Origin of the sequence: Collinsella sp. AF16-8 (genome assembly GCF_003462695.1) — a bacterium.
GTDB lineage: Bacteria > Actinomycetota > Coriobacteriia > Coriobacteriales > Coriobacteriaceae > Collinsella.
Window position 1 is genome coordinate 1 of record NZ_QRXX01000007.1, and the last position, 57,671, is coordinate 57,671.

The following is a 57,671-nucleotide window of genomic DNA, read 5'->3' on the forward strand; positions in this document are numbered from 1 at the left end:
GGGCCGTGTTCCGCTATGCGGTTGTCAATTTGCGAAAGAAATTATGCGTCACCTGTTGGTCAAGCAAAATCTTTTGTTAATTTCGAACAGGTATTCGATGTGGATGACTTTGTACCGGGCGAAAGCGATTGAGTCTAATTATGTTTTCATGCAGGTCAAGGGCGCTGTCTACAAGGGGATGAGCTGACTCGTAATTTCGCGTGAATAAGTTCCGCATTATTTTAGCTGCGTTTACCTGTTAAAACACAACATCTTGTGCTCATCATCAAAAAAGAAAACAGGATATGGAACTGGCGAAGGGCTACAATTGAAACAACGAGAAGCGTCGTTTCCCCATTACAACCTAATTGTTCGGAAGGAGTCGGATGGAATAGTTGTCAAAATCGAGGCCATATTGATGGTCCATTAAATTTCTTTAGGGGCGTGTGCGCTTATTGGTCAACAGCAGTATGCGCCCCCGTTTGTTCAAATCATTTCCAAATAGCTCTTCTTCAAGAACCTGACACTTGCGTGGCGGGGTTGGTTAGTTTGTAAAAAATGCGAAGGATGGCTTTTGGATTCTTGGAGGTGCGTAATTATTGGCCAATAACTATCTAGATGATTTGCTTGGAAAAATCTCTGCTTACGATCTGTTCAATGTGCTCTTACCGGGTGCACTCGTAACATATTCCGTCAGTCAGATGCCGTTGGGCAGTTGTATCGACTGCTCTAACTGGCTGGCACTATTTGTGATGAGTTATGTTCTCGGTCTTATTGCGTCGCGGATTGGCTCTCTTTGCATTGAACCTTTGGTCCGCAAACTACAACCGACCGGAAAGCGGGACTATTCTGCCTTTGCATATGCTCAGAAACGCGATCCAAAGGTCGAGCAGCTCTTAATGATTTCAAATATGTATCGCAGCCTGGCGGGGGCCGGTGTCCTGCTCGTAATTATTCTGCTTGCATCATTGTTGCCGGAATCTCATCGGCTTCCAGCGGCGCTGTGCTCTTTTATCGCCTTATTTGTTGCCTCCTGGATCAAGCAGGAACGGTATGTAGAAAAACGAATCAACTTCAATCTTGAGGAGTGTGATAACCATGAGCGAGATTAAGTCTCTATCCGTTGATAACGGCGACATGTTTTATATCAATCACAATACTGATAACTTCAGCATGATTGACTGTAATATTACCGATGAGCGTAAGTCGGAAATCCTTGATGAGGTCAAAAACCTTGCAGGGAAAAAGGGCGTCGTTCGTTTTATCAGTACGCATCCGGACCAAGATCATATTCAGGGTATTGAGTATCTTGATGAGCTCGGGCTTATTAAGAATTTCTATTACGTTGACAATAATGTCTCCAAGTCCACGGAGACTGAGAGTTTCAAAAAGTATAAAGATCTGAAGGAGTCGTCGTGCGCTTACAAAATATACAAGGGGTGTAAGCGCAAATGGATGAACGTTTCTGATGGTGAGCGCGGTTCTGCTGGGATTAGCGTCCTCTGGCCCGATGTGAATAATGAGACCTTTCGGGATGCTTTGCGGGATGCCGAAAGCTCTGATAAACCCAATAATATTAGTCCTGCGATTGTCTACTCTCTTGATGAAGGGGTCCGTGCGCTTTGGCTTGGTGACATGGAGAATGACTACATGGAGGCGATCGAAGATGACATTGCGCTTTCGCCTGTGGACATTCTTTTTGCGCCGCATCATGGACGGAAGTCCGGTCGCGTCCCTAAGACATGGCTGGATAAGTTGGAGCCTCGGTTGATTGTTGTAGGAGAAGCCCCGTCAGACGAGCTTGATTATTACTCGAATTGCAACACTTTGACACAGAACAGCGCTGGCGATATTTTATTCTGTTGCGAGACCGGTAAGACTCATGTCTATGTTGGAGCTCCTTCTTATAGCGTCAATTTCTTGGGTGAAGACCCTAATGCTCCGCGAGTGAAGGGTGCGCTGCATTATTTGGGCTCTTTTGATTGCGGTGACCGTTAGTCCTGCTGTCGTCTCGTTCATTCGTGGCCTGCCCACGCTTTTACCCGACAGGCCTAGATGTGTCCTTTCATCTCATTGAGATGGTGTAGGATATTGTCCTGTGATACAAAAGCTCTACGGGAGCTTTAAGGGTGACGCTTTCGACAAGAGAGTGTTGCCCTTTTTTCATGAGTGTAATGATGTGTATTTAGGCGTTTTGTTAATAGGGTTACGCGGGATGCCCTGGAATGCCTCGGCGGTTGAGCTTAGATTTGAGGCACCGTAAAAGACGTTACCGTGCGGGGAATGTTATGTGCTGTCAACGATGTCGCTCTCTCGCACCGTGAACATGCGGAAAACGGCAAGAGCCAGCTGGCGTAGATACCCGTCCCGTACGCTAAAGACGCTTCCAATGAATCACCCTGCTCGCCGGGTAGATCATGGTAGTAGCTGGCTGCGTTTATATAGAGGCGTTCGTCCGTCAGCTTACCAATGTACGCCTCTTTGGGTGCGAACTTCAGTGTCCCAAAGCTCTTTCGCCTGGGTGTGCGGGGCGACCAGAAAGCCAGGTGGGTCAACGGTCCTGCTGTGTGCGCTTCGTTTTTTGTCCGCGCCAGTGCTTACACTTTTGAAAAAACGGCACGAGGGCTTCTGTCACATATCTCATGCTGTAGACACATCGGCAAGTTCAGAGTTGAAGGCGAGGTGATTATGAAAGGTAGAAATCAGCACATTACGAAGCGTTCGGATGGCAATTGGCAGGTTAAGGGCGAAGGGGCATGTCGCGCTTCTTTCGTTACGACAACGCAGAGCGAGGCAATAAAGCTCGGTCGACGCATCTGCTCCAATCAAGAGTCGGAGTTGATCATCCATCGTCGTGACGGCAGAATCCGCGCAAGGGATTCCCATGGCCACGACCCCTTCCCACCGAGGGGATAAGGGGTCGGCTCCATGCCGACAACGGCCCGTTATATCGCGTCCGTTGTCGCTAAATGACTTCTTCATTGTGGCGAAATACGAGCTTGGGGCTATTTTACCTGAATTGGTTGTTTGGTCTCTTCAAAGGGTTGATTTGGGGGATTCGTGGTATTGGATTGACGGACCCCGAGTTCTCCCTTAAAGTAATCGTTGTGATGAGGCCTTGCGACGGTACGTCCGGCTTGGTCCGTGGGAACCGCCGAAAGGCGGTTTTCGCGTTTAAGGGGTCCTAATGGATAAACCATTTAAATCTATTGATGAGCAGATTGCTATTCTTGAAAGCCGTGGACTCGAATGCGATAACAATACTCGTTTAGTTTTGGAGCGCGAGGGATACTATCCGGTTATTAACGGTTACAAGGATTTATTTCTCGACCAGCGCGGAGATTCTTGCCACGAGCTATTCGTAAAAGGTACGAAGTTTTCTGATATATATCGTTTATTCGAATTTGACCGTTCATTGCGTCTGCTCATGTTTGAGTACTTTAACAAGGCGGAAGCGATTCTTAAAACTGTCTGTTCTTATCGTTTCGCAATGGCCCATAAAGATAGCCCGGAAGCATACCTGGATAGAAGATCTTACCGTGCTGATGCTGGTTATCGAAAAAAGATCGACACGCTCATTTGTGATTTCGAGAAGGTGCTATGTAGGTCTCAAAAATGGAAAAGCGATTATAAAAGGGACTATATTCGGCATTATGAGAATAATCACGATAATACGCCGGTATGGATTCTTATGAATTATTTGATGCTTGGTCAGGCATTCAAGTTCTACGAGTTTCAGCCAGAAAGCATGAGAAATTCCATTGCCAAGTCGTTTTCCGATCTCTATTCTGAGACCCATGAAGTCGATAAGCGCATCAGCCCACGTAGGCTAAGACTTGCATATGATCACATTAAAGATTTTCGAAATATCTGTGCGCATGACGAGCGTCTATTCTGCGCCAGGGTATCTCCGTCTCACGATGTCAATCTAGTAGGGGTTTTAAGCGATCTTGAGCTAGTGCTGACTGAGGATGACTATAAGATTTTACGCCGAAATATACTGCTTGATGCACTTAAGTTGAGCGACGAGCTCAGCAACGATGCCAGCGCAAAAGTGCTTTTCGCTATGGGCGTTAACGATTTGCCGAGCGTGTTTCCTAAGGAAATATTGGGGTCGTAATCGACGCGAGCGATGAATTTACCCTACAAGTTGGATGCGCATGAGATCGCGCAGAGCAGGTAGTAAAGGGGTCGTTTCATAGCGGAGCCTCTCGGTGAGCAGCCAATAGGGTCCGAAGGCAGCTCCAGGCCAGCACTCCGCACATATTTTGTTGAGGTTTATTTTACGGGAACACCAGTCAACATCAGCGAGCTTTCTGGGGAATGTTGGGGAGGGGACGGATGGTGGGCCCGCTTTGGTCCCCGGCGGCGCTCTGACCCGTGCTGGGTTGACTATACGCGATGCGGCAGCTTCAACATGAGGCCGTCTTGCGCCTCTTCGAGACTTGTTACCGAGACCTTCCAGGAAAAGCCAGTGAGGCTGCTGCTCAGGTCAAGCTCTGCATGGGCGTATTCTTCGATTTTGTAGTCTTGGTTTTTCGCCGGGTTTCTTAATTGAAGGCATTTGATCCGGGGAGCGTAAAACAACAGTTTCAAATATTGTCGCTTCCTGTTCAATTTTGTCTATCTACAATTAATCGCAAGCGTATGACTTGAGGAGATTGTTTACAGGTGGAATCGGTCACTATTCTTTGGATTGTCTTTTATGTCTTTACCGGTTTGGTGAGCGTTCAGCTTGTCCGCTTTGCTGGGCCCTTGGCGATTGGAGGGCAATACACCGTCGAAGAACTGTACCCCTCCGATGAGTCGGGCAGGTTGAACGTTGCCTACCGAATTCTCGCTCCAACAATTTGTTGCCAGCTCCCCGTGTTTATTGTGGCTGCGATTTGCGATGCGTTTTCAGTTCCAGGTCCTTCGCTGCGATACATGCCCACCCTTTTCTATTGGTTGTTTCTTGGGGTAATCAAGCATGCAAGGGGTAAATTGCGGTACCGGACCCTTCCTTTCTCATTCGAGGCGTTCATGTCTCTTTTGCTGTCCGTCGCATTCGATCACTTTGTTATCGATGGCTATCTCGGAGGACAGGGGCTAGATGTGCTTGATACTTCGAGTATTGCCTTTGAGTTTGAGCTGGCATTATTTGGTGTTGTGACCTTTTGGATTTCCACCTTTTTTAAGCGTTATCAAATTAAGCGTAGCCGTGTGCGCTCATATGTCATTCCGTCATATGTTGTTCCGTCGTACTCCGTATTTAATTACTCTTCAATTGATACGGGCGAAGCCAGGCTATTCGCATACGAGCGTGAATATGGTGATCTTTTACCTCAGCGTTTTTCGAATGATCTCCTGTTGAGAAGTGTTTTCTTCGCAATTATGGCTATAGAGGATGGGAATCGTCCTGAGTTCATCCGAACGATCGAGCGTATGGCCGCTCATTTCCATTTGGCAAATACTACGGGGATAATGCAGCAGAAGAGCGAGACTCCTCTGTCTGATAGGGATAGCGTTAAACTCGCAATTCCCTATATTGAGAGCATGTGGGACCAGTTCCTTGTTGAATTCGGTCGTTCTGCTGAGGGATCCGGGGGAGACGGTCTGCGAATTTTCATGGGCTATTACACCTACGACTACTTGATGTTGTCGCGGACTATCCGCAATCACTTTGCGCCATTTTATGGGGACTATTGTGGAACGAGATTACTTAATGCTAATCACGTATTTTGCGATGTTCTGGAATTTGAGGAAAGGCAACGTTACGGATTGCTTCCAAAGACGGTTTCTGCGACTGGATCGATATGCGCCACTGAGCTTGGATGGCTTTCTGGAGAGTACTGTTATTGGTCCGATTACAATACGGTTGAATCCTGCCTGAATGAAAATGATGCCAATGGCGTTAAGCTGGTCAGCAAAAATGACGTGAATAAAACTCAGATAACCGAGATGACCTCAAGGCTTAAGGAGCAAGGTGTTTCCGTTCTTGAGGTCAAGTATGTGGCCGGCGCTTCGGCGACCATCGTGTGCATCGGCGATTCGTCTAAGATTCCGAGTACTGCCGGTAGTGACTGGATGTTTGTTGGCTAGTTGAATCATCTTTGCCTTTCACAAGCATAGGTTAACGACTAGAATACACTTAATTGCGGTGGAAGCCTTCGGGCGACACCTGAAGAGGGTTGATGCGTCGGCCCTCTTTTTTATTTAGATGTAAGATTCGGCTTGGCAAAACAAGGATCCCATTTGGGGAAAAGCAAATATCCGGCGGTTTTATGCTTCGGGACGCGCGGTTTAAGCGTGTTTTTCGGAAGTGCGAGGAAAAACCGAAAACCGCCGAGCACACCCCGATTTTTGGCAACAAAACCGCAGGTCGCGGATGCCCAAAACAGGGGTCTGGTCGACAGGTCTCGGTTTTTCACCGCACTTCCGGAATCATCCGCCGGAAGTATGCGGTAAATTTCGGAACCCTCGGGTACGCTGTCCTTTTTATGAAAAGAAACCGCAGGTAGAAGCGATGTCGCTATACGGTATGGTCGGCATGTCTAGAATTTGCCGCATACTTCCGAATTGGTCGCTCATTTAGCACTCTTGATGTCCCCACATCCTCTAAAAAAGTTCTTAAAACAGCCTTAAAGGCGTTCCAACTCGCGTTGACAGCGTAAAATACGCATGTTTGACTATGACAGAAGTGGATTTTAGGGGAGGAGTACGCCATGGAGGTGCTGGTTGTTGGCAACACCGCATATGTTGACGATGACTTTTGCGCCAAGGCATTCCCTGGGGACCACGTTAAGGTTGTAGCCGCGCAGGAAGCGCGCCGCGATGAGTCGTCGCCCCATGCCTCGTGGAAAGAGCTGCTCCAGCACTTGGAGCAGGCCTACGAGTTCGACCGCGTGGTCTACCTGTCTAATTACCTAACCCCGCATACCGATACCGTGGGCGATATCGAGCTGCTGCGCTCGGTCTTTCGTACGTGCGCGGGTCGCCGGATCCAGCTGTTGTATATAGCAGGTCCCGCGGGTGCCGAGGGTGCCGCCGATGCCGCGGGGCGAACGGGCAAGGGCATTATCGCGCACGCAGCCAACGACCTGTGCCGCTACTACGCTGCTCGCGAGGGCGTTCAGACTAAGATCCTGCGCGTGCCGTTCCTGTATACCGCGTCTGCCGCGCTGGAAGACCCGTTTTTGGTGCCGCTGTTCGACGCGTGCTCAACCGGATCGGCCGCTCTGCAGGGCGCGCAGGATGCGGCGTTTCCCCTGCTGTGTGCCGAGGAGCTTTCGGTGCTGGTACGCCGTATCTTCGACAGCTGGAATGGTAACTTTGAGACGCTCGACGTAGTCGATACCTTCCATCACACGGTGGGTGAGGTGGGCGAGGCCCTTCAGGCACTGTTCCCAGGACTCTCAGTTGCCTATGGCGATTCTGCCGGCTACGCCCTGCCTGCCAGCGACGTCGCTCGCGTGTGCTATGGCTGGTTTCAGCGCTACGACTTGCTACGCGACCTCTCGACCATTCAGGCTCGCTGGGATGCTGGTCGTGCAAAGAAGGTCAACCCCTTGCGCGCGGCCATCGACCGCATTCAAATGCGCACGCTGCCTGTCAAATGCCTGGAGACGGCAGTCGCCTGGGTGCTCTTTGAAGTGCTGGAGCGCTTGTTCTCTCAATCGACCCAGCTCAACGTGCTCGATTATCGCCTGCTCTACGTGGTGCTCATCGGCACGCTGTATGGCTTGGACTTTGGCCTGGTTGCGGCGCTGCTGGCGTCGGTGGGTTTGGCCGCGAGTTACTTTACTCTGTACGGCTATACCTTCCAGGGCCTGTTCTACGAGCCGTCCAACTGGCTGCCGTTTATTGCGTACTTTGTTGTGGGTGCCGTGTGCGGCTATGTGCAGCTGCGCAATAGCGAAGCCATTAGGGCGGAGCGCGATCAAAACGAGCTCGCGCGCAACCGCAATACGTTCCTTACGCAGCTCTACCACGACGCGATCGAGGACAAGCGCGCGTACAGGCGCCAGATCGTGGGTCGCCACGACAGCTTTGGCAAGATCTTTGCCGTGACGCAGGAGCTTGACGTGCTCAACCCACGCGACATCTATCGCAAGTGCTGCGAGCTTCTGGGCGAGATCCTCGAGAACGATTCGGTGGCGATCTACCATGTTTCGGGCGGGGCATTTGCACGCCTGGTGGCAGCAAGTCCCGCGATTGCGGAAGATGCTGCACGCTCGCTCACGCTTGAGCAGCTTGCACCTCTTTTGGGCGACGGGGGTCGTTCGAATCTGTGGGTGAACCGCGAGCTGACGCCGGGGCTTCCCATGTTTGGATACACGATCGAGCGCGACGGGGCACCCGCCGTGTTGATTTTTGTGCGTCGTGCGGCCGAAAACCAAATGACGCTCTATTACCAAAACCTGTTCCGCATCTTGTGCGGCTTGGTCGAAAGCGCGCTGGGGCGCGCCTTTGACTATGAGGCGGTGGCGCAGGATAAGCGCTGCGTTGACGGCACTTGCGTGCTCAAGCAGGCGGCCTTTGGCCAAGAGCTCGCGGCGGAGCAGGCGTTGGCAGATAGCAAGATGGGGAGCTTTTTGCTCCTGCGCGTGGTGCCGGGCATGGAGCCTGTCGGCGAGCTGGTGGGCGCGATTGGTTCGGCTATCCGCGAGAACGATGCGGCGGGCTTGGTCGACGGCGACGTGCTCTACCTGCTTATGCGTCAGGCAAAGGCGTGCGATCTGCCCATTATCCGCGAGCGCCTCAGCACAAAGCAGATTGCGGTGGAGCCCGTCGACGGCGAGGACATCGTGGCGCTGTTGCAGCACATCTCTTACACCGGTGACGGTGAGGGGGGTGCCGCTTGATCTCGCTTGTCGTTGCTGCCGTCTTGCTGCTGATTCATGCGCTGGTTTGCCTGGTGCTGTGGACGCTCATGAAGCTGGGCCTGCTGCCGGTGCGCGGGCACATGTTGCCTGTGATAGTGCTGGTGCCGCTGTGGGGCCCATTGCTGGTGGCTCTGCTATCGGTCCGCAGCGCGGTGTTTGGCGAGGGACTGAAAGAGTCTGCGCTGGAGTCGCTGCGCTTCAACGACGACCTGCATCGCAGTATGCCGGTACCGAGTGGTGAGGATGATGCAGGCGTAGTGCCGCTCGAGGAGGCGCTCATCGTCAACGACCCGGCATACCGGCGCCGCCTCATGCTCTCCATGCTCACCGAGGAGCCCGACGCGTACCTGGCGCAGCTGCAGGCGGCTAAGCTTAACGACGACGTTGAGGTGGCGCACTATGCCGCGACGGCGGTGGCGCAGATCTCCAAGGAGTCCGACCTTAAACTGCAGCAGCTGGAGCGTGCCTTTAAGACAGACCCGAGCGCGCAAAACCTCAACGAATATTGCGATTTTCTTGGTGAATACTTGAACTCGGGCTTGGCCGAGGGACGCGTGGCTCAGATTCAGCGTCAGCAGTATGCTCGCTTGCTTGCGCGCCGCCGCGAGCGCGAGGACACCCTTGAGCTGCGCATTCGATACGCGACGGCGCTGGCCGATGTCGGACAGATCGACGAGGCGCAGGCCGTGACCGACCAGCTGGTGCTCGACGTGCCCGAGGAGCAGGAGGTTTGGATGCTTTGCTTGCGCCTGGCCGTGATGCGCCGCGACGGTGACGAGGTCCACCGTGTGATCGATGCGATCGACAAACAGCATGTGTACTTGAGCGCCGCCAACCGCGAAAAGCTGGCGTTTTGGCGCGATGGAGAGGAGGCCCGATGAGCGTTGTGCTGCGCATCCGCGACCGTGCGGGCCATTTTCGCTGGATGGGCCTGCTTGTGGTGTGGGCGGTCTTTATTGCCATGGCGGCCGTGCTGCTGGTGGAGCGCGCCGGCGTACAGTACAGTGCGGGCCAGCATAAGCTGGGGATGCTTGCCGCCAACGATGCGGCGCCGGCTTCCTCGGCAATATTTGGCCAAAAGCCCACGTGCTTGGTTATTACCGACTCGGACCAAGATGGCGTCGAGGACGTCAAAGAGCAGTTCGACCAGATCTTGCTTGACATGAAGATCGCGCACCGCGACGTGGACCTTGCCGTGGATGGCGCAGATGCCATTCCCTCGCTGACCTCCTACGATCGCGTGATTTTGCTCATGCCGTCGCTCGATGGGCTCGGTACGCACCTGAGCGACATTATGAGTTGGGTGAGTGCCGGCGGTTCGCTTATGCTGGGCATGACGCCAGATAACTCGAACTACCTGCAGACTATTGCTTCCAAGCTTGGTATCGAATCGGCCGGATATGACTATGCGACAGCCGAAAGTATCGTTCCGAGCGAGGACTTTATGTTGGGCGGGGGAGATCGCTACGAGCTCTCGGACCCCTTTGATTCGTCGCTTTCGGTTTCGCTGCGCGAGACGGCTCGTGTGTGGGCTAAGACCGGCGATGCGGGCGCCCCACTCATTTGGTCGAATGACTGCGGTAGCGGTCGCACCGTGGTGTGCAATATCGGCATCTACGACAAGGTCATGCGTGGGTTCTATGCTTCGGCCATAAGCTTGCTGGGCGATGCCACGTCCTATCCGGTCATCAACAGCGCCGTCTTCTATCTGGACGACTTTCCCAGCCCCGTGCCCTCGGGCGACGGCACCTACATCAAGCGTGACTACGGCCTTTCCATTTCGGATTTTTACACCAAGGTCTGGTGGCCCGATCTGCAAAAGCTCGCGCAAAAATACGGCATTCGCTATACCGGCGTGATGATCGAAAACTACGAGGATGCGGTCAACCAGACCGAGCCCGCGCGCCAGGCCGATACCACGCAGTTCCGCTACTTTGGCGGCATGCTGCTGCAGATGGGCGGAGAGCTGGGCTTTCACGGCTACAACCATCAGCCTCTGGCGCTCTGGGATACCGATTACGGCACGCTGTATGACTACAAGACCTGGAAGAACAAGGAAACGCTCGTCGCATCGCTCAACGAGCTTATCGCCTTCCAAGATGAGGTGTTGCCCAACGCGCACGGCTCGGTTTACGTGCCGCCGTCAAATATCCTTTCGGCCCGCGCGCGCAAGCTTATCGGCACCGACGTTCCGCGCATTAAGACCATCGCCAGCACGTATTTTGAGGACGGTACCGACCTGCCGTACGTGCAGGAGTTTGGCGTGGCGAGCGATGGCATTGTGGAGCAGCCGCGCATTGTTTCGGGCGGCATGGTCGACGATTCCTATATGCGCTTGGCTGCCGTGTCCGAGCTAAACATGCACTATGTGAGCACGCATTTTATGCACCCGGACGACCTGCTCGATCCCGATCGCGGCGCCAAGGAGGGCTGGGAGGTCTACAAGGGCGGCCTGACCGACTACCTGGACTGGCTTAGCAAGTCTGCGCCCGACCTGCGGCGTCAGACCGGTTCGGAATGCTCGGGCGCCATCCAGCGCTTTTCGTCCGTGACGGTGAGTGTGGATACCAGTGCGGATGCCTGGACGCTCAGCCTGGGCAATTTCCACGACGAGGCGTGGCTCATGTTCCGCGCCAACAACGGCGAGCCGGGTGCAGTCACGGGTGGCGAGATTACGCATCTGACGGGCGATCTGTACCTGGTTAAAGCCACGGACAAGACGGTGACCATTGCACGCAAGGAGGGTGGCGACAGATGAGAATCTGCTTGGTACTCGAGGGTTGCTACCCCTATGTGCACGGCGGCGTATCTACCTGGATGCATGGCTATATCCAGGCCATGCCCGAGCACGAGTTTGTGCTGTGGGTGATCGGCGCGCATGCTGCCGACCGCGGCAAGTTTGTCTACGAGCTGCCCGGCAACGTGGTCGAGGTGCGCGAGGTGTTCCTGGACGATGCCCTGAGGCTTTCGGGCGAGCAACATGAAGCGAGTTTTAACGACCGTGAGCGCGAGGCGTTACGCCGTCTGGTGTCGCTCTCCAATCCGGACTGGGACGTGTTATTCGATATCTTCCACCGCCGTCGCGTGCATCCGCTCTCGTTTTTGCAGAGCCGCACGTTTATGGATATCTTTCGCGACGTGTGCCTGGCCGAGTACCCATACACGCCCTTTGCCGATGCATTCCATACCATGCGCTCCATGCTACTGCCCGTGCTCTACCTGCTGGGCAGCGAGGTGCCGGTGGCCGATGTGTACCACGCCATCTCAACCGGCTATGGCGGCCTGCTCGCCTGCCTGGGCTCAAGCGTTCACCATGCGCCGGTGCTGCTCACCGAGCACGGCATCTATACCCGCGAACGCGAGGAAGAGATCATTCGCGCCGACTGGGTGGTGCCGTCGTTTAAGGACCGCTGGATCCGCTTTTTCTACCTGCTTTCGGAGGAGATCTACCGTCGCGCCTTTCGCGTGACGAGCCTGTTTCACAACGCCCGCAAGACGCAGATCGATATGGGCTGTGATGCGGACAAATGCCTGGTCATCCCCAACGGCATCCAGTTCGACCGCTTTAAGGAAATTCCCTTAAAGACCGATGACGGCTGGGTGGACATTGGCGCGGTGGTGCGCCTGGCGCCCATCAAGGACGTCAAGACCATGATCTATGCCTTCTTTGAGCTGCACGAGCGCCTGCCCCGCGTGCGCCTGCACATCATGGGTGGCGTGGATGACGAGGAGTACGGCGCCGAGTGTCACGCGCTGGTCGATACCCTGGGCGTGCGCGACTTGATCTTTACCGGCCGCGTCAACGTGGTTGAGTACATGGAAAAGCTCGACTTTGCCATTTTGACGAGCATCTCCGAGGGCCAGCCGCTCAGCGTGCTGGAGTCGCTTGCAGCGCGCCGTCCCTGCGTGACGACCGAGGTGGGCTGCTGCCGCGAGCTGCTCGAAGGCGCCCCGGGCGACGACTTTGGCGTGGCGGGTTTTGTGACGCCGCCCATGTATCGCAAGGGCTTGGCCGATGCCATGGAGCGCATGTGCACAAGCCGCGCCCGCCGCATTGAGATGGGGGAGCGCGGCCAGTGTCGCGTCGCCACGTACTTTTTGCACGAGCAGATGCTCGCCAACTATCGCGCGCTGTACGACGAGACGGCGCAAGCGTTTGACCTGCCCAGAGAGGGGGAGTAGCCGGTGGCCGGAATCGGTTTTGAGCTCAAGCGCCTGTTTAGGCGCAAGGGTCTGTTTGCCACGATGCGCGCCTATGGCTACGCTGGCATTGTGTGCACGGGCCCCATGCTGCTGGGCGTGCTGCTCCAGGTGGGTATCTTGGTGCTGTGCGGTCTGTGGGGCGTGGGGCGCGCCAACCAGGATCTGCTGGTGTGCATGGTGACCTATACACTGCTGGCCTCGCTTACGCTCACAAGCTTTTTCTCCATGCCGGTCACGCGCTTTTTGGCCGACATGCTCTTTGCCGAGCGCGAGGATGAGATCCTGCCTTCGTTTTGGGGATCTAATGCCATCATGCTCGTTGCGGGCACGGTGCTCTACGGCGTCTTTTTGCTGTTCTCGGGGGCCACGCTGCTGCAGGGGCTGCTGTGCCTGTGGCTCTTCAACATCATGATCGTCAACTGGAACGGCATGAGCTATCTCACGGCCATCAAAGATTATCGTGGCATTCTGTGCAGCTTTGCGGCCGCCATTGGCGTGGCGTGCCTGTGCGCCCTGGCAGCGCTGACGTTGGGACTGCCGCCGGTCGAGGGCCTGTTGGCGTCAATCGCCCTAGGCTACGGCGTCATGCTTGCCTGGGATGTGGTACTGCTGTACCGGTATTTTCCACAGAGTGATCGGAGTCCCTGGCGTTTTTTGCGCTGGCTCGACCAATTTATGCCGCTTGCGCTTACGGGGCTGTTTACCAACTTGGGGCTTTTCGTACACCTGGTTATTATCTGGGCGGGCCCTATTGGCGTGCAGATCAAAGGCCTGTTTTACGGGGCTCCTTACCATGACGTTCCGGCACTCATTGCGTTTTTGACCACACTCGTCACGACCGTCAACTTTGTGGTGTCGGTCGAGGTCAATTTCTATCCGCGCTACCGTGACTACTACAGCCTGTTCAACGACGGCGGCGTGGTGGGCGATATTGTGGTGGCCGAGGAGGAGATGCTCTCCACGCTCAACAGCGAACTGCGCTTTTGCGCGCTCAAGCAGCTGTTTGTGACCGCGGCGGTCATCTCGCTCGAGACTACAGTGCTCTCGGCCCTGCCGCTGGGCTTTAACAATCTTATGCACGGGTATTTTCGCACGTTATGCGTAGGCTACGGCCTGTATGCCGTGGGCAACACGATCCTGCTTATCTTGCTGTACTTTACCGACTACAAGGGAGCCGTTCTGGCCTCGGGCCTGTTTGCCGGTGTGGCAGGGCTGGCGACCGCCGTGTTGTTGCTTTTGCCGCAGCAGTTTTACGGCTTTGGCTTTTTGTTGGGTGCGGTGGTGTTTTTTATCGTGGCGCTGCTGCGGCTCGATACCTATACCGCCAACTTACCGTATCGTATCCTGAGCCAGCAGCCCATTGTGGCGACCGACAAAACGGGTCGTTTTACACAGCTGGGCCGCTTGCTCGACCGTGCCGAGCAGCGCTATGAGGAGTGCCGCTGCAAGGGCGTGCCGCACGGCGCGTTTCAGCGCGCAGTAGTTCGCGTGTACCGTAACCATTGGGGAGGTTCTGATGACCGATAAGATGATGTCTCGCCGTCGCCTGTTTGAAGCGGCTGCCGGTGCTTTGCTGCTTTCGGGCTGCTCATCTCAGGACGAATCCTCGACAAATAAGGTAAAAAAGCAGGACAAGATTAAAAAGGCCGAGTCCTCGGACGGTACCAAGCACCTACGCGATAAAGACGAGCTGTACGAGGTCTACGACGACTCGGACATTGTGACCATGTACCTGACGGTCTCTCGCGGCAACAGCTCCGAGAACACGGACCATAGCTGGACCGAGATCAACACGTACTCGGTGTATGACTATGCCGACATGGGCGTGACGCGCTATCAGGTTATGGGCCTGCTGCAGGCGGGCGACGAAGATGGCCCGGTGGCCGGCGAGGTTGGCTATGGCGAGGAAGCGCCCAATGCCACCGTGCAGGTGCGCGGCCAGACATCGAGCTCCTACACGCAAAAGAATTACAAGGTGGAGCTCAAAAAAGGCAAGGGCACCTGGCGCCAACAGCGCGCGATTGCGCTCAACAAGCACATGGGCGAGGGTATGCGTTTTCGTAACAAGATGGCCTACGACCTTATCCGCGGGATTCCCCAGATGATGGGCCTGCGCACTCAGTTTGTGCATCTGTGGGTGTGCGACCAGACCGAAAAGTCCAACGATACCTTTGAGGACTACGGCCTGTATACGCAGGTGGAGCAGCTCAACAAGACGGCGCTTAAGGCACATGGCCTGGATAAGAGCGGGCACCTGTACAAGGTGAACAGCTTTGATTTCCATCGCTACGAGGACACCATTAAACTTGCCGACGATCCCGACTACAACCAGGCAAACTTCGAGGGCATGCTCGAGATTAAGGGCGATTCGGACCACACCAAGCTCATCGAGATGCTCGATGCGCTCAACGACGAATCGCAAAAGATCGATAACGTGCTCGACACCTACTTTGATACCGAGAATCTGGTCTATTGGCTGGCGTTTCAGATCCTGACGGGCAACTGCGATACTCAGAACCGTAACTGTTATCTGTACAGCCCGCTCAACTCAAATACCTGGTACTTTTTAGATTGGGATAACGACGGCATGCTGCGTAAGCTGGAGCTTTCTCTTGCCGGGTTCTCGGACTATGCGAGCTGGGAGCGCGGCGTAAGCAACTACTGGGGCAACGTGCTATTCAATCGTGCGCTGCGCAGCAAATCGTTCCGCAGTGAGCTCGACCGCGCCGTAAAGGACCTGCGCTCGTATATGACCGAGGCGCGCCTGGCCAAGATGATTAGACATTATCGCGAGGTTACCGAATCGTTGGTCTTTGCTTCGCCCGATATCGACAATCTGCCTGTCACCAAGGACCAATACGAGCAAATCGCCGCGGCGATTCCCTCCGAGATCGAGGAGAACTACAAGAGCTTTCGCGAGAGCTATAAAAAGCCCATGCCGTTCTACATTGGCGTGCCGCAGATCGATAACGGTAAGCTGCGCATTAACTGGGATGCGTCCTACGATTTTAAGGCGCGCGACATTCGCTATACCGTGGAGCTGGCGCGTGACTATGCCATCAAGGACGTGTTTTTTAAGGCCGAGGACGTGCTGCTGCCTGAGGTGACCTGCGATGCGCCCGATACCGGCCAGTATTTTGTGCGCGTGCGTGCCACCAACTCAGACGGCTATACGCAAGATGCGTTTGACTACTATGTGACCGACGACGGCAAACACTACGGCATGAAGTGTTTTTACGTGCAGGACGGTGGTAAGGTCGTGGAGGACACGTATGAGGAGGGCTAGCGCGCTGCTTGAGCGCCTTACGGCTCCGCCTGTGCGTGCCACGCAGGAGCGTTACCGCCACGAGCTCAAATATCTCATTAACGAGGGCGAGCACGCTGCGCTTGCCTGCCGCATGGCGCCGGTTTTTAAACTGGACAAGTATGCGCGGGCGGGTGTTTACACCATTCGCAGCCTGTACTTTGACGACTACTGCAACTCGGCCTACGAGGAAAAAGACGCCGGTATTCTTATGCGAAAAAAATATCGCGTGCGCATCTATAACGGCGGCGACAAGGTGATTAAGCTCGAGCGCAAAAAGAAGTACGGCAGCTGGATCTACAAGGAGGACGCGCCACTCACGCGTGGCGAGTTTGAGCAGATTCTGGCCGGCGACTACGACTTTTTGCTGAGGAGCCCTTATCCGCTCTGTCGCGAGTTCTACATCGAGTGCATCTGCAACATGATGCGCCCGCGGACCATCGTGGACTACGAGCGTGAGCCGTGGGTGATGGACGAGGGCACCGTGCGCATTACCTTTGATAGCAACGTGCGTGCGGCGGTGGGAAGCTTTGACATCTTTGACGCGACGTTGCCCGCGTTGCCCGTGCTGGAGCCCGGCAAGCTGGTGATGGAGGTCAAGTTTACCGAGTTTTGCCCACAGCTGGTGCGCGATATGGTGCCGCCAGGTGCGGCCGAACTCACGGCGGTCTCTAAGTACTGCCTGTGTTATGACAAGACCGCCTACCTGCGCGGTTTTAACTACTGGGAATCGGATTTTGGGAACCGAGGGGATATTTAGACCATGAGCACCAGGGACTTTTTTAAGAACTCCGTCTTGGAGGCGTTTGGCCAGGTCGACCCTGCCAAGATCGGCCTTTCGCTGCTTGTGGCGCTCGCCATGGGCATCCTGATCTATTACGTGTACAAGCGCTTTTTTACCGGCGTGGTCTATTCGCGCAGTTTTGCTGTAACGCTCGTGGGCATGTGCGTGCTCACCTGCATGGTCACGCTCGCGATCTCGACGAATGTGGTCATCTCGCTCGGTATGGTCGGTGCTCTGTCTATCGTCCGCTACCGTACGGCGGTCAAGGACCCGCTCGACCTGCTGTATCTGTTTTGGGCCATTACCACGGGCATTACGGCGGGCGCCGGCATGTATGCGCTCGTAGGACTCACGGCAGTGGTGATCGTGGTGATGATCGCTGGCTTTGCGAGCCACCAGGACAAGGCGCGCGTGTACATGATGGTCATCCACTACACGGGGCAGACCACCGGCGATGATATCGTTCGCGCGTTTGGACGCACCAAGTTCACCGTCAAATCCAAGACGATGCGCGGTGACAAGGTCGAGATGGCCGTCGAGGTCTTCTCGGACGGTGTGGACATGCCCTACGCCGACGCCATCCGCGCGCTCGATGGCGTTGAGGACCTGACGCTCATCCAGTACAACGGCGAATATCACGGCTAGTTTGGTTCAGTTTTATTTAAGGGGCGGTGTCGCTTGGACGTGCAGCAGCTTGAAGAGACCTGGGCCGTAAGGGCCGGCGCACGTGAAACGTGTCTTGTTGCGGCCTCGCATGTGCCGGCGGCGCTGTCGATGCTGGGGATTGTGCAGCCCGGCGATCGCTTGGTGGCCTTTGCGGACGACTTTGCCGATGCGTTTGCGCGCGGCTTTGATGCCTGCGACGTTGTGCTCGTGGGGGAGCCGTCGGTTGCGGCGTTTGCTGTTGCATCCGAGGGCTTTGATGTTTCGTTTGAGGTCGAGGGGCCTCACCTGTGGTGGTTCGTCAACTCTATTGGCGGGTTTGGTCTGCGTGTGCCCGACCTTCGCGCTCTGGGCCGCGCGGCTCGTGAGTCGCATGCGTTGCTCGTGGTTGATAACACTGTGTCGGGCGTCTTTGGGTGCAACCCGTTGCGTCTGGGCGCCGTGCTTTCGCTCGAGGCGCTCGACCGCGTGTGTGCCGGCGTTGCGCCGCGCAAGCTCGTCGCCGCTTCGGTGGCGCGCTCGCAGCTTAAGCGCCATCGCGTGGATGCCGCTGCAGAGTGCGCGCACGCGTTGTTTGCGGGCTGCGGTGCGCCCGCGCTTGACCTGTCTGCCGAGGAGACCGACGTGCTAGAACGCGGGCTGGACTCGCTCGATACCCGCATGCAGGCGCACTTCGATCGCGCCCGTGCTCTGGCCGAGTATCTGGCTGCTAACGAGATGGTGTGTAACGTTCGCTATCCTGGGCTGGGTTCGCATCCCGATCATGCGGTTGCAACGGGAATCCTCGAGCACGGCTTTGGCCCGGCAGTTGAGTTTGACCTTATCGTGCGAAGTGCGGGTGAGCTGTTCGACACATTGCCGGGGGAGTTCCGCACGTCGCCCGCCGGCGGCGCAACGACACGCCTTTCGGCCCCACGCGGCAAGCAGGGGGGAACCATCCGCCTCTTCGCCGGCACCGACGACCCCCTAACCGTAGCCGCCGCCCTAGACAACGCCCTCCGCAAATTAGCTACTCTTTGATGCTGGCGATGAGGTTGTTTGCTTTGGTGGCGATGACGTTGTTGATGTCGGTCTGCAGCTCCTCGTAGACCGCTATGGCTCGCTCGCCGGCGGGGGTGAGCGTGGATCCGCGGGCGCCGTCGCGCTCGATGAGCTTGCAGCCCAGCTGGCCTTCGGCCTCGTTCACAATGCGCCAGGCCTTGGAATACGCCATACCCATGCTCTTGGCGGCACGGTTGAGCGAGTGCTCGCGGGCAATACCCTGCAGCAGCAAGACGCAGCCGTGGCCGAACACGCCCGGCAGATCCTTGTCGCACGCTTGAATGACCAACTTTGCCGTTGTCTTGTACTCCATGTGCTCCACGTCTCCCCGCTAAAGTGTTTGCTGGGCAAACGCAAAGCCTGCGTCAAACCCTCGTGTGCTCTTCTTAAATCATGCATTGTAGCAGTCAAAGTGCGTTAAGATACTTCCCCAGTATTGGGCGCCCAAGGTTGGGCTGGGTCCTACGAGGCCTGCAGCCGACCGGTCGCATGGAAAAAGGAGAAACATGGCTACGTTCTTTCCCGGTGAGTCCCACACGTTTTCGGAGTATCTGCTGGTCCCTGGTTACTCGTCCTCGCAGTGCATCCCCAACAACGTCTCTCTTAAGACGCCGCTAACCCGCTTCAAGCGCGGTGAGAAGCCGGCAATCACCCTGAACATCCCCATGGTTTCCGCCATCATGCAGTCCGTCTCGGGCGTCGACATGGGTGTCGCGCTCGCTACCGAGGGTGGCCTGTCCTTCATTTACGGTTCCCAGACCCCCGAGTCCGAGGCCGCTATGGTCAAGGCCGTCAAGGATCACAAGGCCGGCTTTGTTCAGTCCGATTCCACGCTGACCCCCGACATGACCATGGAGCAGGTCATCGAGCTCAAGGAGAAGACCGGTCACTCCACCATGCCGGTCACCGACGACGGCACTCCCAAGGGCAAGCTCCTGGGTATCGTCACCAGCCGTGACTATCGCCCCAGCCGCGATGATCACCAGAAGAAGGTCTCCGAGTTCATGACCCCGCGTGAGCAGCTCATCGTGGGCGACAAGAACATCAGCCTCAAGGTTGCCAACGATGTCATCTGGGACAACAAGCTCAACGCTCTGCCCATCGTTGACGACAACGATCACCTCATGGGCATCGTCTTCCGCAAGGATTACGACAGCCACAAGACCAACCCCAACGAGCTGCTCGACGGCGATAAGCGCTACATGGTCGGCGCCGGTATCAACACCCGCGACTATGCCGAGCGCGTGCCGCTGCTCATCGAGGCCGGCGCCGATGTCTTGTGCATCGACTCTTCCGAGGGCTTCAGCGAGTGGCAGAAGCGCACCATCGAGTGGATCCGCGCCAACTACGGCGAGGACGTCAAGGTCGGTGCCGGTAACGTCGTCGACGCCGAGGGCTTCCGCTTCCTGGCCGACTGCGGTGCCGACTTCATCAAGGTCGGTATCGGCGGCGGTTCCATCTGCATTACCCGCGAGACTAAGGGCATTGGCCGTGGCCAGGCCACCGCGCTGATCGACGTCTGCCGCGCTCGCGACGAGTACTACGAGGAGACCGGCGTCTACGTGCCCGTGTGCTCCGACGGCGGTATCGTCTACGACTACCACATGACGCTCGCCCTTGCCATGGGTGCCGACTTTATGATGCTGGGTCGCTACTTCGCCCGCTTTGACGAGAGCCCGACCGAGCGCGTCAACGTCAACGGCCAGTACATGAAGGAGTACTGGGGCGAGGGCTCTGCGCGTGCCCGCAACTGGCAGCGCTACGACCTGGGCGGCGCCGCGAAGCTCAGCTTCGTCGAGGGCGTTGACTCCTACGTTCCCTACGCCGGTTCCCTCAAGGACGGCGTGGGCGGCACGCTCTACAAGGTCAAGTCCACGATGTGCAACTGCGGTGCCCTCTCGATCCCCGAGCTCCAGGAAAAGGCACGCCTGACACTGGTAAGCTCGACCTCGATCGTCGAAGGCGGAGCCCACGACGTCGTAGTCAAGGACTCCCAACAGAGCGTAACGTATCGATAAGATAAGACCTGCACATAAAGGTTGAGCCTCAACCACGTTATTTAGATAAAGCGAGATGCCTGCAAGTCGCAGACATCTCGCTTGTTGTATTTGCTATCATCAGTCAAGTTAACCTTAGGGTCGGGCGGTTTAGCTTTGTTCGCTACAAGTTCCGCACGCAAAGAAGAGCACTTAATGTGCTCTTCGTCTTGCGCAGGACTGTCCGCAGTAGCGAATAAAGCTAAGCCGACCGACCCCATTAAAGATTAAAGGAGCTGATATGTGCGATTGCACAGATCATAAGGATGAGATCCCTGCCTACGACGCGCAGGCCATTGAGTCCAAGTGGATGAAGGCCTGGGAGGACTCCAACCTTTTTGCCGTCGACACCGACGCCAGCAAGCCCAAGAAGTACGTGCTCGAGATGTTCCCGTATCCGTCGGGCGATCTGCACATGGGCCACGCGCGCAACTATACCATCGGCGATGCCATGGCCCGTCAGGCCCGCATGCGCGGCTACGATGTGCTGCACCCCATCGGCTTTGACGCCTTTGGCCTGCCTGCCGAGAACGCCGCCATCAAGCACAACACGCAGGCTGCCGCCTGGACGTATAAGAACATGGACCAGGCTCTCGCCACGATGAAGCGCATGGGCTTCTCCTACGATCTGGATCGCATGGTCAAGACCTGCAGCCCCGATTATTACCGTTGGGGTCAGTGGATCTTTGAGAAGTTGTGGGAAAAGGGCCTGGTTTACCGCAAGAAGAACCCGGTCAACTGGTGCCCCACCTGCAAGACCGTTCTGGCCAACGAACAGGTCACCGAGGGCAAGTGCTGGCGCTGCGGCACCGAGCCCGAGAAGCGCGACCTGGAGCAGTGGTACTTCAAGATTACCGAGTACTCTCAGGAGCTGCTCGATGACCTGGAGAAGCTCCCCGGCTGGCCCGAGCGCGTCAAGCAGATGCAGGCCAACTGGATCGGTCGTTCCGAGGGCGCCGAGGTCGACTTTACCCTGTGCGACCAGGATGGCGAGCCCATCGAGGGCGACGAGGGTAAGATCACCGTCTTCACCACGCGAGCCGACACGCTCTTCGGTGTCTCCTTCTTTGTCCTGGCTCCCGAGTACGCGCGTCTGCACGAGCTCGTCGAGGGTACGGAGTACGAGGAGGCCGTGACCAAGATCGTCGAGGACTCCAAGCATATCTCCGCCGTCGAACGTGCCCAGGGCACCCTCGAGAAGCACGGTGCCTTTACCGGCCGCTACGTGGTGAACCCGGTCAACGGCGAGAAGGTCCCCGTGTGGGTTGCCGACTACGTTGTTGCCGACTACGGCACCGGCGCCGTCATGGCCGTTCCCTGCGGCGACCAGCGCGACTTTGAGTTCGCACGCAAGTATGATTTGCCGATCGTGCCGATCATCCTGGACGATGACGACCGCGCAGCCGTCGAGGCCAGCGGCGAGACCATCGATACCTTCCATGCCGAGACCGTCGACTGGGATTGCGCCCACGCTGCCGAGGGCACGCTCGTCCAGTCCGGCAAGTACACCGGCATGCGCGGCGGCAAGCACTCCGAGGGCGAGGCTGCGATCGTGGCCGACCTCGAGGCCATGGGCTGCGGTCGTCGCAAGGTCGAGTTCCGTCTGCGCGATTGGCTCATTTCCCGTCAGCGCTATTGGGGCAACCCCATCCCAGCCATCCACTGCGAGCACTGCGGCATCGTCCCCGTACCCGAGGACCAGCTGCCGGTGACGCTGCCCGAGAACCTGGACCTGGGCGCCGGCGAGACCCTCGCCGAGTGCAAGGAGTTCTACGAGACCACCTGCCCGGTCTGCGGCCGCCCGGCCAAGCGCGAGACCGATACCATGGACACCTTCACTTGCTCCAGCTGGTATTACCTGCGCTATACCGACCCGCACAACACCGAGCTGCCTTTCTCCCGCGAGGCCGCCGACCGTTGGATGCCCGTCGATAACTACATCGGTGGCATCGAGCACGCCATTCTGCACCTGCTCTACAGCCGCTTCTTTACCAAGGCGCTGCGCGACCTGGGCCTGCTGAGTGTGGACGAGCCCTTCACCAACCTGCTGTGCCAGGGCATGGTCAAGGACGAGAACGGCGACACCATGTCCAAGTCCAAGGGTAATGTCGTGCCCCCGAGCTCGGTCATCGAGCCCTACGGCGCCGACACCATGCGTTTGGCGATCCTGTTTATCGCCCCGCCCGAGAAGGATTTCGACTGGGATCCCAAGGCCGTTGAGGGCGCCAACCGCTTCATCAAGCGCGCCTGGCGTATCGTTTGGCAGCTCGTCCAGTCCGGCGACGCCAACGTGGCTTTCGACAAGTCCGCGCTCGACGAGGTTGCGATGAAGCTCTATCGCGAGCGTCACCGCACCATCGCCAAGTGCACCGAGGACTTCGATCGCGGCCAGTTCAACACCGCCATCTCGGCCGTCATGGAACTCGTCAATGCCGCGAGTGCCTACCTCAATGCTACTGAGGGCGCTTCCCGTGACAAGGCGATGTGCTACGGCGTGGCTAAGGATATCGTGAGCGTCCTTGCCCCCATCTGCCCGTTCTGGGCCGACGAGCTGTGGCACGAGGCGCTCGGCTGCGAGGGCAACGTCTACACCGCCGCCTGGCCCGAGTTCGACCTGGCCGAGTCCGTTGAGGACACGGTGCAGATCGTCGTACAGGTGCTCGGCAAGGTCCGTGGCCGCATCGACGTCGCCCGCGACGCCTCCAACGAGGAGATGCAGGCTGCCGCCGAGGCCGCCGTCGCCAAGTGGACCGAGGGCAAGACCGTCGTCAAGGCCATCTGCGTGCCCGGCAAGCTTGTCAACCTTGTGGTCAAGTAAACGTCGCACGCATAGCTGATGCTTCTAAGACGAGGGGCGATCCGGCTGGGTCGTCCCTCGTTTTGTTTTGCCTGCCCAAAGCGCCCGCGGTCAATTGTTCTATTCTTGTGGAGAACCTGTGCGCACGCTGACCTGCAGATTCGTACTGTGCTTGCACGTTTCCGCAGCTATTGGTATAGTTTGCTTGCAAATGAAGTTGTAATTGAAAGAAGTGGGGTTTCGGCCCCGCTTCTTTTTTGTATGGATGGAGGTGCCGCAATGGTCAAGACCAAGACCGAGCAGGCGATCATCGACGCGCTCGAGGCCGTTGCTCCCCAGCACGATGTCGACATTGTCGACGTTGAGCTCGTGGGTGCCACCAAGGCCCCCTGCGTGCGCGTGCGTATCGAGGGTGCCGAGGGCCAGAGCCTGTCGCTCAATGACGTCACGGCCAACACCAAATGGGTCGGCGATGTGATTGAGGAGCTCGACCCCATCTCTTCGAGCTATACGCTCGAGGTGTCGAGCCCGGGTATGGCGCGCCCGCTGCGCCGCCCGCGTGACTTTGCCCGCTTTGTGGGCGAGAACTGCGAGCTCACCTCCACCGCCACCGAGGGCCGTCGCAAGTACGCCGGCAAGATTGCCGCCGCCACCGAGACGAACGTGACCCTCGAGCTCGAGGACGGCGAGTCCGTCACCCTCGATTTCTCTGATGTTAAAAAGTGCAAGTTGAAGCCCACCTACGACTTCAAGCCCGCGAAGGAAGGAAAGTAAGATGGCAGCATCCGACATGATGACCGCCCTGATGGAGCTTTGCCAGGAAAGGCACATCGACCAGCTCTACCTGATCGACCGCCTGGAGCAGTCGCTCGCCAAGAGCTATGCCGAGATCCTGCATCTTGAGTGGGGCGCCAAGGTGACCATCGACCGCACCACCGGCAAGATCTACGTCTACCGCCTGGAGCCGATCGACGATTCCATGGACGAGGAAGGCAACTTCACCGAGTTCGAGGAGATCGACGTCACCCCCAAGAACACGAGCCGCATCGCCGCCCAGCACGCCAAGGCCGAGATCAACGCCATCGTGCGCAACTCCGCCCGCGAGCAGATCTACGAGGAGTTCGCCGGCCGTATCGGTGACCTCATTAGCGGTACCGTGCTGCAGTCCACGCCCGACTTCACGATCGTCAAGATCCGCGAGGGCGTCGAGGCCGAGCTTCCGCACTTCGACCAGCGCCGTTACGAGAACGAGCGCAACGAGCGTCCGATGGGCGAGCGCTATCTGCACAATCAGCACATCAAGGCCGTGATCATCGACGTTCGCGACCCCAACTCCAACCTGCAGCCGGTTCGTGGCGAGCACAGCCGTCCGCCGATTGTCATCTCCCGTACCCACCCCGAGCTCATGCGTCGTCTGTTTGAGCAGGAGGTGCCCGAGATCTATGAGGGCACCGTCCAGATCAAGTCGATCGCCCGCGAGCCCGGCCAGCGCTCCAAGGTCGCCGTCCACTCGCTCGACGATCGCCTGGATCCCGTTGGCGCCTGCGTCGGCCCCAAGGGCAGCCGTGTTCGCGCCGTCGTGGGCGAGCTCCGTGGCGAGCGCGTCGACGTCATCCTGTGGGATGCCGATCCGGCCGTCTATGTCGCCAACGCCCTGTCGCCTGCTAAGGTCACTCGCGTCCTTATCGACGAGGAGAAGGCCTACGCCGGCGTTATCGTGCCCGACGACCAGCTGTCCCTCGCCATCGGCAAGGAGGGCCAGAACGCCCGCCTCGCCGCGCGCCTGACCGGCTGGCACATCGACATCAAGTCCGAGACCCTTGCCGCCGACATCCTCAAGAACGTTCCCGTTCACGAGGAGCCCGCCGCCGACCTGATCGGTGACGAGGAGGACGAGGACGTCCGTCGCTGCGAGTTCGTGTCCGAGGACGGCATCCAGTGCCGCAACCAGGCCCGTCCCGGCTCCCGTTTCTGCGGTGTCCACGACACCGACGCCTTCGATGATGCGGAGGACCTGATCTAGCGCGCGGTCGCGCCGGGCAGGTCCCAGCGCATACCCCACGCTCGTTCAGTCTCTAGGCACCCAAGGTGCCAGAAAGGGTAGGTGAAGTCATATGGCAAAAGTCCGTGTGTCCACCCTGGCCAAAGAGTTCGGCATGACCTCCAAGGAACTGATGGGTCATCTCGCCGAAATGAAGATTCCCGCTAAGTCCGCTTCCTCCGCCCTGGAGGACGCCTACGTCGCTATGGTCCGCAAGCAGCTCGCCTCGGTGATCGAGGCCCGCGCCCAGGAAGTCGAGGCCGCCAAGCAGGCCGAGGAGCAGGCCGCTGCCGCCGAGGAGGCAGCACGCGCTGCCGAGGCCGAGCGCGAGCGCATCGCCGCCGAGAAGGCACGCGAGGAGGAGCGCCGCCAGTTCGCCGCCGCCCAGGCTGCCGAGGAGGCCGCCCGCGCCGAGGCCGAGGCCAAGAAGAAGGCCGAGCAGGAGCGCCTTGCCCGCGAGAAGGAGGAGGCTGCCCGCGAGGCCCAGCGCCGCGCCGTTCCCGCTTCCGACTCCGGTTCGCGTTTCCGCTCTCTGCTCGACCAGATCGCCGCACAGGAGACCGTGCTCAAGGAGAAGAAGGACGCCGAGCAGAAGGCCAAGGCCGAGCGCGCTGCCGAGCGCGGCAACCGTCGTGGCGGCAACAACGACCGTCGCGGTGGCCGTCGTAACGATCGCAACGCCTCCGATAACAACTCCGAGCGCAATGCCTCCGAGAACCGCCCGCACAGCCATCGCACCAATGCCAGCAACAACGTCGCTGCCGGTATGGACTTCCCCAACCCCGACAAGCAGGGCAAGGGCAAGAAGCGCAAGGGCGGTCACAACAACGAAGAGGACCACTACAGCCGCATGGCTCGCGAGGCCGAGGAGTACAGCCGCGAGAAGGTGCTCGAGGAGGCTCGTGCCGCCGTCGAGGAGGCCTCTCGCGAGTCCACTGGTCGTCGCAAAAAGCGCAAGGAGAAGCGCGAGCGCGAGGCCGCAAAGGCTCAGGAAGAGCGCAAGATTGAGGAGGCGCTGGCCCAGGGCGTGAACCCCGAGGACCTCGACGCCATCAAGGTCTCCCAGGGCGTTACCGTCCAGGAGCTCGCCGAGGCGCTCGATGTTCCGGCCAACGACATCATCAAGCGCCTGTTCCTGCTGGGTACGCCGCTTACCATGACGCAGTCCATGTCCGACGACCTTGTCGAGCTCGTTGCCGACGACTTGGGCCGTCAGATCAAGATCATCACCCCCGAGGAGGAGAACACCTTCTCGTTCTACGACGATCCCGCCGACCTTAAGCCGCGCGCCCCGGTCGTCACCGTCATGGGCCACGTCGACCACGGCAAGACGAGCCTGCTCGACGCCATCCGTCACACCGGCGTCGCTGCCGGCGAGGCGGGCGGCATTACGCAGGCCATCGGCGCTTCGCAGGTCATGATCAATGACCGCAAGATCACCTTCATCGACACCCCCGGCCACGCCACCTTTACGGCCATGCGTGCCCGCGGCGCCAAGGTGACCGACATCGTCATTCTGATCGTGGCTGCCGACGACGGCGTCATGCCCCAGACCATCGAGTCGATCAACCACGCCAAGGCCGCCGGTGTTCCCATCGTCGTCGCCGTCAACAAGATCGATAAGCCGGGTGCCAACCCCGACCGCGTGCGCCAGGAGCTCACCGAGTACGGCATCATCCCCGAGGAGTGGGGCGGACAGAACATGTTCGTCAACATCTCGGCCAAGCAGAAGATCGGTATCGACGACCTGCTCGAGACCGTCCTGCTCCAGGCCGACGTGCTCGAGCTCAAGGCCAACCCCGATACGTTCGCTTCGGGCAACGTCCTCGAGGCTAAGCTCGACAAGGGCCGCGGCTCGGTTGCCACGGTGCTCGTGACCCGCGGTACCCTGCACGTGGGCGATACGCTGGTCGCCGGCCTTACCTACGGCCGCGTCCGCGCCATGCTCGACCCCAAGGGCAACGCCGTCACCGAGGCCGGTCCCTCCGACGCCGTCGAGATTCTGGGCCTGCAGTCCGTCCCCAACGCCGGCGATGAGTTCCGCGTGTTCGAGGACGAGCGCGAGGCTCGCGCCCTGGCCGACGAGCGTTCGCTCAAGGCCCGCATCGAGGAGCAGAGCCGCGTGAAGCATGTGACGCTCGAGAACCTCTTCGAGACTATCGCCGACGCCGAGGTCAAGGAGCTCAACCTGATCATCAAGGCCGACGTCCAGGGTTCTATCGAGGCCCTTCAGGACTCCCTCGACAAGATGGACCAGTCCGAGGTGCGCATCAACACGATCCACTCCGCCGTTGGTGCCATCAACGAGACCGACGTCGTTCTGGCCGACGCCTCCAACGCCATCATCATCGGCTTTGGCGTCCGTCCCGACGGCAAGGCCCGCTCCGCCGCCGAGCGCGAGGGCGTCGAGATCCGTTGCTACGACGTCATCTACAAGTGCCTCGAGGACCTCGATGCAGCCCGTATCGGCATGCTCAAGCCCACCGAGGTCGAGGTTTCCACGGGTACCGCGACCGTTCTGGACACCTTCAAGGTGCCCAAGGTCGGTATCGCCGCCGGTGTCCGCGTCGAAGAGGGCGAGATCGCCGCGACCGATTCCGTGCGCCTGGTGCGCGACGGCATCGTGGTCTTCAACGGTAAAATCGCCTCGATGCGCCACTACAAGGACGAGGCCAAGAGCCTCAAGAGCGGCTCCGAGGGCGGTATTGGCCTGGAGAACTTCCAGGACATCAAGCCTGGCGACACCATTGAGGGCTACCGCATCGACCAGGTTGCCCGTACCGAGTAGGGGGTAGCGCTATGAAGCAAACGCAGGCAACCCGCCGTTTGGGCGAGCAGCTTCGCGAGAAGCTCGGTTATATCCTGCTCTTTGAGGTTTCCGATCCGCGTCTCGACCTGGTCACCCTGACCGCGGTCGAGGTCGCGGTGGACCGTTCGTTCGCGCGTGTGTACGTGTCGTGCGACGCGAGCCGCTACGACGAAGTCATGGAGGCGCTCGCCAGCGCCAAGGGCCGCATCCGTAGCCTGCTGGCCCGCTCGCTCGATTGGCGCGTCACGCCCGAGCTCGATTTTCGCATCGATCGCTCGACCGATGAGGCCGAGCGCATCACGCGTGCGCTGGAAAACGTTCCCGCCACGCTTGCGATCGAAAAGGACGAGGACGGCTATCCAATTGCGGATGCCGCCCAGGAGGCAGCTTTAGATGAGTAATTCCGCCGACCTCGCATCGTGCGAGTCTGCAGATATTCAGCGACGCATCCTTGAGCTCATCGAGGGTGCGTCCTCCATTGCGATTTCGGGACATACGTCTCCCGATGGCGACGCCCTGGGCTCCGTGCTGGGCCTGGGCCTCTCGCTTAGGAAGTTCTTTCCCAACAAGGACATTGCCCTGCTGCTGGCAGACGATGACCCGGTTCCGCGCATCTACCGCTTTATGGAGGGCGCCGACCGTCTGGTGCCGGCATCTGCGTATACCGGCAATCCGGACCTGTTCATCTCGGTGGACGTGCCGGTCGTCGAGCGTCTGAACAACTCCGCCGAGGTGCTCCGCCGCTCGTCGCATGTGGTGTGCTTCGATCACCACCCGGCGCGCGAGGAATTTGCCGAGCTGAGCCTGAGGTGCGTCGATGCCGCGGCCTGTGCCATGATCATCGACCGCTTTTTGGACAATTGCGGCATTGTGGCTCGCGATGGTGTCGCGACCTGCCTGTTGTGCGGCCTGGTGACCGATACCGGTCGTTTTCAGTATCAAAACGCCGATGCCGCTGCGTTTCACGCCGCCTCGCGCCTGGTCGCGCACGGTGCCGATCCGGCGCGCGTTGCGCTCGAGGTCTACCAGAGCATGCGCGTAGAGTTCTTGCATCTCAAGTCCATCGTTATGGGGCGCATCAAGACAGTGGCGCACGGTCGCGTGGCATATAGCTATGCGTACCAGAGCGACCTCGAGGCCTGCGGCGTTACTTCGGACGAGTGCGACGGCTTGGTCGATGTGGTGCGTTCGGTGATGGGTGTGGAGGTCTGCCTGTTCCTGAAGGGCATTGAGGGCGATACCAAGGTGCGCGGCAACCTGCGCTCCAAGGGCGACCTCAATGTTTCCGAGATCGCTGCTGCTTTTGGCGGTGGCGGGCATCCCGCGGCCGCTGGTTTCTCTAACAACGGAACGATTCTCGAGACGCTCACCGCGGCACTCCCCATGCTGGCCGAGCTGGTAGGGGAGGATCCCGCTACGGTGACCGTCGAGCTCTAACATTTTGGATGGTACATGGCTCGTCGTACGCCTTCTCAATTGAATATGCTGCTCGCCGTCGATAAGCCGGTGGGCTGTACGTCCCACGATGTGGTATCGCAGTGCCGACGCGCCCTCCATGAGCGACGCGTCGGCCATGCCGGTACGCTCGACCCCATGGCCTCGGGTGTCATGGTGGTGGGCGTGGGCCAGGCGACCCGTCTGCTGGGCATGCTAACCCTCGATACCAAAAGTTATGTCGCCGACATTTCGTTTGGCGTCGAGACCAATACCGATGACGCGGAGGGCGAGGCCGTCCGCACGGTGCCCGTTGCCCCCGAGCTGCGCGATCTTGCTTACGCCCGTGAGCAGCTGGCCGCTATGCTTGGCCCGCAGATGCAGGTGCCGCCAGCGTTTTCGGCCATTTCGGTCAATGGCGTTCGTGCCTATAAGAGTGCTCGCGAGGGCAATGCGGTTGAGTTGCCCCCGCGTCCCGTCGAGGTCTATGCCGCCGACCTGATCGCCGTGGGCAGCGAGGGCGATACGTGCGTCTGGACCGTGGCGTTTTCGGTAAGCAAGGGCACCTACATTCGCGCGCTTGCTCGCGATCTGGGTCGCGCCTGCGATAGTGCTGCGCATATTTCCGCGCTGCGCCGTACAGCCTCCGGCGTGGTTTCCATTGGCGCCTGTCATGCGGTCGAGGAGCTTTCTCCCGAGTCTGCGGCCGGCTTCGCCTTGGATCCCATCGCCGCCCTTGGTGCCACGCGTGTCGATTTGCCGGGTAATCTTGCAGACGACCTGCTTTGTGGTCGCCGCATTCCCGTTGAACGCGCGCTTGCGGACTTCGATACGGTGAAGGCACCGTTTGCGCTCGTGCTCGATGGGGGACTCAAGGCGCTCGCCCGTATCGAGGGCGGCCGCTTTGTGATGGAGCACGTCTTTCCGCAGGCGATCGGCGGTGTTCGATGATGCTGGCGCCCAACGAGCTAGCGCGTATCTTTTTCGCGGGTGAGTTGGATGAGGCCCGTATCGTTTCTGCCGATGCATTTGATGGGTGCGAGTTCTTGGGTGCCGCGTCGATCGCCATTGGCGTGTTTGATGGCGTGCATCGTGGGCACCAAGAGCTGATTGACGCGGTTATTCGCGACGCACGTTTCCACGGCAGCAAAGCGGTCGTGGTCACCTTCGATCCTGATCCGGACGTCGTGGTGAGTCCGTCGCCCGCTCAAAAATTGATGACGACGGCCGACCGACTGCATGCACTGGCTCAAACCGGGGTCGATGCGGTGGTGGCCGTTCCCTTTACGCCCGCCGTGGCGGCACTCGACCATGTCGGGTTTCTGGCGCTGTTGTCGCGCGTTGTCGACATTCGCTCCATTCGTGTAGGCAGTGACTTTAGACTCGGCCGCGGCGGCGCTTCGGGCGTTGCCGAGATGCGCGCCTGGGGTGCTGAGCGTGGGGTTGACGTTTACGGTCACGACCTGCTTTGCGTTAACGGGCAGACCATCTGCGCCACGCGCATCCGCCATGAGCTGGGCCAGGGTCATGTGGAGCTGGCTGCCGAGCTTCTCGGCCGTCCCTATATGGTGCGCGGCGTTGTGGCGGCTGGCCGTCACGAGGGTTCCGACATGGGCTTTCCCACGGCAAACATCCAGGTGCCCGACGGCATTCAAGTGCCTGCCGATGGCGTCTATGAGGGTCTGGTGCTGGTCGACGATACCGTATGGCCTGCTGCTGTTAACGTCGGCCTGCCGCCGACCTATGCCGACGATGCCGCCTCGGCGCATCTCGAGGCCAACTTGATCGGCTATGCGGGCGACCTGTATGGCGCTTCCGTGTCGCTGGCGTTTACGCGCTGGCTGCGTCCGTCTCGCGTGTTCGATTCCCTGGACGACCTGATCGCGACCGTCGAGGGTAATATCGACGATATCCGTCATAACTTGGGTGAGCAGGGGGTGAGTATCCGTGATTAGCGATGAGGAAAAAGATCAGGTACGCGCGGCGTCGGACCTGGTTGCCATAGTGCAGGAAACGGTTGAGCTCAAGCCCCGCGGCCATGAGTTTTGGGGATGCTGCCCGTTTCATGGCGAAAAGACCCCATCGTTTCACATTATCCCTGCTACGCAGGTGTGGCACTGCTTTGGTTGCGGCGAGGGCGGCGACGTCTTTACCTATATCATGAAGCGCGAGAACCTGAGTTTTCCCGAGTCGATCCGCTATTTGGCTGATCGTGCGGGCATTGAACTGCACGATACCGGTGCGCAGCGCGATCGCGGCACCAAGCGTGCCCGCATCTATGACCTGTGCGCCGAGACGGCTCAGTTCTACCACACCATGCTTATGCGCGGTAAGGACAGCCGTCCGCGCGAGTACTTTGTCAGCCGCGGCATGGGCGGAGATGTCTGTCGCCGCTACTGCCTGGGCTTTGCACCGGGTCGCAACGCGCTGGTTTCGCATCTGTCTCAAGCGGGCTTTACCCCGCAGGAGATGATTGACGCCAATGTGGCCGTGAGCCGTGGGCGCGGACAGCTTGCCGACCGTTTTTACGACCGTGTGATGTTTCCCATCTTTGATGAGCAAGGTCACAATATCGCCTTTGGCGGGCGCATCATGGGCGATGGTCAGCCAAAGTACCTCAACACCGCCGAGACGAGCGTGTTTCATAAAAAACGAAACCTCTACGGCTTTAACTGGGCCAAGGAGTTTATCGTCGCGCAGGATACCGCCATCGTGGTGGAGGGATATACCGACTGCATCGCCTGCTGGGAGGCAGGGATCAAAAACGTCGTCGCTACGCTGGGCACAGCACTCACGGAACATCACGTTAAGACACTCACCCGTTTTGCCAAGCGCATTGTCTATATGTTCGATGGCGACGCCGCCGGTCAAAAGGCCGCTCGCCGCGCGATTCAGTTTATCGAGCAGGATTCGATGGACCTGCGCTGCGTGGTGCTGCCCGACGGCAACGACCCCATGGAGTTCATCACGGCGCATGGCGGCCAGGAGCTTCAGGCGCGCATCGATGCCGCCGAGCCCCTCATGGACTTTGTCTACCGTTCGCTGCAGGAGTCGAGCGACATTACCACACCGGGCGGTCGTGCCAAGGCGCTCGAGGATGCGCTGACGCTCATCTATCCGCTGCGCGACAGCTATATGATCGACACATACTTTATCCAGATTGCCGACCTGTTAGGTTTGGACCTGGAGACCGTGCGCGCGAGTTCGGGCCGTGTGTTTCGCGATGTCGCCAAGCGCGAGGATGCCGAGCGCCGGCGTGAGCAGAGCTACGAGCGTCAACGCGCGCAAGCTGAGCGCGCGGGCGGTTCGCAGGGTCGAGGCTCGGGCGGCGGTGCGGCTGGCGCGCGCAGTGCCGGTCGCGGTGCCTGGGCCACCGGTGCGACGCCACCGGTGTCCGCACCGGTCGAAGAGGACCCGTACGACTACGTTCCGGTTGATGCCTATGGGGCCGCGCCGGTGGAGGTCGACGAGGATCTGCCGCCAATCGATGTGCCAGCGGGGATGGAAAGCGCTGCGCCTGTTGCCGATAGTTCAAACGCGGCGGCAGCTCCTTCGATGCCGATTGTTTTGACCGATCTGGAGCGGAAATCCCTAGCGGGGGAGCGCGAGCTGCTGACGATGCTTACGAGCTACCCCGATCTGTTCCGCACGTATGCCGACCGCATTTGTTCTATCGAATGGGTCGATCCGCGTCACGAGTCCATTGCGTGGGCCGTGCTCGCGACGCCGCCGGGCACCGATCCTGCGGCCTGCATGGATGCGGCGCGCGCGGTGTGTCCCGAGGCGGCCTCCCTTGTCAGCGCCGGGCGCATCTCGGCAACGAGTAAGCACCCGACCGAGACGAACATCGTCTTTATGCTCGATACGCTCGAGCTCTACACCATCAAGCGTCGCATGCGAGCCGCGCAGGCCAAGTTGCGTCAGAACCGTTCACTCGACGATGAGGCCCGTCGCGTGCTGACGATGCAGGCGATGCAAGATTCGCAGCGCCAGCGCGAGCTCCAAAAGTCGATTGGTGGCGTAGCCGACCCGTTCCGTTTGATCGGTTTAGAGACTGCTGGCGCCGACCAGGCCTAGATGTTGTGGTCAACCAGCGTATTCTCGCCTATATCCAGTCTGAATTTTGGGTATAGACGTCAATGTGTGTGCTAAAGTAATGAGTCCTGTGGACTACGAAGGGAGAATCTGTGCCAAAAAAGAGTGAGAGCACGGGTACTGGGCTGGAATCCTACGTTGCAAAGCTCATGGGCAACGGCTCTAACAGGACTTCGGTAACCGAGGACGAGATTCAGGTCGCCCTGAAGGATATCGATGTTTCTGACGAGCAGCTCAACGCGGTGTATTCCGCGCTGCGCAACAGCGGCATCCAGATTATCTCCGCGAGCGGAAACGACGACGCCCCCATGGACGTCGACGATGACGATAACGATACCGATGATTTTGACGACGACGACGAGCACGATTCCGGCTCGCTCGACGATCACGAGCTCAAGATGGCCCGTCAGGCCGACGCCGAGATGGGTTCTTCCAAGAGCAAGAAGAAGCGCACCGTGCGCACGTCCCGTTCGCGTTCGCGCGTGCGTGGTATCGACGCCTCCACGGTGATGCTGACCGGCGACCCGGTTCGTATGTACCTCAAGGAGATCGGTAAGGTCGACCTGCTGACCGCATCTGAAGAGGTCGATCTGGCCATGAAGATCGAGGCCGGTCTCGAGGCTACCGAGAAGCTCGAGGCAAATGAGGCTGGCGAGATCGAGCTCACGCGTGCCGAGATGCGTCGTCTTACGCGTATCGAGAACGTTGGTCTTGAGGCCAAGCAGGCGCTCATCAGCGCAAACCTGCGTCTGGTCGTCTCCATCGCCAAGCGCTATGTCGGCCGTGGCATGCTGTTCCTGGATCTGATCCAGGAGGGCAACCTCGGTCTGATCCGCGCCGTCGAGAAGTTCGACTACCAGAAGGGCTTCAAGTTCTCCACGTACGCCACGTGGTGGATTCGTCAGGCCATTACGCGCGCTATTGCCGACCAGGCCCGTACCATTCGTATTCCCGTGCACATGGTCGAGACCATTAACAAGCTCGTCCGCGTGCAGCGCCAGCTCCTCCAGGATCTGGGCCGCGACCCGACCCCCGAGGAGATCGGTGCCGAGATGGACATGAGCGCCGACCGCGTCCGCGAGATCCAGAAGATTTCGCAGGAGCCCGTGTCGTTGGAGACCCCGATCGGCGAGGAAGAGGATTCCCAGCTGGGCGACTTCATCGAGGACTCCCAGGCTATCGTTCCGCCCGATGCGGCCAGCTTCTCCATGCTGCAGGAGCAGCTCACCCAGGTGCTCGATTCGCTTGCCGATCGTGAGCGCAAGGTTATCGAGCTGCGCTTTGGTCTCGTTGACGGACACCCCCGCACGCTCGAGGAAGTCGGTCGCGAGTTTGGCGTCACGCGCGAGCGTATCCGCCAGATCGAGTCCAAGACCCTGGCCAAGCTTCGCCACCCGAGCCGCTCTAGCAAGTTGAAGGACTACATCGAGTCTTAGGGGTTCCGCCGTTCTACCGAACGGCGGACCAGTCGACGCTGCGCGCCGCCCAGGGCGACAATTTGTCATTCAAAAGGCAAGGCATGACCAGAAGGTCTATGCCTTGCCTTTTTCATGCCAACTTGTTCGCCCTGGACGTCGCTCGCTGTCCGTCCTCTACCTGCGGCATCTCCATTGCTTGGCAGTTGGGTGGCAGTTGGGGACGTCCCCAATGACTGGGCCGGAAAAATTCTTAAAAAAGTTCTTGCCCTTCGCCCAATCGTCCGTATAATAAACTTCGTTGCTTGAGAGCACGCACCTATTCCTCGGTAGCTCAATGGTAGAGCACGCGGCTGTTAACCGCGCTGTTGTAGGTTCGAGTCCTACCCGGGGAGCCAGAATTTCTCAGCCCATTTTGCTGGGCTTTTAAATTCCTCGGTAGCTCAATGGTAGAGCACGCGGCTGTTAACCGCGCTGTTGTAGGTTCGAGTCCTACCCGGGGAGCCAGGTTGTAAAACCCGTCGCTTATGCGGCGGGTTTTTTCATGCCGCGACCACTTGACTCGAACGTTGCCATATCAACATTTCGTGTCGAGGATGTAATCCCGCGACCCACCACCTCAACATGGCGCGGTCGTTGTAGAATATTGCAATGATTGCTCCCACGACATGGTGCCGCGAGCACCAGATAAGGAGATTCTTGTGTCTGAGACCATTAACGGCAGCCTGAGCGTCTCGAACGACGTTATTGCCGATATTGCCGGTTATGCCGCGATGACGTGCTACGGCGTTGTCGGAATGGCTGAGCAGCTCCAGGGCGCCGAGAGCGTGCGCCTGCTTGCCGGCCAGCGCCTCCGCAAGGGCGTGCTTGTCTCCGCCGACGAGAACGGCCTTACGGTCGATCTTCACGTCGTGCTCGAGAACGGCGTCAACATGAAGTCCGTCTGCCACAATCTTTCGAGCTCCGTTGCCTTCACCCTGCAGGAGATCGCCCAGATCGATCCCGCCAGCCTTAAGATCGGCATCCATATCGACGCGCTCAAGAGCCGTCTGAACTAGCATCCGAAAACGGAGATTCAAATACCCATGATTGCAAAGACCATTCGCACCTGTTTTCCGATCGCTGCGGCTGCCGTTTCCGACAAGGCCGAGGAGATCAACAAGCTCAACGTCTTCCCTGTACCCGACGGCGACACCGGCACCAACATGTCGCTCACGCTCGCCTCGGTGACCAAGGAGCTCTCTGCTCTTCCTGCCGATGCCGACATGGAGGCCATCGCCGGCGCCATCACCCACGGCTCCCTGATGGGTGCTCGCGGTAACTCCGGCGTCATCACCTCGCAGATCCTGCGCGGCGTGGCCGAGGGCCTCGTCTCTGCCGATGAGCCTATCACGTCCGCCAACATCGCCCACGCGTTCCGCCGCGCCGTCAAGGTCGCCTTCCAGGCCGTCCGCAAGCCCATCGAGGGCACGATCCTCACGGTCCTGCGCGATGTTTCGACCAAGGCCGACGAGTGTGAGAAGAAGAAGTTCTCGGCCGAGGATGCGCTCGACGCTATCGTCGTCGAGGCCTACCAGTCCGTCGCACGCACGCCCGACCTGCTGCCCGTCCTCAAAGAGAACGGCGTGGTCGACTCCGGCGCCTTTGGCTTTGCCATCTTCCTGGAGAACTTCGTTGCCGCCGCGCTTGGCCGCAGCACCGTGGTCGAGGATTTCTCCGCTACGTTTGATTCCGCTGGCTCTGCTCGCGACGCGGCGTTCGATCGCGTTGAGATTGAGGCCAACGACGACTGGGAGGGCTCGGAGTTCCGTTACTGCAACGAGTTCCTCTTTAAGGCCGACGCTCCCTTTGACGAGGACGAGTGCCTTAAGTTCCTGGGCTCCATGGGCGACTGCGAGCTGCTTGTGGGTGCCTACCCCGATTACAAGATTCACGTGCACTCCAATACCCCTAACCTGGTACTCGAGCACATGCTGCAGCTTGGCCAGATCTACGAGGTCTTTATCCATAACATGGAGATGGAGGCCCACGACCGTACCGCCAAGATCCACGAGGACCAGGAGAAGGCCGCCGAGCCCGCCAAGGCGCTGGGCTTTGTCGCTGTTGCCGCCGGTTCCGGCGAGGCCGACATCCTCAAGTCCCTCGGCGTTGACGTGATCGTCTCGGGTGGCCAGACCATGAACCCCTCGACCGCCGACCTGCTGGGTGCTGTGGACCAGGTCAACGCGACTTCGGTCATCATTCTGCCCAACAACGGCAACATCCGCATGGCTGCCGAAGCCGCCGCCTCTGCCTGCACCGATAAGAAGGTTGCCGTCGTTCCCACCAAGACTGTTCCGCAGGCCTTCTCCGCGCTGTTCGCGGTGCTGCCCGATTCCGAGCTCGAGGACGCTGTCGCCGCCATGGTCGACGCCATCAGCGAGGTTCGCGATGGCGAGGTCACCCGTGCCGTGCGCGATTCCAGCGCCTCCGACGGCTCGCCGATTCACTCCGGTGACGTCATGGGCATTATTGCCGGCTCCATCGACGTGGTCGGCTCCGACGTGAAGCAGGTCACGCTCGACTGCATCAACCGCATGCAGGAGGAAGAGGAGGGCGACGCGCTGACGATTCTGGCCGGCGAGGAGCTGTCCGATGAGGCCTTCCAGGAGATCGTCGATGCCATCGAGGAGGCTCAGCCCGACCTGGAGATTGACGCCCATCGTGGCGAGCAGCCGCTCTACCCCGTGATCTTCTCGATCGAGTAGGCATCTGGTCATGTCCGAGCTGTGCTCCGTGTCGCGCGTCTCGGAGCGCTTTGCCCAGAGCAATGCGCTCGACGAGGATATCGCGCGACTCAAATATGTTTCGGGTAAACGTGAGGAGGCCCTTCGCCGTCTGGGTATTCGGACGGTGGGGGACCTCCTTCTCCATATCCCTCATCGATACCTCGACTTTACGCGTTCCTGGTCTATTGAGATGGCGCCCATCGGTACCGTGTGCACGATAGTCGCCACGGTTGACCGTATCGTCCAAAAGCAGCCTCGCCCGCGTATGCAGGTGACCGAGGTCTCGCTCGTGGACGAGACGGGCGTGCTGCAGGTCGCCTTTTTCCGCCAGCCCTGGATTGCCCAGCAGCTTAAGCGGGGCGACCGCCTGGCCGTGATGGGTAAGGTCGAGTTTGCCTACGGCTTTAAGCAGATGGCCTCGCCGCATTTCGAAAAGCTCGAGGGCGGGCATGCCGCGGGCACCATCCTGCCGGTCCATTACGTGAGTGATGGCGTGAGCCAGGCGTGGATGCGCCGCATCGTGAGCGGCGCGCTCGAGGTCGTCGGCAATCCCTTCGATCCGATTCCCGCACGCTTGCGCGTCAAGCGTCGCCTGATGAGCAATGCTCGTGCGCTTCGATCGATCCACTTTCCCTCGAGCATGGCTGAGCGCGATATCGCGCGCGCACGGCTTGCCTACGAGGAGTGCCTCTACCTGCAGCTGGCGCTGCGCCTGCGCAACGACGGCGGCCTGGTCGATGTGGTGCCCTATGCCCACGCCGCGGGCGAGCACCTGGCCGCGCTTAAGCAGGCCCTGCCGTTTTCGCTGAGCGACGAGCAACAGGCCGCGTTCCAAGATATCCTGCGCGATATGTGCGATGGCGGGCGCGTGATGAACCGCCTGCTGCTGGGCGACGTCGGTACCGGCAAGACGGCCGTCGCCGCCTGCGCGCTGGCCGTCGCGGCCGATTCGGGCACCCAGTCCTGCGTTATGGCGCCCACGGGCGTGCTGGCGCGCCAATATGCCGATAAGACCGGCCCTCTGCTCTCGCAGACCGGCATGTCATGGGCGCTTCTGACGGGTGCCACGCCGGCCGCAGAGCGGGAACGCATCCATGCACAGCTGGAATCGGGCGAGCTTGACGTGCTCTTTGGCACCCATGCGGTGCTTTCGGATGACGTTGCGTTCAAGCATCTGTCGCTTGTCGTCATCGACGAGCAGCACCGCTTTGGTGTGGGCCAGCGCAATGCCCTGCGTGCCAAGGGCCCGGGCGCCGATCTGCTCGTTATGACGGCTACGCCCATCCCGCGTACGTTGGCGCTTTCGGTCTACGGCGATCTGGACACGAGTATCATCCGCCATCGGCCCGTCCCTGGCGCTGGCGTGACGACGCGTGTTCTCACCGAGTCGAGCCGTGACCTCGCCTATGGCGCCATCCGTGAGGCGCATGATAAGGGTCAGCAGGCCTACGTGATTTGCCCGCTCGTGGAGCCGAGTGACTCGGCCGATGATCTGGAGGACGTGCCCGGTATCGCCCGCGACGACGAGGGCCGCGCGACGGTCCCCGTGCCGCTGCACGATACGGCGACCGAGCTCGATCGCCTGCGTCTGGCGTTGCCTGGTCTTGTCATTGAGCGCCTTCACGGCCGCATGCTAGCGGGGGAAAAGGATCGGGTCATCGATGCCTTCAAGCGTGGCGAGATCGACGTGCTCGTCTCGACTACGGTGGTCGAGGTAGGCGTCGACGTGCCCAATGCCACCGTCATGGTTATCGAGAACGGCGAGCGCTTTGGTTTGGCTGCCTTGCACCAGCTGCGCGGTCGCGTGGGCCGTGGCAGCGTGTCGGGCACGTGCCTGGTCATGACGCACTCCAAGGGCAACGGCGGCGCATCGGCGGCGCAAGACCGTCTCCAGTCGCTCGAAAAGACGTCGGACGGCTTTACGCTCGCTCAGATGGACCTGCGCCTGCGCCACGAGGGCGAGATCTTGGGCTACCGTCAGCATGGCGGCGTGACCCTGCGCTTTGTGGACCTGGATGCCGACGAGGACTTAATCGAATGGGCCCATTTGGACGCGGTCGAGCTCTTGCGGTATGCTTGCAATCTTGACTCCGTGGCGACACGCCCCTTGCGCGATGCAGTCGCCACGCGTTATCGACATATCTTTAAGGAGGTCAGCGGAGGATGAGAATCATCGGCGGTGAATGGCGCGGCCGCAAGATCGAAGAGCCGCGCGGGCGCGATGTTACCCGTCCCACGACCGATCGCGTGCGCGAGGCGTGTGCGTCGATGGTCATGTCGGCGTTCGACTTTGACTTGGATGAGGTGCGCGTGCTGGATGCCTTTGGTGGCTCCGGTGCCTTAGGGTTAGAGATGCTCTCGCGTGGCGCCCACTCGCTTACTACGTTCGAGATCGACCGCAATGCCGCCCGCCTGATCACCAAGAATATTGAGTCGCTGTGCCGCGACCGCTCGCGTTGGCGTGTTGTGACCGGCGACGTGCTGGCAAGTGCCTCGCGCGGGCGTGTGCCGGGCGGCCCCTTTGATCTGGTCTTGCTCGACCCACCATATGCTTTTGGCGCCGAGCCGGTCGAGGAGCTGCTGTGCAATCTTGCCCAGCAGGGCTTGCTGGCGCCGGGGGCCTACGCGCTGTCTGAGCATGCCGCGGCCGACGCGGGTGCTCACCCGGCTGGCTTTGAGACCGTGCGGGAGAAGCGCTACGGCATAACCTCGGTTGACTTGCTGCGCTGGGTTGCCGCGGACGAGAACAACGATGCCGACGACAGCAATAATGACGAGGACGCGCCTTCGGAGGATGCCCATGAATGACACCATCAACCGCGTGATCGTCCCGGGCACCTTCGATCCCATCACGTTTGGCCATATCGACGTCATCCGCCGCGCCCGCCGCATCTTTCCCAGCGTGATCGTCGCTGTCGCCGAGTCGCAGGGTAAAAACGGTGTGGGCACCACGTTTATGCTGGATGAGCGCGTGGCGCTGGCTCGTGAGGCGCTCGGTGATATCGACGGCGTCGAGGTCCTGCCCTTTACCGGCCTCTTGGTCGACTTCGCTCGCGAGCAGGGGGCGGGGGCCGTGGTCAAGGGCCTGCGCGCCATGACCGACTTTGAGTACGAGCTGCAGCAGGCAGACCTCAACTATCGCTTGGATAACGAGCTGGAGTCCATCTTTGTCATGAGTGCTCCGCAGTACGGCTACATCTCGAGTTCGGTGGTGCGCCAGATTGCTTCGCTCGGTAGCGACGTTTCCAATTTTGTTCCGCCCAATGTGGTCAAAGCGCTCAAACATCGCTTTTCGTGACGTTTTTTAATGCCTGGTGGCATGTGGTAAACTAACTCGATGATATGTTACCTATGAAAGGAGACCGGATGCCGGGCGAGAATTTTCCTGGCGACAGGATCGTGAGTCTTGTCGACGAGCTCGAGGGGCTCATCGAAGAGGCTAAGACGCCGTTCGGCAAGAACGCCCAGATGAAGGTTATCGACGCCGACGTCTTCTTTAACATCCTCGACGAGATCCGCATGAGCTATCCCGAGGAATGGCAGAAGTCCCGCCGTATCCTCAAGGAGCGCGAGGAGCTTATGGCTTCCGCTGCCGCTCAGGCTGATTCCATCATCGCCGATGCTCAGCAGCAGGCCCTCACCATTGCCGGTGAGCAGGAGATTGTCCGCTTAGCTCAGCAGCAGGCCGACGACATTCGCGATCGTGCCCAGCAGTATGAGCGCGAGACGCGCTATGCCGCCGAGGATTACGCCGAGCAGGTCTTTACGCACCTCGAGGAGAACCTCAAGAGCCTGACCGGCACGGTGACCCGTTGCCGTCAGCAGCTCAACGAGGGTGCCGCCCAGCAGAATGGTCAGTGGTAATGGCTGAGTTCCCGAGCGTTACCGTCGATCTTTCCGAGCAGCTCGAGTTTCCCGGAGACTCGTACCCGCTGACCGGTAAGGTCGATGTTGCCACCTATACGGTGGGCGAGAAGGAGTACCAGCTGCAGAACGGCATTGACTACGATGTGGTCTTTACCAATGCCGGCACCGGTGTTCTGCTTACGGGCATGGTCCGCGCGCATGCAACCGGTGAGTGCGACCGTTGCCTGGAGCCCGCTTCGTTTGATATTGCCGGTGAGATCGAGGAATTCTATCTCTTTAACGAGCCCGAGGACCCCGAGGCCTACGAAGATGGCTACGAGCTGCTGGGCGAGGATCGCATCGTCGATCTGGGTGAGCCCATCAACGACGCGGTCGTCATGGATACGCCGTTCGTTGTCCTGTGCAAGCCAGATTGTCGCGGCCTATGCCCCACTTGCGGCATCAATCTCAACGTCGAGCAATGCGATTGCGCCGCTCAGGCAGAGGCCGAATGGGCCGCTGCCACGGAAAATCCATTTGCAGCATTGAAGAATCTCAAGCTTGACGAGTAAAACTGTGGTAGTATCGCTACTTGCGCGTAATCGCCACACTGGATAGTTCATAAGGAAGGTCACTATGCCCGTACCTAAACAAAAGCAGGGTCGTATCCGCACTCACACCCGCCGTTCCGCCAACATGAAGATCTCGGCTGCGGCTCAGTCCACGTGCCCCCGTTGCGGTGCTGTCAAGCTCCCGCACCACGTGTGCCCCAGCTGCGGTTTCTACAAGGACCGCGAGGTTATCGTTACCGAGTAACTGTATACTCTGGATGCGATGCCGTTCCAACTGGAACCACAATGGCCGGCTCAATGAGTCGGCCATTTTTGTATAAGGAGCATGTATATGAGTAACGTTCGCGTTTGTGTAGACGTTGTGGGCGGAGACGAGAAGCCTCAGGTTGTCCTCGACGGTATCGAGGCGGCGCTTGCGGCTGATCCCGATATCGAGGTCTTGGCCGTCGGTCCCGCAGAGATCGTGAACCCCTTTGCCGCGGCTCACGCTCGCGTTGAGGCCTTGGAGGCGCCCGATGTCATCGCCATGGATGACGATCCCATTCGAGCCGTGATGACCAAGCGCAAGTCCTCGATCGTACTTGCCTGCCGCGCTATCAAGAAGGGTAACGCGGATGCGTTCTTCTCTGCCGGCTCCACTGGCGCCATGACCGCTGCCGCTACCGCCTACGTGACGCCATTTAGGTATCAGGCCGAGGGCAAGAAGCAGCCGGTCCGTCCGTGCCTCACCAATGCACTGCCCAACCGCGCCGGCGGCCTGACGGTCCTGTGCGACATGGGCGCCAACCCCGATGTCGAGGTCGACGACATGGTGCGTTTTGCCCAGATGGGTAGCGCCTATGCGCGCGTCGTCCTGGGCATTGAGCATCCCCGCGTCGGTCTGCTTGCCAACGGCACCGAGGACGAGAAGGGCTCCAACTTCACCAAGTCGTGCTTCCCGGCCATGAAGGCCGCTGTTCCCGGTTTTGTGGGCAACTGCGAGGGCACCGATCTTACGTCGGGCAATTTTGACGTCGTGGTCGCCGACGGCATGTCGGGCAACATCGCACTCAAGGCCACCGAGGGCGCTGCCAAGTTTTTGCTGCAGGAGCTCAAGGGTGTCTTTATGTCTTCGCTCGGCACCAAGATTGCCGCGCTGCTCATAAAAAAGCAGATGCGCGAGATCAAGGCAAAGCTCTCGGGTGATGCTAAGGGTGGCGCGATTCTTTTGGGCCTGCGTGGCGTAGTGCTGATCGGCCATGGTGCCACCTCAGTCGAGGCCGTCAAAAACGGTACGCTCGCCGCGGCGGAGGCCGTGCGCGCCGGGCTTGTCGAGAACATCGCCAACTCTATGGACGGCATCGTTTTGTAGGAGCGAGTTAGGGCGCTGTTATGTGCCTCGCGGCCTGCGTCGTGGGGTAGAATCAAAACCGTGTCTTGGCGCTGCGCTTGCGGCGCCAGCGCGTTGATGTTCACGCAATACGAGAGGAAGCGCTATGGACCGCTCCGAAATCTTCGATAAGATCGCCGAAGTTGCCGCCGATGTGCTGGGTGTCGACGTTGCTGAGATTAGCGACGAGACCACCTTCGACGATCTCGATGCCGATTCGCTCGAGCGTCTGCAGTTGGTGACGGCCATCGAGGACGAGTTCGACCTCGAGATCGATGACGAGACCCTGCTGTCGCTCAACTCTGTCGCCGACGCTGTCGACGCTATTGAAAACGCCAAGGAGGCCTAAGTCTTGGCTTTATCTCAACGACTCGCGCGCGCCCAGGAAATCCTGGGCCACGAGTTCAATAACAAGGTGCTGCTGCGCGCGGCGCTCACGCACCCCTCTGCCGTGGAAGGTCAGCCCGTCTCGGCGAGCTATGAGCGTCTTGAGTTTTTGGGCGATTCCATTTTGGGCGCCGTGGTCGCACGCTCCCTGTTTGAGTCCTATCCGGAGTTTGACGAGGGCAAGCTCACACGTCTGAAGGTCTCCCTTGTCTCGGGCGCCACGCTGTCCGAGGTGTCTCACGAGCTGGGTATCGATGACATCATCATCTTTGGTGCCTCCGAGACCGGTACCGGCGCGCGCGGCCTGCACTCGGCGCTCGAGAACGTCTACGAGTCGCTCGTGGGCGCGCTGTATCTGGATGCCGGCTGGGATGCCGCGGCGGAGTTTATCCACCGTACGCTCAAGCCGCATTTGGCTTCCGAGCGTGCCGAGCATCCTGCAAACCCCAAGTCGTTTTTGCAGGAGTGCGTGCAAGCCGACGGTCACGAACCCCCGGCGTATAAGCTCGTTGGCTCCGAGGGCCCGGCGCATGCGCCTACCTTTACCGCCGTGGTGTTGATCGATGGCATTCGCCAGGGTCGCGGCTCCGGCTCCTCAAAGAAGGAAGCCGAGGGAGCCGCTGCACTCGAGGCACTTGACCGCATGGGCTATACCACCAACGGCGTGATTCTCAACAAGAAGCCTGTTTAAGCGAGGAACCGTGTATCTCAAGTCCCTCACGCTCAAAGGGTTCAAGTCGTTTGCCGACCGCGCCCATATGACGTTTGAGCCGGGCCTGACCGTCATCGTCGGTCCCAACGGCTCGGGAAAATCGAACATCTCCGACTCCATCCTGTGGGTTCTGGGCGAGCAGAGCGCCAAGCAGCTGCGCGGCCAGGCCATGGAGGATGTCATCTTCTCGGGCTCGTCGGCTCGCAAGCCGGTGGGTGTCGCCGAGGTCACGCTGGTGCTCGATAACTCGGACCATGTGTTACCCGTCGATTTTGACGAGGTCGCCATCACCCGTCGCATGTATCGCTCGGGCGAAAGCGAGTACCTCATCAACTCGAGTCCGTGCCGCCTGATGGACATTCAGGACATCCTGCACGATTCGGGTCTGGGTAAGGATACGCATTCCATCATCAGCCAGGGCAAGCTCGACGCCATTTTGCAGAGCCGCCCCGAGGAGCGCCGTGCCCTCATCGAGGAGGCTGCCGGCATCTCCAAGCACAAGCGCCGCAAGGAGCGTGCGCTCAAAAAGATTAAGTCGATGGACGAGCACCTGACGCGTGCCCGCGACATCAATAAGGAAATCGCCCGTCAGCTGCGACCCCTGGAGCGTCAGGTCGATCGCGCGCGCAAGTACAAAGAGCTTTCCTCGCGCGCGAACGAGCTTACGCAGATGCTAGCCGTCGACGAGCTGCGTTCGCTGCAGTCGCAGTGGAACGACCTGGAGAGCCGCTCCAAGGAAGGTGCCGCCGAGCTGGAGCTTGCGCAGTACCGCTTGGGCGAAAAGGAACGCGAGCTCGAGAAGCTCCAGGTCATGCTCGAGGAAAAGGGCCTGTTTGTGGGCGATCTGGGCGAGCAGCGCCGCCATATGCAAGACGTGGTCGGCCGCATTAACTCCGATATGCGCCTGCTCGAGGAAAAGGGCCACAACATGGTGTCGCGCCTGTCCGACATGCGCGGCCAGATCTCGAGCTCCGAGCATCAGCGTCGTCGCGTGGTAGAGGAGCTCGAGGACGCGCGTGCGCAGCTTGAGGAAGTGACCGGCGCGCACATGCAGGCCCAGGAGGACGTTGACGCCGCTGGTCCTGCCGCCGCTCAGCTCCACGAGCGGCGCGTGGCGCTTGATGCGCAGATTTCGCAGTTCATGCGCGAGCAGCGCGATGTGCAGCGTGTGGCCGATAACGCCGCGCTCGAGCTCGCCAAGGTGAAGGATTCGCTTTCCAATGCCGAGGTCGAGGACAACATGTATGCCTCGCGCCTGGAGCAGATTGATGACCAGCTCGAGGAGGTCACGGCATCGCTTGAGAGCCGCCGCGACCGTGCCGAGGAGCTTGAGAGCGCCCTTGAGGCGGCTCGTCAGGCCCAGAGCGATGCGCGCGAGGCCACCGAGACGGCACGCGCTGCCCTCAAGGACCTGCGTGCCCGCGAGGGCGAGGCGCGCAACAAGCTGTCCGAGGTACGCTCGGAGCTTGCCAGCCAAAAGAAGCTCGATGCCCGCATGGCTGACAGCTCGCCGCTGGTGAGCCGTCTGATGGGTGCGCTGGGCGACGATGTCTCGGGTCGTCTGGGCGACGTGCTCGAGGCCCCGCGTGAGCTTGAGGGCCTGGTTGAGCAATTGCTCGCCGGCGATATCGATGCGCTGCTGTTCGACGATGCGTCCGCGCTTGAGCGTGCCGGTCGTGCCGCTCTGGACCAGAAGAAGGCCTCGGGCGAGGCGCTGCTGGTCGCGCGCGGTGTGAGCGCCTCTGCTGCCGCTAAGGGCGCTGCCGGTTCCCGCCTGGTCGATCGCCTGTCCGTGCGTGCGGGCTACGGTCCGGTCGTCGAGGCACTGCTCGGCGGCTATTACGTTGTCGATGACTTGGCTGCCGCACTGGCCGCGCCCGTCGTTGACGGTGTGACCTACGTGACGCCCGATGGCGCCCGCGTGAGCTGTGGTGGCCTGGTGCGTGTGGGGCTCGATGCCGGCGAGGCTTCGGGTGCCTTGGAGCGCAAGCGCCGCATCCGTGAGCTCGAGGGCTTGGAGCCCGATCTGGCTGCTATCTTTGAGCATGTTTCGGACCAAGTCGTTGAGGCCAACGTCGCCGTCGAGGAGGCCCGTGCCGCCGAGGGCGATGCCGCTGGCGAGATCGCCCGTCTTGAGGGCGAGCGTCGCTCCCTGTTGTCCGAGATCGGCCGTCTGGAGCAAAGCGCCAACAATGGCGAAGTCGAGCGCGTGCGTATTTCCAAGCGCCGCGAGCAGGCTGCCGAGGCCGTTCGTGCCGCACGTCCGCGCGTGGATGAACTTACCCGTTCGCGTGACGAGGCCCGTGCGCAGGCGAGCGACTTAGGCTTGCAGATTGCCGAGGCCAATGACGAGCTCGACCGCGTGCGCCGTGACGATTCCGAGGCCGCCGGTAAGCTCGCCGACGCTAAGGTACGCCTGGCTCAGACGAGCGAGCGCCTGCGTTCGCTGAAGGGCCGCGTGCCCGATCTTGAGCATCGTCTGGAGGGTATCGACCGTCGTATCCGCGGGACGCGTCAGGCCTCGCGCTCGCTCGAGCTGCTGCGCCTTCGCGTCGATCCCATGCACGAGCGCTATTCCGCCCTGTTGGAGCGCGCCTCGGACTGGGCTGCGCGCCTGCGCGATCAGGCAACGCTTGAGGAGGCGGACTCGGCTTCGCTTAAGAAGACCATCGAGGACGCCAAGACCGAGGTCGCCCGCGCCAAAGAGCGGGTCGATGTTGCCGCCACAGCGCAAAATGAGTTCAAGGTGGCGCGCGGCAAGCTCGAGGTGCAGGTCGAGGCTGCCATCAAGGCCATCACCGCCGATGGCACCACGGTGCTTGAGGAAGCGCTCATGCTGCCGGCGCCCACCGATCGCGACGCCGCCGAGCGCGAGCTTAATCAACTCGCGCGCCAGATCAACAACCTGGGCCCCGTGAACCAGGTTGCCATGGAGGAGTACGAGCAGCTCAAGCGCCGCGCCGATTACATCGAGGAGCAGCTGACCGATCTTGAGAGCGCGCGCAAGGCGCTCACCAAGATCACCGTGGCCATCGACCGCAAGATGCGTAAAGCCTTCCTGGTGACGTTTGAGAAGGTTGATGCGAATTTCCGCGAGATCTTCGCCATGCTCTTCCCGGGCGGCCAGGCACATTTGGAGATGACCGACCCCGAGCATCCGGCCGAGACGGGCATTGAGGTCGTGGCGCAGCCGCGCGGCAAGCGCATCACCAAGATGATGCTCATGTCGGGCGGCGAGAAGAGCCTGACGGCGCTCGCCCTGCTCTTTGCCGTATACCGTACGCGCACGGTGCCGTTCTATGTGCTGGACGAGGTCGAGGCGGCGCTCGACGACGCCAACCTGTCCAAGCTCATCGGCGCCCTCGATGTGCTGCGTTCCGATACGCAGCTCTTGGTAATCTCGCATCAGCGCCGTACTATGGAGGATGCTGACGTTCTCTACGGCGTCTCGATGCAAGCCGACGGTGTCAGTCGCGTCGTCTCGCAAAAACTCGATCGCGAAACCGGAAAGGTCGTGAATGCATAATGGGATTTTTTGACGCACTCTCGCGCGGACTTGAGCGCAGCCGCGAGGCCCTCAACGAGGTCTTCTACTTTGGCGGCGAGGTCGACGAGGATTTTTGGGAGGGCCTTGAGGACACCCTCGTTATGGGTGACATGGGTGCCGAGGTCGCCATTCAGGTCTCCGATGACCTGCGCGACGCCGCTGCCAAGAAGAACCTCAAGACCGCCCCGCAGCTTCGCCGCGCCCTGGCCGAGCAGCTCGAGGGCCATTTTGTGCCTGTTGAGCGCGATCCGTTTTCCGACACGCCGAGCTGCGTGCTGTTTGTCGGCATCAACGGTGCCGGCAAGACCACGACGGTCGGCAAGATTGCGAGCGCCATGGCCGCCCGCGGCAAGAACGTGGTGATCGGTTCGGCCGACACCTTCCGCGCCGCCGCCATCGAGCAGCTCGATGTGTGGGGCCAGCGTGCCGGCGTGCCCGTCATCAAGCGTGACCGCGGCTCCGATCCGGCGAGCGTGTGCTATGACGTGCTCGACGAGGCCGATAAGCGCGGCAGCGACCTGGTGCTCATTGATACCGCCGGTCGTCTGCACACGAGCCCCGAGCTCATGCGCGAGCTTGCCAAGGTGGTCAATGTGACCCGTAAGCGCGCCGCCAATATGGCCGCCGGTCCCATGCCCGTTTCGGTCGTGCTTGTGATCGATGCCGCCACTGGCCAGAACGGTCTGAACCAGGCGCTCGAGTTTAACGAGGCGCTGGGCCTGGACGGTATTATCATGACTAAGCTCGACGGTACGGCTAAGGGCGGTATCGCCATGGCCGTGGCCGAGAAGCTCAAGCTCCCGATTCTGCGCATCGGCGTGGGCGAGCAGGTCGATGACCTGCAGGAGTTTAATGCAAAAGATTTCTGCCGCGCCCTGGTGGGCGAGTCCAATTAAGGAGTGACTAGTGTTTGATTCCCTGAGCGATCGCCTCAACGACACATTTGACCGCCTGCGCGGCAAGGGTAAGCTGACCGAGGCCGATATTACTTCGGCCATGCGCGACATTCGCATGGCGCTGCTCGAGGCCGACGTCAACTTTAAGGTCGTCAAGGAGTTCGTCGCCAAGACCAAAGAGCGCTGTATGACCGCCGAGGTCATGGAGTCGCTCTCGCCGGCGCAAAACGTCGTTAAGATCGTGCTCGACGAGCTCACCGAGATGCTCGGCTCCACCGAGAGCAAGCTCGTCTTTAGTAACCGCATTCCCAATGTCATCATGCTCGTGGGCCTGCAGGGCTCCGGTAAGACCACGGCTGCCGTAAAGCTTGCCTACCTGCTCAAGAAGCAGGGCCGCTCGCCGCTGCTCGCCGCGTGCGACGTCTATCGTCCCGCTGCTGCCGACCAGCTGGCCACGCTCGGTGGCGAGATTGGCGTGCCGGTCTTCCGCGGTGACGGCGCGCACCCGGTCGACATTGCCAAGGGTGCCATCCAGGAGGCCGTCGACCACCTGCGTGACGTGGTCATCGTCGATACCGCCGGTCGTCTGCAGATCGACGAGCAGATGATGCAGGAGGCCGTCGACATCAAGAAGGCCGTCAAGCCCGACCAGGTGCTGATGGTCGTCGACGCCATGACCGGCCAGGATATCGTCAACGTTGTCTCGACGTTTGCCGAGCGCACCGATTTTGACGGCGTTATCATCTCCAAGCTCGACGGCGATGCCCGCGGCGGCGGTGCGCTTTCCGTGCGCCAGGTGACCGGCAAGCCCATCAAGTTTGTGAGTATGGGCGAGAAGCCCGACTCGCTGGAGCCGTTTTATCCCGATCGCATGGCCAAGCGCATCCTGGGTATGGGCGACGTCGTCGGCATCATCGAGAAGGCCCAGGAGGCGGCCGACGCCGAGCAGCTCGAGGCTGCCGAGCGCATGCTGCGCGAGGGCTTCACCATGAACGACATGCTCGACCAGATGAAGGCCGTCAAGAAGATGGGCGGCATGAAGGGCATCCTGGGTATGCTTCCCGGCGGCCAGCGCGCGCTCAACCAGATGGGCGGCAACCTGGACGAGCGCATCTTCGATAAGAACGAGGCCATCATCATGTCAATGACCAAGGAGGAGCGCCTGCGTCCCTCCATCATCAACGGCCAGCGCCGCGCCCGCATTGCCAAGGGAGCTGGCGTAACCCCCACCGAGGTCAACAGCCTTATGAAGCAGTGGGGCGAGATGAATAAGATGATGGGCCGCATGCGCACGATGGCCAATCAGGCACAGGCCGGCGGCAAAAAGGGTAAGAAGGGTAAGAAGGGCAAGAAGATGCGCATGCCCAATATTCCCGGCCTGGACGCCATGGGCCTGGGCGGCATGGGTGGCTTGGGAATGGGCGGTCCCAAGTCCGATATGGAGCTGCTGCGCCAGATGGAAGCGCAGATGCGTAATAAGAAATAGAGCTGTAATTCCAGCTTGATATGGCAAAGGCCACTCGGAAGCTACCGGGTGGCCTTTGTTGTTGGCTTTGATTGTTGGATTGCGTTCAGTATCGCGCCCCGAGCTCGCGGTGCCGTGCCGTTAGTGGCAGCCGCAGCCCTCGTGGCCCTCGTGCTCGTGATGGCCGTGGCAGCCGCAGGACTCGCCATGCTCATGGGAATGCTCGTGGTCGTGACCATGGCAGTCGCAGGTGGCCTCGCCGACCTGTGCGAGCGTGCCGGCGATAAGGGCTTCGACGCACGCATCGCAGCTGCCCTGGGCTCCCGCATAGACGGTGATGCCGGCCTGGGCGAGCGCATTGATGGCGCCACCGCCGATGCCGCCGCAGATGAGCGTGTCCACGCCGCCGTTGGCGAGCAGGCCCGCAAGGGCACCGTGGCCGGTGCCGCCGGTGCCCACGACCTGCTCGTTGAGTACCTTGCCGTCCTGAATGTCGTAGATCTTGAACTGCTCGCTGCGGCCAAAGTGCATAAAGATGTTGCCGTTGTCGTACGTGGTTGCCACCCTCATGGTGTCGATCTCCTTTGCTGGCCATACGGCCGTTGCCGTGGTAATGGGGGAGTACGCGATATTGCCGCCTTCGATGATGAGCGCCCGACCATTGACCAACGCGTTTGCCACCTTGCGATGCGCGCGGCTGCAAATAGCCGCCACCGTGGCGCGCGCGATACCCATCTGCTGTGCGACTGCCTCTTGGTTAAGGCCTTCCAGGTCGCACAGGCGCAGTGCCTCGAGTTCGTCGACCGTCATGTCGATGGCGTCTCCGCTGGCTAGGCCGTCAGGGGTAAAGCCGCGGTATTCGGGGATGATCCCGACGCGGCGCAGTTTTTCGCGTCTTCCTGCCATGTGCTCTCCTTATCTGACATATGTCAACAATAGAATAGCGAATGCGCAGATTTACGCAATGAATTTCTGGCATATGCCAGAAATTGAGGGCTTATGTTTGGGCTGTGGGGCCGCATGTGCCTGGGCTACAATGAATCTCGCTTATAGGCGACTGACAGGAGGGTCAATGAGCAAGGCTGATCAACAGTTTGTAACCATGTGCCGCGATATTCTGGACCATGGCACCACCACCGAGGGCCAAAAGGTCCGCCCGGTGTGGGAGGACGGCACCCCTGCCTATACCATTAAAAACTTTGGCGTCACGGCCCGCTACGACCTGCGTGAGGAGTTTCCGGCGCTTACCCTGCGTCGCACGGCCCTCAAATCTGCCATGGATGAGATCCTATGGATCTATCAAAAGAAGTCCAATAACGTGCATGACCTCAACAGTCATATTTGGGATGAGTGGGCCGACGAGACCGGCTCCATCGGCAAGGCCTACGGGTATCAGATTGGGCAGAAGAGCCATTATGCCGAGGGTGACTTCGATCAGATGGACCGCGTGCTGTACGACCTTAAGCATACGCCGTACAGCCGCCGCATCATGACCAACACGTACGTGTTTAGCGACCTATCCGAGATGCACCTGTATCCGTGCGCGTACAGTGTGACCTATAACGTCACGCAGCACCCGCAGGATGACAAGCCCACGCTCAACATGATTCTCAACCAGCGCAGCCAGGACATTTTGGCCGCGAACAACTGGAACGTGTGCCAGTACGCCATTTTGCTCATGATGGTCGCGCAGTCGGTCGATATGATTCCCGGCGAGCTGTTGCACGTGATCGCCGATGCTCATATTTACGACCGCCATGTCGATATCGTCCGCGAGCTTATCGAGCGTCCGCAGTTTGCGGCGCCTAAGGTTTCGCTGAACCCCGACGTGCATGACTTCTATGCGTTTACGACCGACGACCTGATCGTCGAGGGCTACGAGCACGGCCCGCAGGTCAAGAACATTCCCATCGCGGTGTAGGTGGCGCTTATGACGTGTAAGCTTTCTGCCATCGTTGCCGTGTGTGACGACTGGGGCATTGGCTGCGAGGGCGACATGGTGGTTTCCAATCGCGCCGACATGCGCCATTTTGTGGCGTGCACCAAAGGTTGCCCGGTTATTATGGGGCGCAAGACCCTGCTGAGTTTTCCCGGCGGGCGTCCGCTCAAGAACCGTCGTAATATCGTGCTCACGCGCGATGAGGACTTTGCTGCCGAGGGCGTCGACGTGGTGCATAGCGTCGACGAAGCGCTCACCGCGGTAGCCGATGAGCCCGTTGCGTGGGTGATCGGTGGCGGCGAGGTGTATCGGCAGTTTTTGCCGTATTGCGCCGAGGCCGAGGTTACGCATAACCATTGCGTGCATGACGTGGATACGTATTTTCCCGATCTGGATGCCGATCCCGCGTGGGAGATTGCGCGGCGTGGCGGTGTTGCCACGATTGCCTCGGGCGAGGGCGACGAGGGTGTCGATTATGAGTTCGTAACGTATCGTCGCGTTGAGGCGTAAATCGTCCGGCGTGAACGGTATCATCGGATTGTTTGAATGCATGGGGCGGCGCTTAGCGTCGCCTCGTTTGGTATAGATGCGCTGTAAAGAAAGGTGCGGGCTGGCTGCTATGACTGATGCCGTTGAGGTGCTGCGAATCGATTCGCTCGAGGACGAGCGGCTTGATGCCTACGTGCGACTGACCGAGCGTGAGCTGCGCTGCGTGCTGGAGCCGCAGAAGGGCATTTTTATCGCCGAGAGTGCCAAGGTCATCGAACGTGCGGTTCGCGCCGGATACGAGCCGGCGAGCTTTCTTTTGGGCGAGCGCTGGCTCGACCAGATGATGCCGCTGTTTGAGCGCCTGGTTGTGCGCGAGGGCGCGGGTCCGGTTCCTGTGTTCGTTGCCTCCATGGAGCTCATGGAGCAGCTGACGGGCTTCAATGTGACGCGCGGTGCGCTCGCGGCATTTCGTCGCCCGCGACAGATTCCGGTTGATGAGTTCTTGGGCGGCGTCGTCGAGGCGGCGGGGGAGCGCCCGGTGCGCGTGTGCGTGCTCGAGGGCATTGTCGACCATACCAATGTGGGCGCAATATTCCGCTCGGCGGCCGCGCTCAACGTCGACGGCATTTTGGTCAGTCCTACGTGTTGTGATCCGCTGTATCGTCGTTCGGCCCGCGTGAGCATGGGCACGGTGTTCCAGGTGCCCTGGACACGCATTGGCAGCGAAGCGCGCGTATGGCCGCATGATGGGCTGGCGGCGCTACACGATGCCGGCTTTTCGTGTGCCGCTATGGCGTTGACGGATGATTCGGTGTCGCTGGACGATCCCGCGCTCCAAGAGATTGACCGCCTGGCAATCTTTATGGGCACCGAGGGTGCTGGCTTGGGCGCCAAGACCATTGCAGGCTGCGACCGCGCCGTGCGTATTCCGATGGCGCATGGGGTCGATTCACTCAACGTGGCCGCGGCAAGCGCTGTTGCCTTTTGGCAGCTGTGCCCGCATGTGAGCAACGAGTACCACTACCAGCCGGGGCTGTATCACTAGGCAGATAGTTAGCACCGGGCTCTGGTTCGGGGCGTTTCGGCCGACGTCGGTCGGTGCTAAGCTGGTATTGGCTTTGGTCTTAAATTGCCGTTTTGTTGTTTGACGTACGCTGGTGGGGAGGGCGTGTGGCTAAGAAATCTACGGCTATCGATGTAACGCAGGGCGTTATTTGGCAGCAGCTGCTGTCGCTGTGCGTCCCTATCTTCTTTAGCTCGTTTTTTCAGCAGGCTTACACGCTTATTGGTACGTATATCGTCGGCCAGTTTGGCGGCAAGCTCGCGCTGGGTGGCATTCAAGCCACGATGGTGCTCACCGAGCTCTGCATTGGCTTTTGCGTTGGCGTTGGCGCTGGCTGCGCGGTCATTACCGGTCAGTTTTTTGGTCAGCACGATGATGAGCGATTGAGTCGTTCGGTCCATACGGCCATGACGCTCGCGCTGGTGGGCGGTATCGTTTTCTCGATTCTTGGCATAGTGTTCGTTGAGCCCATGCTGGTACTTATGAACACGCCGCATGAACTATTGGCCGAGGGCGTGGCCTATGCTCGTTGCTATTTTGCCGCCATGGTTGCGGCGCTGCTGCTCAATATGGGAACGGCGCTGCTGCGCGCCGTGGGCGACACACGCGGTCCTGCTGTGATCATTGCTTCCGGCTGCCTTGTTAATGCGGTGCTGGATGTCATCTTCGTTGCCGTGCTTCATATGGAGGCTCTGGGCTGCGGCATCGCGGTGGCGCTGACCATTTGCTCCAACGCCACGATGATCGTGATTCGTATGATGCACGCTCCGGGTGCGTGGCGGCTTTCACTGTCCAAACTCTGCATTGATCCTGGCATTTGTAAGAGCATGATCTCGTGTGGTCTGCCGCTTGGCTTTCAGTCTGCTGCGTATTCGATTTCCAACGTTTTGATTCAGGTGTCGGTCAACTCGTTTGGTGCCGATGTCACCACGGCGTGGGGTCTTTCCGGTCGCCTGGACGGCATTATCTGGATGGTTACCGAGGCGCTTGGCGTTTCGATCACCACGTTCTCGGCACAGAACTTTGGCGCGCGCAACTACGAGCGCATGCGCAAGGGCTACCATACGTCGCTTGTGCTGTCGTTTATGCTCATTGGTGGCCTGTCTGCCGTGCTACTGGTGTTCTCGGGTCCGTTGTCGCGTCTGTTTGTCGACGATGCTTCGATTTCGGCCTACACCACGACGATTCTTCATTTCATCGCGCCGTTCTACGCGATCTTCTCGATTATCGAAAACGCGTCCGGCTCCATCCGCGGCGCTGGCGTGAGCTTCCAGCCTATGATGCTCACGATTTTTGGCACCGTCGTGCTCAGGGTGATCTGGGTGTTTGCGATTATGCCGTTCGATCCGTCGCTTGAGCACCTGCTGCTGGTTTACCCCGTAACTTGGCTAATCACGGCCACGATGTTTACCATCTACCACCACAGCGGCAACTGGCTCGGCCGCGCCACCGCCTAATGATCCGAAGGGGACGGAGGAAAACGGATCATTGACCTGGCGATAAGGCAAAATGATCCGTTTTCCTCCGTCCCCTTCGGATCATTTAGTATTCGATGCCTTGGCGGGCTAGGAGGCCTTCGTCGAAGTAGTGTTTGACGGGGCGCATTTCGGTTACTAGGTCCGCGAGATCGGCCAGTGGCAGCAAGCCGCGGCCGGTGAGCACGAGCTCTGTGGTGGTCGGTTTCATTGCGATCAACGCTTCGACATCTTCGCGCGTCACAAAGCCTCGGCGCATGGCTTCTCCCAGCTCATCCAAGATCAGCACGTCGACCTGGCTAATCTGCTCGCGCGCCAGCTCCATGATCTGTGCGGCACAGGCTTCGGGCGTGTCGCGGTCGGCTTGTACGATGCGCAGACCTAAACGGGGCGCCGCATCATGCTCGGCGCAGTGCAGCTTCTTGGCAAACTGAAGCATGAGTACGTTAAGTCCATAGCCCGTGGCGCGCAGCGCAAGCCCCAGCGCAGCCGTCGTCTTGCCCTTGCCGTCGCCCGTATAGATTTGAACCTTGCCGACTCCCAGTGATGCCTTCTCTGTCCTTTCGTGCCCGGCGTCGGTTTATCGCCGTCCGGGTTGGGTATTCTAGAAAAAATTATCAACCCCAGTAGATGGAGTTCAAGCAGATGGAGATGGATGACAATAAACGTAGACGGAATATGATCCTCTACGTGCTCATCGCCTTCGTCGTCTACCTCGTGCTCTCGACCGTTCTGTTCCCCAACATCGGTCACACGCAGCAGATTACGAAGACCGATTACTCGACGTTTGTCAAAGCGCTCGATAAGAAGAGCGTCGACAAGGTCGAGTACAACACGGACGATTACACGATTTATTACACCAAGAAGGGCGAGGACGAGAATATCGCCTACAAGACGACCGGTGTGCCGAATGACGCGGGCTTTACCGATCGCGTGCTTGAGTCCGGTGCTTCGCTTGAGTCGGTCGTTCCCGATAAGAACTCGGGCCTGATGACCTACTACCTGCTCACCCTCATTCTTCCCATGGTGATTTTCTTCCTGATTGGCTGGTGGCTCAACCGCCGCATGAAGAAGGCCATGGGTGATGACGGTCCGTCGATGAACTTTGGCGGCGGTGGTTTTGGCGGCGGCGGACTGGGCAAGTCCGGCGCGCGCGTGATCGCCTCCAAGGACGTGGGCGTGACCTTTAAGGATGTCGCCGGCCAGGAAGAGGCTAAGGAGTCCCTCAAGGAGGTCGTCGACTTTCTGGAGAAGCCGCAGCGCTACGAGGAGATCGGCGCCAAACTGCCACGCGGCGCTCTCCTTGTCGGCCCTCCGGGTACCGGTAAAACCCTGCTCGCCAAGGCTGTGGCCGGCGAGGCGGGCGTGCCGTTCTTTAGTATTTCTGGTTCTGAGTTTGTTGAGATGTTTGTCGGCCGCGGCGCCGCTAAGGTTCGCGACCTGTTTAAGCAGGCCAAGGAAAAGGCCCCGTGCATCGTCTTTATCGACGAGATCGATACCATCGGCAAGAAGCGCGATGGCGGCGGCTTTAGTGGCAACGACGAGCGCGAGCAGACGCTCAATCAGCTGCTGACCGAGATGGATGGATTCGATAACCACAAGGGTATCGTCGTCCTCGCTGCGACCAACCGTCCCGACAGCCTTGATCCGGCCCTGCTGCGCCCCGGCCGCTTCGACC

General features: G+C 59.7%; 49 protein-coding genes and 2 tRNA genes (1 of these 51 running past the window's edge). 47 read left to right on the forward strand and 4 right to left on the reverse strand.

Translation table 11 applies throughout. From position 1 onward, the window contains the following. The 5 genes from DWW73_RS10305 to DWW73_RS06970 all read left to right on the forward strand — a co-directional run. A partial coding sequence (locus DWW73_RS10305) for a hypothetical protein (protein ID WP_233509152.1) occupies window positions 1-187 on the forward strand: 187 nt, incomplete at its 5' end. A gap of 391 nt (window positions 188-578) precedes the next feature. Next, complete coding sequence (locus DWW73_RS06955; RefSeq protein WP_117776309.1) at window positions 579-1,091, forward strand: hypothetical protein; 513 nt, start codon at window positions 579-581, stop codon at window positions 1,089-1,091. After that, entirely contained in the window at window positions 1,078-1,977 is a 900-nt protein-coding gene (locus DWW73_RS06960) for a hypothetical protein (RefSeq protein WP_199413484.1), read from the forward strand. The genes DWW73_RS06955 and DWW73_RS06960 overlap by 14 nt, the downstream gene beginning before the upstream one ends. 690 nt (window positions 1,978-2,667) lie before the next feature. Beyond that, a complete protein-coding gene (locus DWW73_RS10410) occupies window positions 2,668-2,895 on the forward strand; it encodes a DUF2188 domain-containing protein (protein WP_117776308.1) in 228 nt (75 codons plus the stop codon). Between the two features lie 271 nt (window positions 2,896-3,166). Further along, window positions 3,167-4,099 (forward strand): Abi family protein, encoded by a 933-nt coding sequence (locus tag DWW73_RS06970; protein WP_117779136.1) that lies wholly within the window; start codon window positions 3,167-3,169, stop codon window positions 4,097-4,099. 272 nt (window positions 4,100-4,371) lie between these two features. Here DWW73_RS06970 and DWW73_RS06975 read toward each other — a convergent pair whose 3' ends face one another. Continuing rightward, the gene (locus DWW73_RS06975) at window positions 4,372-4,575 is read right to left on the reverse strand and encodes a hypothetical protein (RefSeq protein WP_117638224.1); all 204 of its coding nucleotides are present in this window, start codon (window positions 4,573-4,575) and stop codon (window positions 4,372-4,374) included. A gap of 75 nt (window positions 4,576-4,650) precedes the next feature. On the opposite strand from DWW73_RS06975, the gene DWW73_RS06980 reads away from it, so the two are divergent. The 10 genes from DWW73_RS06980 to DWW73_RS07025 all read left to right on the forward strand — a co-directional run bounded on the left by DWW73_RS06980 (window position 4,651) and on the right by DWW73_RS07025 (window position 18,817). Then, complete coding sequence (locus tag DWW73_RS06980) at window positions 4,651-6,060, forward strand: hypothetical protein (RefSeq protein WP_117779137.1); 1,410 nt, start codon at window positions 4,651-4,653, stop codon at window positions 6,058-6,060. Window positions 6,061-6,683: 623 nt separating this feature from the next. Beyond that, window positions 6,684-8,822, forward strand: a complete 2,139-nt coding sequence (locus DWW73_RS06985) for a DUF4118 domain-containing protein (RefSeq protein WP_117779138.1) — start codon at window positions 6,684-6,686, stop codon at window positions 8,820-8,822. Beyond that, on the forward strand, window positions 8,819-9,724 hold the full coding sequence (locus DWW73_RS06990) for a hypothetical protein (protein WP_117779139.1): 906 nt from the start codon (window positions 8,819-8,821) through the stop codon (window positions 9,722-9,724). The genes DWW73_RS06985 and DWW73_RS06990 overlap by 4 nt, the downstream gene beginning before the upstream one ends. After that, complete coding sequence (locus DWW73_RS06995; RefSeq protein WP_117779140.1) at window positions 9,721-11,601, forward strand: DUF2194 domain-containing protein; 1,881 nt, start codon at window positions 9,721-9,723, stop codon at window positions 11,599-11,601. The genes DWW73_RS06990 and DWW73_RS06995 overlap by 4 nt, the downstream gene beginning before the upstream one ends. Next, complete coding sequence (gene pelF / locus DWW73_RS07000) at window positions 11,598-13,025, forward strand: GT4 family glycosyltransferase PelF (protein WP_117779141.1); 1,428 nt, start codon at window positions 11,598-11,600, stop codon at window positions 13,023-13,025. The genes DWW73_RS06995 and pelF overlap by 4 nt, the downstream gene beginning before the upstream one ends. Window positions 13,026-13,028: 3 nt before the next feature. Then, the gene (pelG, locus tag DWW73_RS07005; protein WP_117779142.1) at window positions 13,029-14,573 is read left to right on the forward strand and encodes an exopolysaccharide Pel transporter PelG; all 1,545 of its coding nucleotides are present in this window, start codon (window positions 13,029-13,031) and stop codon (window positions 14,571-14,573) included. Further along, window positions 14,563-16,332: a CotH kinase family protein gene (locus tag DWW73_RS07010; RefSeq protein WP_117779143.1), complete on the forward strand. Its 1,770-nt coding sequence runs from the start codon at window positions 14,563-14,565 to the stop codon at window positions 16,330-16,332. Before pelG ends, DWW73_RS07010 begins: the two co-directional genes overlap by 11 nt. Further along, a complete protein-coding gene (locus tag DWW73_RS07015; protein ID WP_117779144.1) occupies window positions 16,319-17,110 on the forward strand; it encodes a polyphosphate polymerase domain-containing protein in 792 nt (263 codons plus the stop codon). Before DWW73_RS07010 ends, DWW73_RS07015 begins: the two co-directional genes overlap by 14 nt. A gap of 3 nt (window positions 17,111-17,113) precedes the next feature. After that, window positions 17,114-17,779 carry a DUF4956 domain-containing protein gene (locus tag DWW73_RS07020; protein WP_089571688.1) on the forward strand — a complete coding sequence of 222 codons (666 nt, stop codon included), beginning with the start codon at window positions 17,114-17,116 and terminating at the stop codon, window positions 17,777-17,779. A gap of 39 nt (window positions 17,780-17,818) precedes the next feature. Continuing rightward, window positions 17,819-18,817 (forward strand): PLP-dependent transferase, encoded by a 999-nt coding sequence (locus DWW73_RS07025; RefSeq protein ID WP_233509164.1) that lies wholly within the window; start codon window positions 17,819-17,821, stop codon window positions 18,815-18,817. On the opposite strand, the gene DWW73_RS07030 is transcribed toward DWW73_RS07025, so the two are convergent. Next, the gene (locus DWW73_RS07030) at window positions 18,807-19,151 is read right to left on the reverse strand and encodes a winged helix-turn-helix domain-containing protein (RefSeq protein ID WP_117779146.1); all 345 of its coding nucleotides are present in this window, start codon (window positions 19,149-19,151) and stop codon (window positions 18,807-18,809) included. The genes DWW73_RS07025 and DWW73_RS07030 overlap by 11 nt on opposite strands. 193 nt (window positions 19,152-19,344) lie before the next feature. Here DWW73_RS07030 and DWW73_RS07035 point away from each other — a divergent pair, with 193 nt between their 5' ends. From DWW73_RS07035 to ffh, 27 genes are all read left to right on the forward strand, one after another. Then, window positions 19,345-20,856 (forward strand): IMP dehydrogenase, encoded by a 1,512-nt coding sequence (locus DWW73_RS07035; protein WP_117765727.1) that lies wholly within the window; start codon window positions 19,345-19,347, stop codon window positions 20,854-20,856. Between the two features lie 259 nt (window positions 20,857-21,115). Next, window positions 21,116-23,692: a leucine--tRNA ligase gene (gene leuS / locus DWW73_RS07040; protein ID WP_117779147.1), complete on the forward strand. Its 2,577-nt coding sequence runs from the start codon at window positions 21,116-21,118 to the stop codon at window positions 23,690-23,692. Window positions 23,693-23,950: 258 nt separating this feature from the next. Beyond that, entirely contained in the window at window positions 23,951-24,445 is a 495-nt protein-coding gene (gene rimP, locus DWW73_RS07045) for a ribosome maturation factor RimP (RefSeq protein WP_022094168.1), read from the forward strand. 1 nt (window position 24,446) lies between these two features. Continuing rightward, on the forward strand, window positions 24,447-25,694 hold the full coding sequence (gene nusA / locus DWW73_RS07050; RefSeq protein WP_117758165.1) for a transcription termination factor NusA: 1,248 nt from the start codon (window positions 24,447-24,449) through the stop codon (window positions 25,692-25,694). 91 nt (window positions 25,695-25,785) lie between these two features. Then, window positions 25,786-28,500, forward strand: a complete 2,715-nt coding sequence (gene infB / locus DWW73_RS07055) for a translation initiation factor IF-2 (protein WP_117779148.1) — start codon at window positions 25,786-25,788, stop codon at window positions 28,498-28,500. A gap of 11 nt (window positions 28,501-28,511) precedes the next feature. After that, window positions 28,512-28,922, forward strand: a complete 411-nt coding sequence (rbfA, locus tag DWW73_RS07060) for a 30S ribosome-binding factor RbfA (protein WP_117647311.1) — start codon at window positions 28,512-28,514, stop codon at window positions 28,920-28,922. Next, on the forward strand, window positions 28,915-29,958 hold the full coding sequence (locus DWW73_RS07065; protein ID WP_117779149.1) for a bifunctional oligoribonuclease/PAP phosphatase NrnA: 1,044 nt from the start codon (window positions 28,915-28,917) through the stop codon (window positions 29,956-29,958). Before rbfA ends, DWW73_RS07065 begins: the two co-directional genes overlap by 8 nt. Window positions 29,959-29,973: 15 nt before the next feature. Continuing rightward, complete coding sequence (gene truB, locus DWW73_RS07070) at window positions 29,974-30,906, forward strand: tRNA pseudouridine(55) synthase TruB (RefSeq protein ID WP_117779150.1); 933 nt, start codon at window positions 29,974-29,976, stop codon at window positions 30,904-30,906. Continuing rightward, on the forward strand, window positions 30,906-31,910 hold the full coding sequence (ribF, locus tag DWW73_RS07075; RefSeq protein ID WP_117779230.1) for a riboflavin biosynthesis protein RibF: 1,005 nt from the start codon (window positions 30,906-30,908) through the stop codon (window positions 31,908-31,910). Before truB ends, ribF begins: the two co-directional genes overlap by 1 nt. Further along, window positions 31,903-34,032: a DNA primase gene (gene dnaG / locus DWW73_RS07080; protein WP_117779151.1), complete on the forward strand. Its 2,130-nt coding sequence runs from the start codon at window positions 31,903-31,905 to the stop codon at window positions 34,030-34,032. Before ribF ends, dnaG begins: the two co-directional genes overlap by 8 nt. Window positions 34,033-34,142: 110 nt before the next feature. Next, window positions 34,143-35,486: an RNA polymerase sigma factor RpoD gene (gene rpoD / locus DWW73_RS07085; RefSeq protein ID WP_117779152.1), complete on the forward strand. Its 1,344-nt coding sequence runs from the start codon at window positions 34,143-34,145 to the stop codon at window positions 35,484-35,486. Between the two features lie 302 nt (window positions 35,487-35,788). Further along, window positions 35,789-35,863: transfer RNA gene (locus tag DWW73_RS07090), tRNA-Asn, on the forward strand. Between the two features lie 34 nt (window positions 35,864-35,897). Next, window positions 35,898-35,972 (forward strand) — tRNA-Asn (locus tag DWW73_RS07095). Window positions 35,973-36,133: 161 nt separating this feature from the next. Further along, window positions 36,134-36,523: an Asp23/Gls24 family envelope stress response protein gene (locus DWW73_RS07100; RefSeq protein WP_187361832.1), complete on the forward strand. Its 390-nt coding sequence runs from the start codon at window positions 36,134-36,136 to the stop codon at window positions 36,521-36,523. A gap of 27 nt (window positions 36,524-36,550) precedes the next feature. Beyond that, window positions 36,551-38,212, forward strand: a complete 1,662-nt coding sequence (locus tag DWW73_RS07105) for a DAK2 domain-containing protein (protein ID WP_117779153.1) — start codon at window positions 36,551-36,553, stop codon at window positions 38,210-38,212. Between the two features lie 10 nt (window positions 38,213-38,222). Then, entirely contained in the window at window positions 38,223-40,400 is a 2,178-nt protein-coding gene (locus tag DWW73_RS07110) for an ATP-dependent DNA helicase RecG (RefSeq protein ID WP_117779154.1), read from the forward strand. Next, window positions 40,397-41,041: a 16S rRNA (guanine(966)-N(2))-methyltransferase RsmD gene (gene rsmD / locus DWW73_RS07115; protein WP_233509153.1), complete on the forward strand. Its 645-nt coding sequence runs from the start codon at window positions 40,397-40,399 to the stop codon at window positions 41,039-41,041. Before DWW73_RS07110 ends, rsmD begins: the two co-directional genes overlap by 4 nt. Further along, window positions 41,034-41,531, forward strand: a complete 498-nt coding sequence (coaD, locus tag DWW73_RS07120) for a pantetheine-phosphate adenylyltransferase (protein WP_117629285.1) — start codon at window positions 41,034-41,036, stop codon at window positions 41,529-41,531. The genes rsmD and coaD overlap by 8 nt, the downstream gene beginning before the upstream one ends. A gap of 68 nt (window positions 41,532-41,599) precedes the next feature. After that, window positions 41,600-42,097 carry a hypothetical protein gene (locus tag DWW73_RS07125; RefSeq protein WP_022094019.1) on the forward strand — a complete coding sequence of 166 codons (498 nt, stop codon included), beginning with the start codon at window positions 41,600-41,602 and terminating at the stop codon, window positions 42,095-42,097. After that, window positions 42,097-42,651: a DUF177 domain-containing protein gene (locus tag DWW73_RS07130; protein ID WP_117637762.1), complete on the forward strand. Its 555-nt coding sequence runs from the start codon at window positions 42,097-42,099 to the stop codon at window positions 42,649-42,651. Before DWW73_RS07125 ends, DWW73_RS07130 begins: the two co-directional genes overlap by 1 nt. Before the next feature lie 64 nt (window positions 42,652-42,715). Beyond that, the gene (gene rpmF / locus DWW73_RS07135; protein WP_022094017.1) at window positions 42,716-42,895 is read left to right on the forward strand and encodes a 50S ribosomal protein L32; all 180 of its coding nucleotides are present in this window, start codon (window positions 42,716-42,718) and stop codon (window positions 42,893-42,895) included. An 87-nt stretch (window positions 42,896-42,982) separates the two neighbouring features. Then, on the forward strand, window positions 42,983-44,002 hold the full coding sequence (gene plsX, locus DWW73_RS07140) for a phosphate acyltransferase PlsX (RefSeq protein WP_117779155.1): 1,020 nt from the start codon (window positions 42,983-42,985) through the stop codon (window positions 44,000-44,002). Between the two features lie 124 nt (window positions 44,003-44,126). Beyond that, window positions 44,127-44,369 (forward strand): acyl carrier protein, encoded by a 243-nt coding sequence (locus DWW73_RS07145; protein WP_117583422.1) that lies wholly within the window; start codon window positions 44,127-44,129, stop codon window positions 44,367-44,369. Window positions 44,370-44,372: 3 nt separating this feature from the next. Next, entirely contained in the window at window positions 44,373-45,098 is a 726-nt protein-coding gene (gene rnc, locus DWW73_RS07150) for a ribonuclease III (protein WP_117779156.1), read from the forward strand. A 10-nt stretch (window positions 45,099-45,108) separates the two neighbouring features. Next, the gene (gene smc / locus DWW73_RS07155) at window positions 45,109-48,645 is read left to right on the forward strand and encodes a chromosome segregation protein SMC (RefSeq protein WP_117779157.1); all 3,537 of its coding nucleotides are present in this window, start codon (window positions 45,109-45,111) and stop codon (window positions 48,643-48,645) included. Further along, window positions 48,645-49,562, forward strand: a complete 918-nt coding sequence (gene ftsY / locus DWW73_RS07160) for a signal recognition particle-docking protein FtsY (RefSeq protein ID WP_117779158.1) — start codon at window positions 48,645-48,647, stop codon at window positions 49,560-49,562. Before smc ends, ftsY begins: the two co-directional genes overlap by 1 nt. Before the next feature lie 10 nt (window positions 49,563-49,572). Then, the gene (gene ffh, locus DWW73_RS07165) at window positions 49,573-51,048 is read left to right on the forward strand and encodes a signal recognition particle protein (protein WP_117779159.1); all 1,476 of its coding nucleotides are present in this window, start codon (window positions 49,573-49,575) and stop codon (window positions 51,046-51,048) included. 120 nt (window positions 51,049-51,168) lie between these two features. On the opposite strand, the gene DWW73_RS07170 is transcribed toward ffh, so the two are convergent. Continuing rightward, window positions 51,169-51,933, reverse strand: coding sequence for a DUF134 domain-containing protein (locus DWW73_RS07170; protein ID WP_117779160.1), 765 nt, complete (start codon window positions 51,931-51,933; stop codon window positions 51,169-51,171). 166 nt (window positions 51,934-52,099) lie between these two features. Between DWW73_RS07170 and thyA the strand changes: the two genes are divergently transcribed. From thyA to DWW73_RS07190, 4 genes are all read left to right on the forward strand, one after another. Beyond that, the gene (gene thyA, locus DWW73_RS07175) at window positions 52,100-52,948 is read left to right on the forward strand and encodes a thymidylate synthase (protein WP_117779161.1); all 849 of its coding nucleotides are present in this window, start codon (window positions 52,100-52,102) and stop codon (window positions 52,946-52,948) included. Between the two features lie 9 nt (window positions 52,949-52,957). After that, on the forward strand, window positions 52,958-53,476 hold the full coding sequence (locus tag DWW73_RS07180; protein ID WP_117779162.1) for a dihydrofolate reductase: 519 nt from the start codon (window positions 52,958-52,960) through the stop codon (window positions 53,474-53,476). Window positions 53,477-53,585: 109 nt separating this feature from the next. Next, complete coding sequence (locus DWW73_RS07185) at window positions 53,586-54,500, forward strand: RNA methyltransferase (protein ID WP_117779163.1); 915 nt, start codon at window positions 53,586-53,588, stop codon at window positions 54,498-54,500. Between the two features lie 125 nt (window positions 54,501-54,625). Beyond that, entirely contained in the window at window positions 54,626-55,975 is a 1,350-nt protein-coding gene (locus DWW73_RS07190; RefSeq protein WP_117779164.1) for an MATE family efflux transporter, read from the forward strand. Between the two features lie 85 nt (window positions 55,976-56,060). Here the strand turns inward: DWW73_RS07190 and DWW73_RS07195 are convergent, their stop codons facing one another. Beyond that, complete coding sequence (locus DWW73_RS07195) at window positions 56,061-56,537, reverse strand: cob(I)yrinic acid a,c-diamide adenosyltransferase (RefSeq protein ID WP_117774246.1); 477 nt, start codon at window positions 56,535-56,537, stop codon at window positions 56,061-56,063. Window positions 56,538-56,638: 101 nt separating this feature from the next. Between DWW73_RS07195 and ftsH the strand changes: the two genes are divergently transcribed. Next, window positions 56,639-57,671 carry the 5' portion of an ATP-dependent zinc metalloprotease FtsH gene (gene ftsH, locus DWW73_RS07200; RefSeq protein ID WP_187364973.1) on the forward strand. 860 nt of this gene lie beyond the right edge of the window, so 1,033 of the gene's 1,893 nt are visible here — the first part of the coding sequence; the start codon lies at window positions 56,639-56,641; its stop codon lies beyond the right edge, outside the window.

What these genes read in the sequence shown, in the direction of transcription:
- DWW73_RS06960 (WP_199413484.1), top strand. Translation starts at nt 1,078, where the DNA reads ATGAGCGAGATTAAGTCTCTATCCGTTGATAACGGCGACATGTTTTAT.
- DWW73_RS10410 (WP_117776308.1), top strand. Translation starts at nt 2,668, where the DNA reads ATGAAAGGTAGAAATCAGCACATTACGAAGCGTTCGGATGGCAATTGG.
- DWW73_RS06970 (WP_117779136.1), top strand. Translation starts at nt 3,167, where the DNA reads ATGGATAAACCATTTAAATCTATTGATGAGCAGATTGCTATTCTTGAA.
- DWW73_RS06985 (WP_117779138.1), top strand. Translation starts at nt 6,684, where the DNA reads ATGGAGGTGCTGGTTGTTGGCAACACCGCATATGTTGACGATGACTTT.
- DWW73_RS06995 (WP_117779140.1), top strand. Translation starts at nt 9,721, where the DNA reads ATGAGCGTTGTGCTGCGCATCCGCGACCGTGCGGGCCATTTTCGCTGG.
- pelF (WP_117779141.1), top strand. Translation starts at nt 11,598, where the DNA reads ATGAGAATCTGCTTGGTACTCGAGGGTTGCTACCCCTATGTGCACGGC.
- DWW73_RS07010 (WP_117779143.1), top strand. Translation starts at nt 14,563, where the DNA reads ATGACCGATAAGATGATGTCTCGCCGTCGCCTGTTTGAAGCGGCTGCC.
- DWW73_RS07015 (WP_117779144.1), top strand. Translation starts at nt 16,319, where the DNA reads ATGAGGAGGGCTAGCGCGCTGCTTGAGCGCCTTACGGCTCCGCCTGTG.
- DWW73_RS07020 (WP_089571688.1), top strand. Translation starts at nt 17,114, where the DNA reads ATGAGCACCAGGGACTTTTTTAAGAACTCCGTCTTGGAGGCGTTTGGC.
- DWW73_RS07030 (WP_117779146.1), bottom strand. Translation starts at nt 19,151, where the DNA reads ATGGAGTACAAGACAACGGCAAAGTTGGTCATTCAAGCGTGCGACAAG.
- DWW73_RS07035 (WP_117765727.1), top strand. Translation starts at nt 19,345, where the DNA reads ATGGCTACGTTCTTTCCCGGTGAGTCCCACACGTTTTCGGAGTATCTG.
- leuS (WP_117779147.1), top strand. Translation starts at nt 21,116, where the DNA reads ATGTGCGATTGCACAGATCATAAGGATGAGATCCCTGCCTACGACGCG.
- rimP (WP_022094168.1), top strand. Translation starts at nt 23,951, where the DNA reads ATGGTCAAGACCAAGACCGAGCAGGCGATCATCGACGCGCTCGAGGCC.
- nusA (WP_117758165.1), top strand. Translation starts at nt 24,447, where the DNA reads ATGGCAGCATCCGACATGATGACCGCCCTGATGGAGCTTTGCCAGGAA.
- infB (WP_117779148.1), top strand. Translation starts at nt 25,786, where the DNA reads ATGGCAAAAGTCCGTGTGTCCACCCTGGCCAAAGAGTTCGGCATGACC.
- rbfA (WP_117647311.1), top strand. Translation starts at nt 28,512, where the DNA reads ATGAAGCAAACGCAGGCAACCCGCCGTTTGGGCGAGCAGCTTCGCGAG.
- DWW73_RS07065 (WP_117779149.1), top strand. Translation starts at nt 28,915, where the DNA reads ATGAGTAATTCCGCCGACCTCGCATCGTGCGAGTCTGCAGATATTCAG.
- truB (WP_117779150.1), top strand. Translation starts at nt 29,974, where the DNA reads ATGGCTCGTCGTACGCCTTCTCAATTGAATATGCTGCTCGCCGTCGAT.
- ribF (WP_117779230.1), top strand. Translation starts at nt 30,906, where the DNA reads ATGCTGGCGCCCAACGAGCTAGCGCGTATCTTTTTCGCGGGTGAGTTG.
- DWW73_RS07100 (WP_187361832.1), top strand. Translation starts at nt 36,134, where the DNA reads ATGGTGCCGCGAGCACCAGATAAGGAGATTCTTGTGTCTGAGACCATT.
- DWW73_RS07105 (WP_117779153.1), top strand. Translation starts at nt 36,551, where the DNA reads ATGATTGCAAAGACCATTCGCACCTGTTTTCCGATCGCTGCGGCTGCC.
- DWW73_RS07110 (WP_117779154.1), top strand. Translation starts at nt 38,223, where the DNA reads ATGTCCGAGCTGTGCTCCGTGTCGCGCGTCTCGGAGCGCTTTGCCCAG.
- rsmD (WP_233509153.1), top strand. Translation starts at nt 40,397, where the DNA reads ATGAGAATCATCGGCGGTGAATGGCGCGGCCGCAAGATCGAAGAGCCG.
- coaD (WP_117629285.1), top strand. Translation starts at nt 41,034, where the DNA reads ATGAATGACACCATCAACCGCGTGATCGTCCCGGGCACCTTCGATCCC.
- DWW73_RS07125 (WP_022094019.1), top strand. Translation starts at nt 41,600, where the DNA reads ATGCCGGGCGAGAATTTTCCTGGCGACAGGATCGTGAGTCTTGTCGAC.
- DWW73_RS07130 (WP_117637762.1), top strand. Translation starts at nt 42,097, where the DNA reads ATGGCTGAGTTCCCGAGCGTTACCGTCGATCTTTCCGAGCAGCTCGAG.
- rpmF (WP_022094017.1), top strand. Translation starts at nt 42,716, where the DNA reads ATGCCCGTACCTAAACAAAAGCAGGGTCGTATCCGCACTCACACCCGC.
- plsX (WP_117779155.1), top strand. Translation starts at nt 42,983, where the DNA reads ATGAGTAACGTTCGCGTTTGTGTAGACGTTGTGGGCGGAGACGAGAAG.
- DWW73_RS07145 (WP_117583422.1), top strand. Translation starts at nt 44,127, where the DNA reads ATGGACCGCTCCGAAATCTTCGATAAGATCGCCGAAGTTGCCGCCGAT.
- ftsY (WP_117779158.1), top strand. Translation starts at nt 48,645, where the DNA reads ATGGGATTTTTTGACGCACTCTCGCGCGGACTTGAGCGCAGCCGCGAG.
- DWW73_RS07170 (WP_117779160.1), bottom strand. Translation starts at nt 51,933, where the DNA reads ATGGCAGGAAGACGCGAAAAACTGCGCCGCGTCGGGATCATCCCCGAA.
- thyA (WP_117779161.1), top strand. Translation starts at nt 52,100, where the DNA reads ATGAGCAAGGCTGATCAACAGTTTGTAACCATGTGCCGCGATATTCTG.
- DWW73_RS07180 (WP_117779162.1), top strand. Translation starts at nt 52,958, where the DNA reads ATGACGTGTAAGCTTTCTGCCATCGTTGCCGTGTGTGACGACTGGGGC.
- DWW73_RS07185 (WP_117779163.1), top strand. Translation starts at nt 53,586, where the DNA reads ATGACTGATGCCGTTGAGGTGCTGCGAATCGATTCGCTCGAGGACGAG.